This is a genomic window from Rhizobium sp. WSM1328, from assembly GCF_057653715.1.
The window spans coordinates 621438-677343 of sequence record NZ_CM172788.1 but is presented as its reverse complement, the minus strand read 5'-3'; the positions used below and the strand labels follow the sequence as shown (position 1 = coordinate 677343).

The window sequence follows — 55906 nt, the reverse complement described above, 5'->3', positions numbered from 1 at the left end:
GTGCTTCTGCCACGCGATCCCGGCGGGCTGTCGCACGGCCTGAGGGCTGCGCTCGCCGCCCGCATGGCGCGCCACAACCGCAGCCCGGCGCTCGCAAGCCACTACGACACGCTCGTTGCCCGCGCCGACGAACCGGCGACAGCCTTGCTCGCCGAGCCGGACACGAAGGTGTCGGATCCCCGCACCGCCGAGATCGTTCGCCATGCCGACCGGCTCACGGTCGCGCCGCGCGATGCCACGCGCGCTGATGTGGAGGCATTGCGCCAGGTCGGCGTAACCGACGCCGACATCGTCCGGCTCGCGGAGCTTGCGGCTTTCGTCAATTACCAGGTGCGGGTTCTCGCCGGCCTGAAGCTACTCGGAGAAATGCGATGAGCGAGGTCGTCCACACCTTCACCACCACAGTGCCGCGCTGGCAGCCCTATGTCGTTCCGGTCGATTTCGCGACCGCCACCGACGAGCAGCATGCAGCGATGCAGACGACGCCGTCGAACAAGGGCGTCTCGCCCTATGTGCTGACCCTGGCGCACGACCCCGAGACGCTCGCGGTCCGCTCGCCGCTGTTCAACCTGATCATGTACGGCAAGGACGGACTGGCAGCCAGCGAGCGCGAACTGGGTGCAGTCGCCGCCTCCGTCGTCAACCGCTGCGTCTACTGCGCCGCCGTCCATGCATCCCGGTTCAACAACCTGACAAAACGCACGGATGTCATCGAAGCCGTGTTCGCCGATGGTCTCGAGGCGACGCTCGACGAGCACCTCCAGGCAATCTTCAACTTTTCAGCCCGACTGTCGACCACGCCGCCCGAGGCGGTCGCGGCCGATGCGCAGGCGCTGGCGGACGTCGGGCTCGACGAGCTTGAGGCTCTCGATCTCGTCCTCTCCTCGGCGATCTTCGGCTGGGCGAACCGCCTGATGCATACGCTCGGCGAGCCGATGAAGGACTAAAGCGCGTCACACGCTTTAGATCTTTGGTTTTCCGCATGTCGTTTTGCGCGACATTCGCGCATTTCTGTCGCTGGACGACAAATGGCATGATGTGTCAAAAGAAGCCCGCCGCATGTCAGCGTGGAGACAATCTTGGGACTTCGGGAAGATAAGAAGGATCGCACGCGAGCCCAGTTGCTCGAGGCCGCGTTGGATCTGATCCACAAGCGTGGATTCGAGGAGACCACCATTGCCGATATCGCTGCCGCCGTCAGCGTGTCGCCCCGCACCCTGCTTCGCTATTTCCCGACAAAGGAGGATGTGATCGTCAGCTGGGTGCAGGATGGCATGACGATCGTCCGTGCGGAACTGACGGAGCGGCTCGCCTCGGAGCCGCCGGTTGTCGCACTTCTTGCTGCCGCGCGGGCGATGCTTTTGGCGTTCGATGAAAAGTCGCGTTTCTTTCTCGCCATCGAGACGGCGATCCGCTCCAACAGGAGCATTTCCGCGCGAAAAGAACAGATGATCGCCGAACTGATCGACGAAGTCGCCCATATTCTCGCCTCGCCGGACAGACGGTCTCCGCTCCCTGATATTGTCGCCTATACGATCGCGGGAACGGTTTTCGCGCTCATTCGGGCATCGATAAACAGTTGGGTGGATGGCGGAGCGGCAATGTCACTCGCCGATCTCTTCGATCGCGCCGCCGGTATCGTCCACTTCGAACAAAATGTCACTTAGTGTCATTTGTCATTGACAGACATAATTTCCCATGCAATTTCACGATGCGTTGCTGAGCAACGTCATTGCAAACAGCCTCGCCTTGCGAGCGCGCCTGCTTGGGAGATAGAATGTCCACACATCAAAAGATTGCGCTCGTCACCGGCGCGACCCGCGGCCTTGGTTTTGAAACGGCTCGACAGCTCGGCCGGGAAGGCGTCTTCGTCCTTCTCGGCGCACGCGATCTTGCCGCAGGCCAAGCAAAGGCCGAAACATTGCGTGCAGAGGGATTGGCGATCGAAGCGATCGAGATCGACCTCAATCGCCCTGAGACGATCGACGCTGCCGCATCATCGATCGGCGAGCGGTTCGGCAGGCTCGACATCCTGATCAACAATGCGGGAATCCTGCTGCTCGACACCGACGATTTCCCCAGTATGGCGTCCATCGAAACCCTGCGCGAATCCTATGAGGTCAATTTCATCGGAATGGTGATCGTGACCCAGAAACTGTTGCCGCTGATCCGCAAGGCGGTGAGTGGGCGCATCGTCAACCTTTCCAGCAGCGTGGGTTCGCTTTGGTGGACGGGCGATGCAAATAATCCGTCCCCCGACGTCAAATGGCTTGGCTATGCCGCCTCCAAGGCGGCGGTCAACATGCTGACCGTGCAGCTTGCCCTTGAGCTGAAAGATACGCCGATCAAGGTCAACGCGGTCTGCCCCGGCTATGTCATGACCGAATTGAACCGAGGCGGCGGCTACATCACGATCGAAGACGGCGTTCGCGCCCCGGTCAAATATGCTTTGCTTGATGATGCCGGACCGACCGGCCAGTTTTTCAACACCAATGGCCCGATCAACTGGTGACGGCCCGCGGCCCCGCGCTTGGATAACCCGGCATGCGCCGGACCGTTCAGCGACACGGGGATGTTGCGTCCTGAGAACGCGGCATCCGCCTTTTCGCCGCGATCGCGAATTCGCACCCCTTCCCCTTTCAAGGACCATGAAACATGAAACCAACGACCGATGACATCGTCGAGATCGACCAGATCCTCTCGCTCTGGGCACACCTCGTCGACAATCATGCGTGGGACAGGTTCGGTGAAGTCTTTACCGAGGATGCACATTTCGACGCGGGCGTTTTCGGCTTTGCGCCGGTCACAGGCATTGCAGCGATCTGCCATATGGCCAGCCAGGACGGCCATGCGACGGCCCATCACACGACGAATGTGCACGTTCAGGAAGGCGCGGGCGACGAAATCGTCGCCGTCTCGAAGGGCCTTGGTCTGTTGTCGAACGGGGCAGTGGCGAGCGTGACCTATACCGACCGGCTGCGGCGGACGCCGGAGGGCTGGCGTTTGGCGCGCCGCACTCTCGCGCTCCAAGCGCCGTCGCATTGAGGTCGCCCCCTATGTCTCTCGTCAACCTATCCCTGGCAAACGTCATTGCCTGGCTGCTTGCAGCCTTCTTCTTCGTCGGCGCCTATGGCAACACTTTCGTCAGCCCCGAAATTGCCGCGGACTACGCCCGCTGGGGCTATCCGGAAAGCTTTCACTATCTGACCGCCATCTGTGAATTCACGACCGCGGTCATGCTCATCTTCAAACCGCTCCGCCTCTACGGTTCACTGCTCGGAAGTGCGGTGATGCTGGCCGCCGCGGGCACGGTTCTGTTCCACGGCGAATATGCTCATGCAATTCCGCCCCTGGTGGTGCTGGGTTTTTGCGGGCTCGTCGCTGTTCTGACGATGAGGCGAGCAGGATGATGCCCGCATCCGGCAGCAGGGGCCGCCCGAGAGCGAGCCGATCACACAAGTGAAAAGGGCGACCGAACGGCCGCCCCTTCATCCATCAGGAGTGAACGCTCAGAGCTGTTCCAGCATCGCGGCAGCGCCCGAGACGGTTGCCTGGCCGGGGCTTTCCTCGACGTTGAGGGCTTTCACCACGCCGTCCTCCACCAGCATCGAATAACGCTTGGAGCGAAGGCCGAGGCCGCCGGCGGAGAGGTCGGCGTCGAGGCCGACGGCCTTGGTGAAACCGGCATCCCAATCGGCGAGGAAGTGGATCTTGCCCATGCCGCCGGATGATTGCGCCCAGGCGCCCATCACGTGCCAGTCGTTGACGGCGACGACGGCGATGTCGTCGACGCCCTTGCCGAGGATGGTGTCGCGGTTTTCGAGATAACCCGGCAGGTGGTTCAGCGAGCAGGTCGGCGTGAACGCGCCCGGCACGGCAAAGAGCACGACGCGCTTGCCGGCGAAGAGCTGATCGGTGGTGATTTCGACCGGGCCGTCAGCCGTCTTTTCCTTGAAGGTGGCGGCAGGAAGCTTGTCGCCGATCGCGATGGTCATGGTTTTCTCCTTGAGTTCTGGATTGGGAGTTCTGCTTGACGGCGGGCGCCGCAGGGGATCGGAGGCGACTATAGGAGCCCGTCATTGAAAGGCAAGTGTGGTCTCCATCGCCCTCTCGCCGTCGATGACCAGCACGCCCCAGCGCTTGCCGGATATGTCGTAATTCTCAGGCAGTTTGCCGATGGTGACATCGACCTTGAAGGTGGCGCCGTCGCGCTTGCCGCCGATCTGCTTGGTGAAGGCATGGCCGCTCGGGCCGGTGACGATGATATCCGGCGCGTCCGTCCCCTCGCCAGGCCCCTCGCCCGGCCCCCCGCCCGGCAGAGCGAGTGTCAGCGACAGCGTCTTCCTGTCGGGCGACATCGCATGCGCCGTCACGTCGAAATCCGGCGATGGCGGCTTCGGCAGCCTCGCATCGGCGGCCTGAAGGATCCCCTCCTCTTGCGGGTGCGACTGGATGGCGGGGCCAAGCTTCAGCTGCAAATTCGCCTGGAAGGGAATGCAGATATCCTTGCAGATGCCGATGAAGGCGGCAGCATCGATCGCAACCGGGCCTTTGCCGGCCGCCGTCAGCGACAGCGGCAGCGTCACCGGCGCGTCATAGGCGATATCCTCGATCGCGCCGTTGAAAAAATGCTTCGGAACGGGATAGGCGATGGCATCGAGCGTGACGCCGCTTTCCGCCGCGACAGTGATTTGGGGCGGAATGCCATTGCCGCCGGGTTCTTTCCAATAGGTGATCCAGCCGGGCTTCGGCTCGATCTGAAGGGCGGCGCGGATTTTGCCGGCGGCATCGGGGGCGAGCGCCACGAGGCGCATGCGGCCGCCCTCGTTGTCCGCCCAGGCGCTCATTTCCGCATGGGCGGAATAAAACGGGAGAAGGGCTGCGACCGCTGACACAACCACGATCAAAAGCCTGCGCGGGCCTGAGGAAATAACCATCATGGAACAAAGGTTTACCGAATGTGCCGCTTGGCCGCCAGAAGTCGCGGCGATTTAAATCTTCATTTTCAGTTGATTGATGTGTGACATTGGCCCATGTTTCTCTTGTCGAGGCCTTGGTGCGGTCTAGCAGCAGGAGGAACGATGTCCTTATTGACGCTGAAGAACAGACGGGAACGTGGCTTCTTCGATGGCCAGTTCCTCATCGCCATGCCGGGCATGGAAGACCGCAATTTTGCGCGCACGGTCATCTACATCTGCGCGCATTCGGATGCCGGCGCCATGGGCTTCGTCATCAACCGGCCACAAAGCCTCACCTTCACCGATGTGCTGCTGCATCTCGACATGATCAAGCAGGAAGATTCGATCGTGCTGCCGAAGCGGGCGCGCGACTTCCCGATCCAGACCGGCGGCCCGGTGGAAAGCGGCCGCGGCTTCGTGCTGCATTCGGACGATTATGCCAGCGACTCCTCGATCCCCGTCAGCGACGACATCTGCCTGACGGCGACGCTCGATATCGTGCGCGCCATCTCCAAGGGCGATGGGCCGACGCGGGCAACGATGCTGCTCGGCTATTCCTCCTGGGCGGCCGGGCAGCTCGAAAGCGAAGTCGTCAACAATGGCTGGCTCACCTGCCCGGCCAATGAGGAATTGATCTTCGACCGCAGTCTCGACGACAAATACGAGCGGGCGCTCGCCGGCATGGGCGTGACCGCTGCGATGCTTTCGGCCGAAGCCGGCCACGCTTAAGAGACTGGCCTGACGATCGCTGACCTGACGGCAGCGGGAACGAATAGCCGCGAGTGACGTTTCATTTCGGCAAGCATGGACAAGAAGCCCATGCCGACCAAGGAGACATCACATATGGGTAGCACCAGCGACAAGATTTCCGGTAAGGCAAACGAAATTGCCGGCAAGACCAAGCAGGCCGTCGGCAAGGCCGCGGACGATCGCGAAATGCAGGCCAAGGGCGCTGTCCAGGAAGCCAAGGGCAAGGGACAGGTCGCAACCGGCAAGGTCAAGGACAAGCTCAAGGGCGCCGTTGACCGGCTCTGAGCGACAGCACTAAGACGCCCAAAGGACGCTGTGCTTCCGATTTAAGGAATGCGCAGTAGACGCTCATCCTTTATCACCATGCCTGTTGCGCCCCTCGCGCGGCAGGCATTTTTAGTCTGCCACCCTCATGCTCTGCAGAGATTGACCCAATGAAGCTTTTTGCCTGCGACAACTGCGATCAGGTCGTCCACTTCGACAACCGTCGATGCGTGCGTTGCAACCATCGCCTCGGCTTCCTGCCCGGCGATCTCGCCATGCATGCGCTGGAACCGCGCGACGAGACGCTCTGGCAGCTCGTTTCCAATCCCGACCGCGACGTTCGCTTCTGCGCCAATGCCAGTCTCGATATCTGCAACTGGCTGGTGGACGGCGACGGCGAGAGTGAATTCTGCGTTGCCTGCCGCCACAACCGGCTGGTTCCGAACACCGACACCCAGGACGGCATCGATCGCTGGCGGCGCATCAGCCAGGCCCAGCGTCATCTGTTTTATTCGCTGCTGCGCTGGAAGCTGCCGCATCCGGATCGGGCGCAAGACCCGCAAGGCGGCCTGGTCTTCGATTTCCTCGAGGATTCGATAGAGAGCAACGGCTATGTCGTGCCGGCTATGACCGGCCATGAGGAAGGCCTGATCACCATTCGCGCCGCAGAGGCCGACGATGCGACGCGCGAACAGGCGCGCAGCTCGATGAACGAACCCTATCGTACGCTGCTCGGCCATTTCCGCCACGAGGCCGGCCATTTCATCTGGAACAAGCTGGTGCGCGATCGGGGCGGCCTTGCCGATTTCCGCAGGGTCTTCGGCGACGAACGGCAGGATTATGCGACAGCCCTGCAGACCCACTATGCCGGCGGCGCGCCCTTGGGATGGCAGGACGATTTCATCAGCGCCTATGCGGCATCACACCCCTGGGAGGATTTCGCCGAATGCTTCGCGCATTACCTCCATATCGTCGATACGCTCGAAACGGCGCGCGCCTTCGGCATCGCCATCGATCCGCGCGGCCATGAGGAAATATCAGGCGAGGTGGATTTCATCCCCTACAGGGCAAGAAGCGCCGAACAGTTGGTCAGCGCCTGGGTGCCGCTCAGCATCGCGATCAACGCCATCCAGCGCAGCATGGGCCAGCCCGACTCCTACCCCTTCGTGCTGTCCACGCCGGTCGTGGCAAAACTCGAATATCTGCACCGGCTGATCCAGGGCGCGGCGACGGCGCCGCAGCAGCGGGCGGCGTGAGCTACTGGAAAGCCGTCGCATCGCTGCCGTGAGGCGCCGCAATATCCCACCGTCGGGTGAGTGCCCGCCTGACGGAAGCCGACCCGCTATCCCGCTGCACCAGCGGGAAATTTGGGTTGGAACCGATCCTCACCCTCCGTCATCCCAGGCCCTGTGGAGCTAATTCTTATTCAACCCAGCCAGCTCCTCACCTGTTCCATCGTCCGGCGTTCCTGGTCCGCTTCCAAGGAAAACGGCGGCTCGATCGTAGCACGCGGCGCCAGGGAGCTGATCACTTCAAGGCTGTTTCCAAGGCCGTAACCGCCATGAGTGATGAAGGGGCGGATGATCTTGCCCGAAAGATCATGAGACCGCAGAAATGAGCGGATAACAGGCGGTGCCGTTGTTCCCCAAATCGGGAAGCCCAGGAAAATCTCCCGATACTGATCGAGGTTGGCAACCAGTTGAACCAAGGGCGGGAGGAAGCCTTGCTCGGTTTCCCGGCGAGCCTGGGCAACAGTTTCCTCATAGTCTTCCGGATAGGGCTCGGCCGGCTGAAGTTCAATCAGCGCGGCCTGCCGTGCCCGGCGGACCTGCAGGGCAATGACCCGTGTGTTGCCTGTCCGGGTAAAATACGCGACCAGCGTGTTCGCGGACGGAGTTTGCTGAGCCCCAGCGCCTGCGGAGGTCATAGCCAGCCCGATCGCCGCCAGGGGCAGCGATGTGAGAAAGTGCCGGCGTGCGCTCGATTTCTGCATGCGCTTTTTCCTCGCAGCTTGTCGGTCAATTATCGGCCTGGCGACCTTGGCTATAGTCCTCGGCAGCGACTTTCTCCATCCAGGTCACGCTGTTACCGTCGAGTGCTTCCGATACCGCAAAATGCACCATCGCTTGATCAGCCGACGCACCGTGCCAGTGTTTTACCATCGGGGGGATCCAGACGATGTCACCCGGTTCCATGACCTGGACCGTGCCGCCTTCCTTCTGGACCCAACCTCGGCCGGAAACGACAAACAGCGTCTGACCGAGCGGGTGCGAATGCCAGGCCGTATGGGCGCCGGGTTCGAAGGCAACCGTGGCACCGCCAATGCGGGCAGCGCCATCACCCTTGTAAGCGGCCGATACCTGGACCTTGCCGGTGAAACGCTCGGCTGGACCGCTTACCGGTTGGCTGCCGCGTTTGACCACCTTGATATCTGCTTCTGCCGGATTGCTCGCGGCGGAAGCTTGACGGCTGGCGAAGACGGTTTTGAGAACCGGCACTGCCGACATGGCGCGAGGCCAACCGGCATAGAACCCGGCGTGGGTAATAGCTTCAGCTGCCTCTTGCCGGCTGAGACCGTTATCCATGGCGCGGTTGAGATGGAAGGCCAGTTGGTCAGACTGCCCCATCGCCACCAGAGCGGCCACCGTAACCAGGCTGCGATCGCGGGCCGACAGATCCGGGCGCTGCCACAGATCGCCGAACAATGCCCGGTTTGTCAGGTCGGCAAGCGCCGGCGCGGTAGGCGCCACCTCGGCGTCGACGGACGCGCTGCGGGCGGCTTCCGTTGCGGCATCGAACTGAACGCGTGTGTCATCGCTGTCCGCCACGGGCGCGATCTTCAGCTCGTCAAAAACCTTCTTGATCTCCGTCACAGCCGATATCGCATTGGGCCAGCCGGAATAAAATGCGAGATGCGTGACGACCTCGCCGACTTCCCTCGGCTCGATACCATTTTCGAGGGCGCGCTTTACATGGTTGGCAAGGACGTGCCCCTTGCCGGTTGAGATCAGTACCGAAATGGTGACCAGGCTGCGGTCGCGCGGGCTCAGATCGCCGCGCTTCCAAAACTCGCCGAACAGGACGTCATCCGTGAAATGGCCAAGGCCAGGGGCGACCTGATAGACGGCCGGCGGAGCGACGCGGGGGTTCTGCTGCGCTTCGGCGCCTGCGGCTGCGAATGCCGAGATGGCAAGGCTTGCGGCGACGGTTTTCATGGTGATCTCCTTGTTGACTGTCCGCTCCGACATAGGATCGGAGGACACGCCGGATTAGGCATCGGATTCCGAAAGGGGCTATATCCGCCATTCATGAAAGGGGCGGCCTGCGGGACGCCGCTCCGCTGGGCAGTTGGTCCGCGGGCCTTTGTTCCTGGCGGATCAATAGGCCGCTGGCTGTCGAGGAGAATTTACTCCTGGCTGATTACTCCGACTAGATGCTAGGATCAAAATGGACTTATATTGAGGATTCATGAATGAAGCGCGATGAACTGGGTGACCTGGCGGCCTTCCTGACGGTCGCTGAAGAACGAAGCTTCACACGTGCGGCCGCGCTGCTGGGGACCTCGCAATCGTCCCTCAGCCATACAGTGCGCCGACTGGAAGATCGCATGGGCCTCCGGCTCCTGACGCGGACGACCCGCACCGTTGTTCCAACCGAGGCCGGAGAGCAGCTGGCCGAAACGCTGCGGCCTGCGTTCAATGATATCCGCAGCCGGCTGGATGCACTTGGCGCTATGCGTCATGCGCCGGGAGGCACGATACGCATCACTTCGATCCGGCATGCCGCAGAAACGATCCTCATGCCTGCCGTAAAGGGATTGATGCAGTCCTACCCGGATATCAACATCGAGATCTCTGTCGACAGTCGGCTGATTGATCTTGTGAACGAGCGCTTCGACGCCGGGGTCCGACTTGGGGAGCATATCGAAAAGGATATGATCGCGCTCAAGATCGGACCGGAAATGCGGATGCTGGTCGTTGCCTCGCCGGATTATTTCGCACGGAACCCGAAACCGGCCACGCCGCATGACCTGACGCAGCACCGCTGCATCAATCTCAGGCTTGCAACGGTTGGCGGCTTGTACGCCTGGGAGTTCGAAAAAGACGGCAAGCCGCTGAATGTTCGTGTTGAAGGTCAGTTCATCTGCAACGACGTCCCGATGATCGTCGATGCGGCGCTCGGTGGTTTTGGTCTGGCATGCCTGCCAGACGATTACCTGCTGCCGCTGATCCGTGAAGGAAAACTGGTGCCCGTGCTGGAGGACTGGTCACCGCCATTTCCTGGATATCACCTTTATTATCCGAGCCGACGCCTTGCTTCCCCCGCATTCTCGCTTCTGGTGAATGCATTGCGTTATCGCAGTTAATTTCGCGCTCAATGTCGCCGAGACGCGTAAAGGCAAATGCGCAGGACTTAAAACGAAACCGCCTTGCCCTTCTTGAAAGGCTCCATGCCCTTGCGGGCGAGTTCGTCGGCGCGTTCGTTTTCCGGGTGGCCGGCGTGGCCCTTGACCCAGTGCAGCGTCACCTTGTGGCGGTCACGGGCCGCCTCCAGCGCCTGCCAGAGTTCGGCATTCTTCACCGGCTTCTTGTCAGCGGTCTTCCAGCCGTTTTTCTTCCAGCCGAAAATCCACTTGGAAATGCCGTCCTTGACATAGGCGCTGTCGGTATAGAGATCGACCTCGCAAGGGCTCTTCAAGGCCGACAGCGCCGAGATCGCCGCCAGCAGTTCCATGCGATTGTTGGTCGTATCCGCCTCGCCGCCGCAAAGCTCCTTTTCGACATCGCCATAACGCAGCACCGCGCCCCAGCCGCCGGGGCCGGGATTGCCGGAGCATGCGCCGTCAGTGAAGATATCGACGTGTTTCATAGGCTCAATCCGTATTCGGCGGGCGATTTGATCTGGCGGTGGAAGCGCAGCTTGCGGAGATATTCGAGCGGATCCTTTTTGGTGACCATGGCGCCCTCCGGCGTCGTCAGCCAGTCATAGAGCCGGGTCAGGAAGAAGCGCAGCGCAGACCCGCGCGACAGCACCGGCAGGGCTGCGATTTCGGCCTCGCTCAGCGGCCTGACGCTCTGGTAACCCTCGAGCATCGCCGTGCCCTTGGTGATGTTATAGGCGCCGTCCTTCTCGAAGCACCAGGCATTCAGGCAGATCGAGACGTCATAGGCGAGCAGGTCGTTGCAGGCGAAATAGAAATCGATCAGGCCGGAGAGCTGGTCACCGAGGAAGAAGACGTTGTCGGGGAAGAGGTCGGCGTGGATGACGCCGGCCGGCAGGCCGCTCGGCCAGGCGGCGGAGAGGAAATCGAGTTCGCTGCGGATCTCGGTCTGCAGGCCGGACTCAACCTCGCCGGCGCGCGCTTCGGATTTCTCCCACAGCCCCCGCCAGCCGTCGATCGACAGCGCATTCGCCCGCTTCAACTCGAAACCATCGCCGGCCACATGCATCTCGGCCAGCGCCTTGCCGACTTCGCGGCAGTGTTTTGCCTCCGGCTTTCTCAGCCACATGCCTTCGAGGAAGGAGATCAGCGCCGCCGGACGGCCGGACAGTGAGCCGAGCAGCGCGCCATCGCGGCGCGGCAGCGGCAGCGGGCAGGACAGGCCGCGGGCGGAAAGATGCTGCATGAAACCGAGGAAGAAAGGCAGGTCGCTCTTTTCCACCCGCTTCTCATAGAGCGTCAGGATCAGCGGATCCCTGGAGGTGTGAAGCAGGAAGTTGGAGTTTTCGACGCCTTCGGCAATGCCCTTGTAGGAGAGCAGCGTGCCCGCGTCATATTCCGTCAGGAACCATTTCAGATCGTCTTCGGCGATATCGGTATAGACTGCCAAGTGAGGTCTCGCCTTCATGCCTGTTGATATTGGATTTGCCGGAGTGGACGCCAGGCCGAAAGGCCGATCTAGCCGTTGACGAAGGCCATGTCGGCTGCCGTCAGCTCGATATTGCGCAGTTCGCGGTTGACGAGGAAATTTTCAGTTTCCTGCACCGTTTCGGCCAGTTCGACGCGGGCGTCGAAGCGGGCGCGGAAAGCCTCGATGATCTCGTTGACGATGACCTCGGGTGCCGAGGCGCCGGCCGAGAGGCCGAGCGTCGAAATCGCGCCGATCTCGTCCCAGTCGAGCTCGGCGGCGCGCTGCACGAGGATGGATTTCTTCGCCCCTGCCCTGAGCGCCACTTCGACGAGGCGCTTGGAGTTGGAGGAGTTCGGCGCGCCGACGATGATGAAAAGATCGCAGCCGGGCGCTGCCTGCTTCACCACTTCCTGGCGGTTGGTCGTCGCATAACAGATCGAATCCGCTGCCGGCGCCGTCAGGTTCGGGAAGCGCTCGTGCAGGCGGGTGATGACGCCGGCCGTATCGTCGACCGACAGCGTCGTCTGGGTGACATAGCCGAGATTGTCGGGATCGACGGGGACATAGGCGTCGGCATCCTCGATCGTCTCGATCAGCGATACCGATCCCTCCGGCAGCTGACCCATCGTGCCGATCACCTCGGGATGGCCGGCATGGCCGATGAGGACGACATGGCGGCCGAGGCGATTGTGGCGCATCGCCTGCTTGTGGACCTTGGAGACCAGCGGGCAGGTGGCGTCGAGATAGAAGAGGTTGCGGCTTGCCGCATCCTCGGGCACGGATTTCGGCACGCCGTGGGCGGAAAAGACCACCGGCTGGGCGCGATGTTCGGCCGGGATCTCGTCCAGCTCCTCGACGAAGACGGCGCCCTTGGCTTCCAGCCCTTCGACGACATAGCGATTGTGGACGATCTCGTGGCGCACATAGACCGGCGCACCATAGGATTTCAGCGCCAGCACGACGATCTGGATGGCGCGGTCGACGCCGGCGCAGAAGCCGCGCGGGCCGCAGAGCCTAATCGTCAAAGGAGGTTTCGCCGCAATATTCATGTCTGTTCCGTCAAATTCCTCATTCCTGTGCTCGTCACAGGAATCCAGCCACGGCGCGTCGGCGCCGTGAATGACTGTCAACATCCAAGTCCACCTACCGCGCCCAAGGACTTGGGCGCACTGGATTCCTGTGACGAGCACAGGAATGAGGGAGAACTCGGCAACGTCCAGCTTCAACAGCAACGTCCCGCGTGGGGCTAAGGGACCTCTAGCCCAATATGGTCGAGAATTGAAGTGATACTATTACTGAGCTGTCTTGCCGCCCTTGCGGAACCAGGAGATCGCCACCACGACGACAAGCACGGCGGCCAGCCCGTACCAGGTGAAAGCATATTGCAGATGGTCGTTCGGCAGATCCACCTGGGTGACGCCGCCGATCGGCAGGCCGGCCGGATTGGGGGTGGAATCGGCATCGACGAAGAAGGGAATGACGATCGCTTTCTCCAGCCCGACGCTCTCGGCCATAACGTCGAGATCCTTCCAGTAGAAGATGTTCTTGGCGACGTCGTTGTCAGGCACCACCCAGGAAGGCTTGCCGGGAAGCTTTTCGCGCGCCAGGCCGGTGACGGTCTGCTGATCCGTCAGCTGGCCCTGCATGCGCATTTCCGGCTCCTTGTTGTCGAAGGGAACGAAGCCGCGATTGACGAAGAGAATGCGCCCGTCGGCAAGCTCCAGCGGGGTATAGATGTAATAGCCGGTCTGGCCGCGCCAGGTGGCGAAGAAGTGCCGCTCCTTGTTGTTGATGTAGCGGCCGGTGGCGGTGACCTTGCGGTATTCGATATCGCCGCCTGCAGCCGCCATCGCCTCGATATCGGCAAGCGGCACGGGGCTTGCTGCCTGGCGCGCGGCGATATCGGCGATAAGGCCCTCCTTCCAGTGCAGGCGCTCCACCTGCCAGGTGCCGAGCGAAATCAGGATGGCAAGGGCAATCAGCACCAGGATGCCGGTGAAAACCGGCAGCCGGCGGCGCGGCGCGGCATGGTCGATATCAGTCACTCAGGCGTCCTTCGCGGGCATTATGGCGGTATTGCATGGCGATCAGGATGCCCTTGAACCAGCGCAGCGTCAGCAGCGACAGGATAATCGTCAACGGAGCAAAGAGCAGGATATGCACCCAGATCGGCGGCTCGTAATTCACCTGCAGCCACAGCACCATGCCGATGACGATGAAACCGACGATGAGGATGACGAAGACGGCCGGGCCGTCACCGGAATCGGCGAAGGAATAATCGAGGCCGCAGGCGGCGCAACGCGGCTTTACGCCGAGCAGGCCGTCGAAGAGTTTGCCCTGGCCGCAGCGTGGGCAGCAGCCCTTGATGCCTGTTTTCACCGGATCGACGGGCGGAAAATGGGCGCTGTCCTCGTTCATTGCATTCCTTCTGGCAGCCTTGGCGGCCGCGGCCTTTTTCGATGCTGCCTTAACTCTCCCATAAATTATTCGCAGGACGAAGGGAAATGCCTGCGTGATTTCGTCCCGCCGATAGTTCCTCGCATCGGAATCGATGTGAGGAACTATCGGCAATTCAAAGTGTTACAGCGTCCTTGCCGCGTCTGAAAAGTCGCGCGGCGCTGCAATGATTCGCGCCAAACAGAAGAAGAAGACTGATGACCAATGATAGCCATTCCGTGCAGATCATTATCCTGAACGGTGCGCCGCGGAGCGGCAAATCAAGCATCGCGCGCGCGGTACAGGAACACTTCGAGGGGCCGTGGATCAACCTCGGCGTCGACAGCTACAATGCCATGACACCGAAGCGCTACCTGCCGGGCATCGGGCTGCGGCCAGGCGGCGAACGGCCGGATCTGGAAGAACTGGTGCCGTTCTTTTATGCAGCACTCTACGAATCGATCGCCATCCATGCCAGCCTGGGGCTCAATGTCATCGCCGATCTCGGCCACCATGACAGCTATTCGCAGCCACTCGGCATCCTCGGCGATTGCGCCCGGCGACTGGAAGACTTTCCCGTGCTGTTCGTCGGCGTGCGCTGTCCGATCGAGACGATCATGCAGCGGCGCGACATTGTCCAGGAGGGGCGCGAGACGCTTTATCTCAGCGCCACGGAGGACGTGCCCGTTCCTGAACCGGTGCAACGCTGGCAGGACGAGGTGCATCGGCCCGGCATCTACGACATGGAGGTCGATACCTCAGTGCTGACACCGCTCGAATGCGCCGAGGCGATCCGCCACCAGCTGGATCTCGGCATTCCCCAGCCTTCGGCGTTCGAACGGATTGCCGGCGCGCGCTGAGGCGATGAAAAGCGGGAGCCCTTACCTCGGCCGAAGAGGTTGCCGATGGCAGCCCCTCATCCGCCTGCCGGCACCTTCTCCCCGCTCGCGGGGCGAAGGAAATATGCTGCAACCTCTCGATTCCCTCTTCTCCCCAGCGGGGAGAAGGTGCCCGTAGGGCGGATGAGGGGGCCGGCGAAGCCGGTCTTTCCAACAACATTCATGCGCGATTCGACCGCGCTCGCGTCGGCATGGCGGGATAGTTGAGATGAGAGGGCCTGCCGCGTGGCCCCCTCATCCGACCCTTCGGGCCACCTTTGCCTGGGTTGAGCCACCGGTCTCAACCCGTCCTTCGGACCCCCGCTGGGGAGAAGAGGACACATGCCGCAGCCTCTCCGTTCCTCGCCCGCTCTCGCATGGCACGTCCCTCGTCTCCGGAAAGGTGCGGGCTGTCGCGGATCCCACCAACAAAAAAGGCGGGCACCAGGCCCGCCTTTTCTCAAATTTCGTTCCGATCATCCGGCTGCGACGGGTGCGCCCCAGCCGCCCCAGACGTAGATGCAGAAGAACAGGAAGAGCCAGACGACGTCGACGAAGTGCCAGTACCAGGCGGCCGCCTCGAAGCCGAAATGCTGTTTCGGGGTGAAGTCGCCGCGCAGCGCACGGATCAGGCAGACAGCCAGGAAGATCGTGCCGACGAGGACGTGGAAACCGTGGAAGCCGGTCGCCATGAAGAAGGTCGCGCCGTAGATCGAATTCTTGAAGGCGAAGGGCGCGTGGGCATATTCATAGGCCTGGACGCTGGAGAAGAAAATACCGAGCAGCACCGTCAGCGTCAGGCCCTGGATCAAGCCCTTGCGGTCGTTGTGCAGCAGCGCATGGTGCGCCCAGGTGACCGTCGTGCCCGACAGGAGCAGGATGACGGTGTTGTAGATCGGCAGATGCCAGGGATCGAGGACTTCGATGCCCTTCGGCGGCCAAGTGCCGCCGGTATAGAGCAGGCGCGAGGCCTGGATCGCTTCGTTCGGATAGAGGCTGGCGTCGAAATAGGCCCAGAACCAGGCGACGAAGAACATCACTTCCGAAGCGATGAACATGATCATGCCGTAGCGCAGGTGCAGCGAGACGACGCGGGTGTGGGCGCCCTCATGGGCTTCCTTCACCGTATCGGCCCACCAGCCGTACATGACGTAGAGCACCAGCGCGAAGCCGATGTAGAAGAGCCAGGGATTGGCGAGCTCCGCGCCGGCGACCTTGAACGAGCCGCCGTTGAGATAACGCATGTAGCAGACGCCGCCGATTGCCATGATGAAGGCGCCGAGCGAGGCGAGAATCGGCCAAGGGCTCGGATCGATGATGTGATAGTCGTGATTCTTCTGGTGAGCATCGGCCATGTCGTTATCCCCGGATGTCTTCCTTCACTCCGCTCCCGGCATAGCCGGAAACGAGCCTTGATCAAAGTTTCTTTTCAATCTTTTCCGCTCCACCCTCATTCGAAGCCACCGGCTTCGGACCCTCTTTCGGGTAGAACGTATATGACAGCGTGACCGTGTGGATATCCCTGGATTCCACGGCCTTGACGATTTCGGGATCGATGTAGAACACGACAGGCATGTCGAGCTTCTCGCCCGGCTTCAGGTCCGTTTCCGTAAAGCAGAAACATTGCACCTTGTTGAAATAGACGCCGGCTTCACCCGGCGTGACGTTGAAAACCGCCTGGCCGCGCTGGGTCTCGTTCGAACGATTCTCGGCGGTGAAATTGACCTGGATGGTCTCGCCGATCTTCGGATTGACCTCGCGCTGGACCGGCTTGAAGTCCCATTGCAGCCCGGGGGCGACATTGGCGTCGAAGGTGACGCGCATCGTGCGGTCGAGCACGACGCTCGACACCTGGTCGACGCGCTGCGTCGTGCCGTTATAGCCGGTCACCTGGCAGAAGATGCGGTAGAGCGGCACGGCGGCATAGCTCATCGCGCCCATGCCGAAGACGAAGCTCAGGCACATCATGACGACGGCGCCGTTGTTGCGGACCTGCTTCTTCGGTGCGGCGGGGTTATCGCTCATCCGGCCGTTCCCCCGCCGATCTTCACGATTGCCATCACGTAGAAGAGAACGACGAGGCCGGCAAGCACCAGCCCGAGGGCGACGTTGCGGTTGCGGCGCGACTTGAGCTGCTTTTCCGTGAGCTTGACCAATTCCATCAGAACCAACCTCCCGCATGCGAGACCAGCAGCGAGGCCAGCCGGTCGATCATCAAGGCGGAGAACACGGCGAAGAGATAAAAGATCGAGAAGCCGAAAAGCTTCTTCGCCGGGATCATCTTCAAATCGCCGTCGGGCATGCGCCAGACGGCGATGGAACAGTATATGAAGATCGCACCGAGGGCGGCGGCGACGAGGCCATAACCGAAGCTGGCGAAACCGAGGAAGGACGGCAATACCGCGCAGACGGCGGTCAGCACCGCATAGGCGACGATCTGATGCTTGGTCACCCGTTCGCCGGCAACGTTCGGCAGCATCGGCACGCCGACGGCCTCGTAGTCGCGCATCTTGAAGAGGGCGAGCGCCCAGAAATGCGCCGGCGTCCACAGGAAGATGATGAGGAAGAGAACGGTGCTCTCGATCGTCACGCTGTTGGTCACGCAGGCCCAGCCGATCATCGGCGGGAAGGCGCCGGCAGCACCGCCGATGACGATGTTCTGCGGCGTCGAGCGCTTCAGCCACATGGTGTAGACGACGGCATAGAAGAAGATGGTGAAGGCGAGGATGCCGGCCGAGAGCCAGTTGACCGCCAGGCCGAGAATCACCACCGAGAAGCCTGAAAGCACCAGGCCGAAGGCGAGTGCCTCGGAGGGTGCGATGCGGCCGGCCGGGATCGGACGGTTGGCGGTGCGGCTCATGATGGCGTCGATATCGGCGTCATACCACATGTTCAGCGCGCCGGAGGCGCCGGCGCCGACGGCGATACAGAGGATGGCGATCAGGCCGAGGACCGGATGGATGTGGCCCGGCGCCAGCACGAGACCGGCAAAGGCAGTGAAGACCACGAGCGACATCACTCGTGGCTTCAGCAATTCGAAATAATCGCGCGCACTCGCTTCCGACAATTCGCCGTCCTTTGCAAGCACCTCGTGATTGTCGATGACAGTCATCATTCCGCCCTGAATGTCTTACCATCAGGACGCCATATCGAAAGCGGCGTCCTGATGTCCGCGCAAATTACTTGATGCGCGGAAGCTGTTCCCACTGGTGATAGGGCGGCGGCGAAGGCAGCTGCCATTCGAGCGTCGTTGCACCCTCACCCCACGGATTGTCGCCGGCCACACGCTTCTTGGCGAAGGCTTCGAAGACGCCGTAGAGGAAGATCAGCACACCGAAGGCCGAGATGTAGGAGCCGATCGAGGAAACGTAGTTCCAGCCGGCAAAGGCATCCGGATAATCGATGTAGCGGCGCGGCATGCCGGCGAGACCGAGGAAGTGCTGCGGGAAGAACACCAGGTTGACGCCAATGAACATGATCCAGAAATGCAGCTTGCCGACCAGCTCGTTGTACATGTAGCCGGTCATCTTCGGGAACCAGTAGTACCAGCCGGCGAAGATCGCAAAGACGGCGCCGAGCGACAGAACGTAGTGGAAGTGGGCCACGACGTAATAGGTGTCATGCAGCGAGCGGTCGAGACCGGCATTGGCGAGCTGGACGCCGGTGACGCCGCCGACCGTGAACAGGAAGATGAAGCCGATCGCCCAGAGCATCGGCGTGCGGAACGAGATCGAGCCGCCCCACATCGTCGCGATCCAGGAGAAGATCTTCACACCCGTCGGAACGGCGATGACCATCGTCGCGAAGACGAAGTAGCGCTGTGCGTCGAGCGACAGGCCGACCGTGTACATGTGGTGAGCCCAGACGACGAAGCCGACGGCGCCGATCGCGACCATGGCGTAGGCCATGCCGAGATAGCCGAAGATCGGCTTCTTCGAGAAGGTCGAGATGATGTGGCTGACCATGCCGAAGCCCGGCAGGATGAGGATGTAGACCTCGGGGTGACCGAAGAACCAGAACAGGTGCTGGTAAAGAATCGGGTCGCCGCCGCCTTCCGGCGAGAAGAAGGATGTGCCGAAGTTACGGTCGGTGAGCAGCATGGTGATGCCGCCTGCCAGAACCGGCAGCGACAGCAAGAGCAGGAAGGCGGTGATCAGCACGGACCAGGCAAACAGCGGCATCTTGTGCAGCGTCATGCCGGGAGCGCGCATGTTGAGGATCGTGGTGATGAAGTTGATCGCACCGAGGATCGACGAGGCGCCGGCAATGTGGAGCGCGAAGATCGCAAGGTCGACCGCCGGTCCCGGCGTGCCGGTTGTCGCCAGCGGCGGATACATCGTCCAACCACCGCCCGTACCATAAGCGCCTGCCGGGCCTTCGACGAACATCGACAGCAGCAGCAGCGCGAAGGCGGGAACGATCAGCCAGAAGGAGATGTTGTTGAGGCGCGGGAAAGCCATGTCGGGCGCGCCGATCATGATCGGCACCATCCAGTTGGCGAAACCGCCGATCATCGCCGGCATGACCATGAAGAAGATCATGATCAGCGCGTGCGCGGTCGTGAACATGTTGAACATCTGCTTGGCGCCGTCGATCGCAGCGTCACCCTCATAGCCGTAGACCATCGAGGCCAGGCCGTGGAAGATCTGGATGCCAGGCTCCTGCAGCTCCATGCGCATGGCAACCGACAGCGCGCCGCCGATGATGCCGGCAATGATCGCGAAGATCAGGTAGAGCGTGCCGATGTCCTTGTGGTTGGTCGAGAACAGCCAGCGATTGGCAAAGCTCGGCTTGTGCCCGTGATCATGGTGATCGTCATGCGCGTGGTCATGATGGGCGGCGTGATCATGAGAATGATCGTCGTGAGCGGAAGGTCCAGCCATTGTCCCGATCCCCTTAATTACTGTGCTTCGGCGACGTTGACGGTCTTTGCGGGACCATCGGTTGCGGCCATGAGTGTCTTGTAGGCGCCGGGCAGGTCGCTGGCGGCTGCGGTCAGCCACTGCTTGTACTTGTCCTCGGAGACGACGCGGATGGCGATCGGCATGAACGCATGGTCCTTGCCGCAGAGCTCGGAACACTGGCCGTAGAACAGGCCTTCGCGTTCGGCCCTGAACCAGGTCTCGTTCAGGCGGCCCGGCACGGCATCGATCTTGACGCCGAAGGAAGGCATGGCGAAGGCATGGATGACGTCGGTCGGCGCGGAAGTCACGAGAACGCGGACCGTCTTGTTGACCGGCAGGACCAGTTCGTTATCGACGGCGAGAAGACGCGGATAGACCGACTTGTCTTCCTTGCCGGCGGCGGCGCGGTCCTGATCCTTCAGCAGGTAGGAATCGAAAGCCAGCGGGTTTTCGCCCGAACCTTCATATTCGTAGTTCCACTGCCACTGGGTGGCGGTCGCCTTGATCGTCACGTCAGGGTTTTCAGGCAGCGTCAGCTGCGCCGTCAGCAGGTTGAACGAAGGAATGGCGAGAAGAAGAAGCACCAGGACCGGCCCCACGGTCCAGGCAATCTCGATCAGCGTGTTGTGGCTCGTCTTCGAGGGAACCGGGTTCGCGCTGGCGCGGAACTTGAAACAGACGACGATGAGCAGGGCCAGAACGAACAGCGTGATCGGAACGATAAACCACAGGGTATATTGTTCGAACCAGTGGATTTCCCGCATGATCGGCGTTGCCGCCGGCTGCAGCGTCGCCTGCCACGGCATGGGCTGGTCGGCATATGTGCCGGAAGCAAAAAGCAGACAGACCAGCGTGGTCAGGGCTGCATAAGCCTTCTTCATCACCTTATTATCTCCCTCGAGCGCTTGACCTGCAAAATAGAACGCAGAATCCTTGCCATCTTCAGCGCTTCAAACCACAGTTTGGCATTTGCCGCAACAGGTCAGAGCAATTGTCTATGCGGCATTTTTGCTCAAAGCATAGGCAGGTCAGAACGGCAAAACATCCCAAGTTTTTCATCAGCATATGAAAAATCGGCTTTCCGGCCAATCCGCGCGCGACACATTATTTCGCAAAGGTCCAATTTCCGCCGCAGTCCCCCGGTTTTGACGGGGTGGGGCTTTTCATTTTTGGTGGGCAGCTTCAACAATAGCCGCAATGATTCGATATCCAGAGGTTTCCATGGGTTTCCGTTCCCTCGCGCAGTCGCTTCTCGTGACTGCCAGCATCGCGGCCGCAGCGACAACGCCCGTTTTCGCACAGCAACCCGCCCCGTCGCAGACCAGGCCGCCCGCTTCCACGCCGGCGCCGACCCCTGCTCCGGCGCCGCAGCAGCCGAGTGCCGCCAAGCCGAATGTCGAACAGGTGACGCCCGGCCAGACGCAGCCGCCGGCGCCCGGCACGGTAAAGTCCAATCACGGCGCATGGTCTGTCGTCTGCGACAAACCGGCAGGCGCTTCGACCGAACAATGCGCGCTGATGCAAAACGTCATCGCCGAGGATCGGCCGGAGGTCGGGCTTTCCGTCGTCGTGCTGAAAACAGCCGACCGCAAGTCGAAGATTCTCCGCGTGCTGGCACCACTTGGCGTGCTGCTCCCGAACGGCCTCGGGCTCAATGTCGACGGCAAGGATATCGGCCGCGCCTATTTCGTCCGCTGCTTTGCCGACGGCTGCTACGCCGAGGTCGTGCTCGAGGATGAGTTGCTGAAGACCTTCCGCAGCGGCGCGCAGGCAACCTTCATCGTCTTCCAGACCCCGGAAGAAGGCATCGGCATCCCCGTCGACCTCAAGGGCTTCGCCGAAGGTTTCGACGCTCTGCCGTGAGGTCAATTGGCAGCTTCCGTGGGTCCGCCCCTCATCCGCCTGCCGCCACCTTCTCCCCGTAAACGGAGCGAAGGTGGCATATCGCGACCTCTCCGTTCCCCGCCCATCTCTCGCAGGGCACGTCCCCTCGCCCCGTTTTTACGGGGGTCCGGAGGACGGGTCGAGACGGGTGGCTCGACCCCGGAAGGTTAGGGTGAGGGGCGGATATTTTCTCGGCATTTCGAACAAATCAGCTCTCAAAGTGATTATGTAAAAAAGCCGCGTCGCCACACAGCGCAAAGCGATGGGAACGCTCACATCCCTTTAAAAAAAGAATAATTCGACGGCGGGGCTTCACTCCTTATTATGTGGAGCCCTATCTAGGGAGTCAGTGCACTCCTGAACGCATGCTTGGAGCCATACCATGACCACCGATCTCCTGACGCTTTTCGATGCCGATGAAGCGACGATGCGCAAGCACGTGGCCGAGGCCCTGTCCGGTGCCGATGACGGCGAATTGTTCATCGAGCATGCGCAGGCGGAAGCGCTGACCTTCGACAATGGCCGGCTCAAGGGCGGCAGCTTCAACACCGAACAGGGTTTCGGCCTGCGCGCCGTTGCCGGCGAAGCGGTCGGTTATGCCCATGCCGGCGATCTCTCGGTGGCGGCGCTGAAGCGGGCGGCCGATGCCGTCGGCGCGGTGACACGCGGCTATTCCGGCTCCTATGCGGCAGCACCCCAGGGCACCAACAAGAAATTCTACAGCGACGAGAACCCGATCGGCCAGCCGAGCTTCGAGGAGAAGGTCAAGGTCCTGCAGGACATCGACGCCTATCTGAGGGGCAAGGATGACAAGGTGCGCCAAGTGACGGCCTCGGTTGCCGCAAGCTGGCAGGTCGTCGACATCCTGCGCGCCGACGGACACCGTGTGCGCGACATCAGGCCGATGACGCGCATCAACATTTCGGTGATGGTCGGCGAAGGCGATCGGCAGGAGAGCGGCTCCTATGGCCACGGCGGGCGCATCGGCTTCGGCGATTTCATCGCCGAAGGCAGCTGGCAATACGGCGCCGACGAGGCGCTGCGCCAAGCGCTCGTCAACCTTGAGGCGATCGATGCGCCGGCGGGCACGATGGACGTCGTTCTCGGCTCCGGTTGGCCGGGCGTGATGCTGCACGAGGCGGTCGGTCACGGGCTGGAAGGCGATTTCAACCGCAAGAAAACCTCGGCCTTTTCAGGCCTTCTCGGCCAGATGGTCGCCGCTCCCGGCGTCACCGTCGTCGATGACGGCACGATCGACAATCGCCGCGGCTCGATCACCATCGATGACGAGGGCACGCCGTCCGCCTACAACGTGCTGATCGAAAACGGCAAGCTCGTCGGCTATATGCAGGATCGGCAGAATGCCCGGCTGATGGGCATGGCGCCCACCGGCAACGGCCGCCGCCAGGGCTATTCCCATGTGCCGATGCCGCGCATGACCAACACCTATATGCTCGGCGGCGACAAGACGCCGGAGGAAATCATCGCCTCGGTGAAGAAGGGCATCTATGCCGTCTCGTTCGGCGGCGGCCAGGTGGATATCACCTCCGGCAAGTTCGTCTTCGGCTGCACCGAGGCCTATCTGATCGAAAACGGCAAGGTCGGCGCGCCGATCAAGGGCGCGATGCTGATCGGCAACGGCCCGGATGCGATGAAGCGGGTGTCGATGATCGGCAACGACATGAAGCTTGATACCGGCATCGGCAATTGCGGCAAGGCCGGCCAATGGGTTCCCGTCGGCGTCGGCCAACCGCATCTGCGCATGGATCAGGTGACGGTCGGCGGTACCCAGACCTGAGGCGAAAGGACCCGTCATGGCGGACGTCGAAATCAGAACCTTCACCGCCGATGACGCCGATGCCGTGCTTTCGGTGATCCTGCCGATCCAGCGCGAAGAATTCGGCATCGATATCACCGCCGATGCGCAGCCGGATCTCCGGGTCATCCCGGATTTTTATCAGTCCGGCAAGGGGCAGTTCTGGGTCGCCGTCAAGGGTGGCGCCATCGTCGGCACGGTCGGGCTCAAGGATATCGGCAACAACCAGGCGGCACTGCGCAAGATGTTCGTCGCTGCTGAGGTTCGCGGCCACGAGCATGGCGTGGCGGCGCGGCTCCTCGATCGCCTGTTTACCCATGCCAGGGAGGCCGGCCTGACCGATATCTTCCTCGGCACAACCGACAAGTTCGTCGCCGCCCATCGCTTCTACGAAAAGAACGGCTTTGCCGAGATTGCCAAGAGCGCCCTGCCCCGCGCCTTCCCGCTGATGGCGGTGGACAGCAAATTCTACCGATATAAAGTCGGCTGAAAGCTGCAGGTCACAGGTTCTATTGACAAATTGGCGGCTACGGGAACGAGTTTCCGAATCATGTTGTGTCAAAAGCGATGCCGGACGCATGTCCATAAATCGTGAAAACTCGTCGCTTTCAACAAAAGGGATGCGCAGCCGTCTAAGCAAGGAGCGCAGTTGATCCCAGCAATCATCAATAACCGGCGGGAGCAAAGTAACCAGTGTGCCGCTCACACCTGCGAGCACGTTCATCCATTGCAAGGATCGAATGAGCCCTTCATAGTTGCACTCGATTTGCGGGTGGATGGTGATGCTCCGACATACTTACAATCCAAAGGTGACGCGAGAACTCGCCGTGATGAGAGTCGTCTTCCCTTTGGTCGGATTGCTGATCTGCATCGCCATTCTCGGGTTTTATCTTTGGCGACTGCATCACTTTGAGCGCACGGTCGCAACGATAGAAGCAGTTTGGGAAGAGGAAGTTCATCGTCGTGGGGTGAAGATCGTGACGATGGCGGAACTGTCCTTCTCAAGAACGACTCCGACCGGGGAGTCCATTGTATGCCGATACAACTTTGAGATCGGCACGCCGCATGATGATTTCAACATTGGGGATAAGCTAGATATCGTGCCTGCGACCGGGACTTGCCAGCGGGCGGATATCATTGGGAAAAGCGAGCCAAACCTTTAGCGCTCTCATGCTTCAGTCAACCTAGGCCTGCCTTCTCATTGAAGAAATGCTTGATCTTTGAATGCAAGGGACGCACCTTAACGGTTGGGATCCGCCTCCAGATGTACGCCTATGACCTGTCCGAAGCTGATTGGTGGTGAGATTTCGGACCCATCAGCCCTTCGACGTCAGCGCCGGCTGGAACCGCCATTTCCGCTCGATGGCGGCGGCAAGGTCGATATCGTTGCGGCGGGCAAAGAGCAGGATGTGGCCGAGCAGGTCGGCGGTTTCGTCGGCGAGATCGCGGTCGAGCTCTTCCGGCGTCCGGTCCCTACGGCGCCCGCGGCCGGTCAGGCGGTTCCAGGCCTGGGTGAGCTCACCCACCTCCTCCTGCAGCTTCAACAAAAACCAGTCGGGGTCACGCTCGATGCCGTTGGCTGCGGCATAGGCCGCGGATGAGGTTTCGAACTGATCGGCGAGACGGCGCAGCATAGACGTTCTCCTTTTGTTTATGGAGGAGACGCTGATTCCCAACAATTGTCCAGAACGGGATTGCCCAGAGTGCCGGGCGGCGATCAGCCGCGATCCGGCAGCAGCATGCAGTCATAGGAGCGCTGCTTGAGCGCATCGCAGGCCGAGACGGCGGCATCCTTGCTGGCGAAGCCGACGAAGCGGGCGCGATAGATCTTGTTGGCCCCCTGCCCGACCGCCTCGGTATAGGGCGAAGCTGACACGAGCGGCGCGCCGGCTTCGGACTTTGCCTGGGCGAGAAGCGCACGCGCCGCATCGGCGCTGGGAGCGGCCGAGATCTGGATCTGCCAGTCTCCATTGGTCTTCTCTGCTGATGTCTTCGGCGTCTTGCCGGCGTTCAGGATCTCGTCCATCGCGACCGGACGTTCCAGCGGCACGACGGCGTCATCGGCATAGGCCAGGCTTTTCGCAGCGAGATCGTCGACTTGCCGCGGTGCGTTGAACGGCACCGGAACATCGGAAGCGTCAGCGGCGGAGGCGACTTCGACCGTTTCTTTCGCCCCGACGCTCGCCACCAGCCTTGCGCCGCCGGAAGACGAGGCGCGGCCGAGATAACGGTCGAGCAAACCAGCCATCTTGGCGTCGCGGCTGCGGGCAGTGCGGCCGCCGAGCACGACGCCGACCACGCGGCGGTTGCCGTCTCTGACGGCACTGACGAGGTTGAAGCCGGACGCATTGGTATAACCGGTCTTGATGCCGTCCATGCCCTGATAGCGGTACATGAGATTGTTGTGACCGCGCACCGTCCGGCCGCGGAAATTGAAACTGGCCGTCGAAAACAGCCGGTATTCGTTCGGATAGTTCTTCATCAGCGCGATGGCGAGCGTCGACATATCCCGCGCCGTCGTCACCTGACGGCCGTCCGGCAGGCCGGATGCGTTGACGAAGACGGTGCGGCTCATGCCGAGCTGGCGGGCTTTGGCCGTCATCACCCGGGCAAAGCCGCTTTCCGAGCCGGCGAGCTTCTCACCCATGGCGGAGGCGGCATCATTGGCCGATTTGACGATCATGCCATAGACCGCCTCGCGCACGGTGATCGTGCCGCCCGCCTTGACGCCAAGCTTGGTCGGCGGCCGGGAGGCGGCGTATTTCGACATCTTGATCGGGGTATCCCAGGCGATCTTGCCGCGTTTCAACGCCTCGAAGGTGAGATAGAGCGTCATCATCTTCGTCAGCGAGGCCGGATGGTTCAGCGTATCGGCGTTTTCAGCGGCGAGAACCTTGCCGGTCCGGGCATCGAGGATTAGCGAAGCGTTGCCGGCAAGAGCCGCAAGAGGCGCCGAAACGGCAAGCGTTACGGTCAAAACAGCCGCCCAAAGCTTTCTCATGCACTTCCCCTCATATGCTGGCCCTGATGCGCAGGCCCTTCATGCATTGGCCCGCGATAGGATCGGCGTTTTGTCCCGTAATGTGACAGAAGCCGTAAGTTTGGCGCGACTTTGAGGCAACGCCTATCATTTTTCTAGTCTTTTCATCGTTTTGGTTAACAGGAAATCAAAGACCTGTGCTGAACCGGGATTCAGCAAGGCTTAAGTCGCACTTGCTAGTTTCCGGAAAAGGCAGGGGACGGGGCGCCGCATGACGGGACAATTCAAGCGATTGGGCAAGCGACTGGCGATCGGCGCCGGGCTCGAGTTTTCCTGGCTGCTGGCCTCGGCCGGGCTGATGCGCGAAGCACGCGGGCGCGGCGTGGTCTTCACGCTGCATCATGTCCGCCCGCACGTGGCCGAAGCCTTCGAGCCGAATGCGCATCTTGAAATCACCCCGCGGTTTCTCGACGTGGCGCTGCGGCGGCTGAGGCGAGAGGGCTATCGCTTCGTGCCGCTCGCCGAGGTGCCGGCGCTGCTGGCGGAGCCGGAAGGCGCAAAGCCTTTCGCGGCCTTCACGCTTGACGACGGGTACAACAACAATCTGGAACATGCGCTGCCGGTGTTCGAGCGGCATCAGGCGCCGTTCACGGTATTCGTCGCCAAGGGTTTTGCCGAAGGCTCTCACAGCATCTGGTGGGAAACGCTGGCGATCCTCCTGCGCCGGGCGGCCGAAATCCGTTTCGATTTCGGCCGCGGCATGGAGCGCCTTGTGCTCGATAGCCCGCAACAGCAATGGCACGCCTTCGATCGCTTTGCCGCCTACGTCCACCGCTCCGACGAGGCGCGCGCCGTTGCCGCCATCGATCTGCTGGCGCGCGAAAACGGCATCGAGCCGACGGATATCGTCCGCGAACTGGTAATGGGCCCTGGCCAATTGCAATGGCTGGCGGCACATCCGCTCGCAACGCTCGGCGCCCATACGATCAGCCATCGGGCGCTCGCCCGGCTGCCGGAAGCCGAAGCGCGAATCGAAATGCAAGCTTCGGCGGATTACCTCGAGGCGGTGACCGGTATTCGTCCCGAGACGATCGCCTATCCTTACGGCACGCCTGCGGCTGCGACCGCCCGCGAGGCGCGCATCGCTCGCAATCTCGGCTTTACCCTTGCGGTCACCACGCAGCCCGGGTTGCCGGCAGCGAAGCTGACCGGCTATCTCCCGCGCATTTCGCTCAACGGATTCTACCAGAAGCGACGTTACGTCTCGGCTCTCGCCTCCGGCATACCGCTGAAGATGATGGGCCGATAAGCCCGTTACGGATACATCCGGACCTTGTCCCATTCACCTTCCGGTGATGGCCGGCGGAATTCGACACGGTCATGCAGACGGAATTTCTGGTCCTTCCAGAATTCGATCGAGGTCGGCCGGATGCGGAAGCCCGACCAGTGGGCGGGGCGCGGAATCTCGCCGATGGCATAACGCGCGGTATATTCGGCCACCGCCTTTTCCAGCGCGAAACGGCTTTCCAGCGGACGGGATTGCTTAGAAGCCCAGGCGCCGATGCGGCTGCCGCGCGCCCGCGTCTTGAAATAGTCGTCCGCTTCGGCATCGGTAACGATCTCGACGGGGCCACGCAGCCTCACCTGGCGACGCAAGCTTTTCCAGTGAAAGCACATGGCAGCCTTTTTCTGGCCAAGAATTTCGCGGCCTTTCTGGCTCTCGAAATTGGTGTAAAAGACGAAACCGTCATCGTCGAATCCCTTCAGGAGAACCATGCGGACATTGGGAAGACCATCCTCATCGACCGTTGCCAGCGCCACCGCATTGGGGTCATTGGGCTCGGAAGCCTCGGCTTCTTTCAGCCATTCGGCAAAGAGCTTGAAGGGTTCGCCACTTTCGGTAAAGTCACCGCTTGTTAACTCGTTTGCCGACATATTGGTTCAAATGCCCCGGATTATTCAAAACTCGCCCAGCTTTTGATAACTGGACAGGATGCAGGGTGGAAGTCATAACAAAGTCATCTCGCCATACAAAGGGCCTGCGGCGACGCAGCCGCGCGTTGTTTGTCATCGGCACCGCGATGTTGTCGCTTTCCGGCTGCGTCGGCGGCGGTATGGATTTCTTGAGTGACGCCAAGGTCGACCGGTCGGTGGCAACCGGCACCGTGCCGCAGACGCCGCCGAGCACCGACACGCTTTCCGACGAAATGACCGTGCGCAACGCCGTGACCTCGGCCGACGTGCAAAGGCTCGAGGGCCAGCCGCTTCCCTGGGCGAACGCATCGACGGGCAGTGCCGGCGTCATCGATACGATCGTCGAGAACAATGAGTCCGGCCAGGTCTGCCGCCAGTTCCGTACCACCCGGCATTCCTATGTCGGCATCGCCAAATTCTACGGCAAGACCTGCCTCGTCGGCGGCGGCAACTGGCAGCTTCTGAGCTTCCAGCCCGAGAGCTGATCCTCCCAAACTATTACAGCGTCCCTTTGCGCGTTCGAAAAGACGCGCAGCGCCGTCACCAACAGGTTAACGCGCGACCGCTTTCTGCCGAATGCTTAGCAAAGAGCTAACCATTTACCGCGAAACACCCCACATCTCTGCCCAGAAATAACAAGTGATTAGCAACTCCGCCGCAGGATCGGCGTTGAGAGTGGCTGTTCCTGCCTTTGTGGCGGGTGGCGCTACACACGTTTTATTGGACGGGGATGCCGGGCAAGGACGAGGCTTGCCGCATCGCAACACCGGCGGTTTTAACATGCGCGATCCTTATAAAATTCTGGGCGTCAAGCGCGACGCGGCAGTAGACGAGATCAAGGCGGCTTGGCGCAACATGGCCAAATCAGCCCATCCCGACCACAATCAGGACGATCCGACGGCGACGGCCCGGTTCGCCGAGATCGGCCGCGCCTATGAAACGCTGAAAGACCCGCGCAAACGCAGCCTGTTCGACAATGCCCTGCGGATGGCCGAAGCCAAGAAACACGAACAGACGATCATGCAGCAGCGCCAGGCCGCCCGCGAGGCGGCCGTGCGCGCCAAGGCGGCACAGGCCAATGCCGAGCGCGTGATGGAAGAGCTGGCGCGCGCCGCCCAGAAGGCTGCCGCCGACGGCAACAGACAACAGGCAGGTTCCGTTGAGGCCGCCGACGAGATGGTGGATCGCATTTTCGGTGCCCAGGCCCGGGCTGCGGCCGGCGGCCAGGCGCAGGCTCGCGCCCAGCAGGCGCAATATCAGCAGGCGCAAAATCAACAGACCCAAAACGCCCAGGCCGATCCCGGCAGGCGCATGGATGGCGATGCCGCCGAGGCCGAGGTCAAGGGCGATGAGGAATCGGGCGAAGTTGGGCCAAATGCCGCCGCCAACCTGTCGCTGCCGCTCAGCATCCTGACAAACCTGGTGCGCCGTTTCACCGGCGCCAAGGATACCGGCCTGGACAAGGCACCGGATGAGGTGACGACGGCGACGGTCACGATCGACGACGTGTTGAAGAGCGGCTGGATCACCGCGTCGCTGCCGGAGGGCCGCGAAATCGGCTTTGCATTGCCGGCAGGCACGACCGACGGCCACGAGGTGCGGCTTAAGGGACAGGGCTTCAAACTGCCGGGCATGCAGCGCGGCGACGCCGTCATCAACATTCGCATTGCGTCCGATCCGCGCTTCACCGTCGACGGTTTCGATCTGCACGCCGTGCTGCCGCTCAGCATCGAAAATGCCGTGCTCGGCACCGAGGCGCGCATCGAAGGACCGAGCGGGCCGCTGAACGTGACGATCCCCGCATGGTCGGGCTCGGACAAGACGATTAGAATTCCCGGCCAGGGATTGCCCCGCGAAGAGGGCGGCAGAGGCGATCTGGTCGTCGAATTGCGCATTATCTTGTGGGAAAAACCCGACGACAAAGTCACCGATCTCATGCGGAGCATGCGCGAAGGCCTGTTCCTATGAAATTTTTATGACATTCGCACCCTTTATTACGATCCCTAACAGTTGATGATCCCGGCCAAGCTTGAACCGATTAACGGCCTATGCCATAGGCAGGATCGATCAGAATCCTAGGGAGCGAAATATGGCTCAAGCATCCGGCCTCATGGCAGGCAAACGCGGCGTCATCATGGGTGTCGCCAACAATCGTTCGATTGCGTGGGGTATTGCCAAGGCCATTCATGCGCACGGCGGAGAAGTTGCGTTTACCTATCAGGGCGATGCGCTGAAGAAGCGTGTCGAGCCGCTCGCCGCCGAAATCGGCGCGACGCTCGTCGGCCACTGTGACGTCGCCGATGAAGCCACCATCGATGAGGTTTTCGCGAACGTCGAGAAGCTGTGGGGCAAGATCGATTTCCTCGTGCATGCGATCGGCTTTTCCGACAAGGACGAGTTGACCGGCCGCTACGTCGACACCTCGGCCGACAACTTCGCCAAGACGATGCAGATCTCCGTCTATTCCTTCACCTCGGTCGCACGCCGCGCCGAGAAGCTGATGACGGATGGAGGCGCCATGCTGACGCTGACCTATTACGGCGCCGAAAAGGTGATGCCAAACTATAATGTCATGGGTGTCGCCAAGGCCGCGCTCGAAGCCAGCGTCAAGTATCTCGCCGTCGACCTCGGACCGCAGAACATCCGCGTCAATGCCGTCTCGGCCGGACCGATCAAGACGCTTGCCGCCTCCGGCATCGGCGATTTCCGCTATATTCTGAAGTGGAACGAATATAACGCGCCGCTGCGCCGTACCGTCACCATCGAGGAAGTCGGCGATGTCGGCCTCTATCTCCTGTCGGACCTGTCGCGCTCCGTCACCGGCGAAGTGCACCATGCCGACAGCGGCTATCATGTCATCGGCATGAAGGCGGTCGACGCGCCCGACATTTCCGTCATCAAGGACTGATTTCTCCATATGGATGCGAGACCGTGCTTATCTATGTGATCAGACACGGCCAGACCGCCTGGAATGCCGAGCGCCGCCTGCAGGGTCAGAAGGATATCCCGATGAATGCCACGGGCCTGGAACAGGCCCGGCAGAACGGCATCGCGCTTGCCGAGATCCTCGGCGACACGGTCGACCAATTCGATTTCGTCGCAAGCCCGCTGCAGCGCACGCGCGCGACAATGGAAATCATGCGCATTGCCATGGGCTTGCCGCCGCTTGCCTATCGCACCGATCCAAGGCTGGTGGAAATTTCCTTCGGCGACTGGGAAGGCTCGACAATCAAGGAGCTGAAGGCGACGCAGCGCGAGCGGGTGGCGGAACGCAATGCCTCCAAATGGGATTTCATCCCACCCGGCGATGATGCGGAAAGCTACGAAATTCTCTCCTGGCGCACTGGCTCATGGCTGAACTCGGTCGATCGTCCGACGGTCTGCGTCACCCATGGCGGTGTCATCCGCACGCTGTTCCAGGCGATCGCCGACCTGCCGAAAAGCACCGCTGCCGAAGGCGCCATCCCGCAGGACCGGATCATCCGGATCGAAACCACGGAGCGGACGATCGTCTGGCTGTAGGTATTGCAGGGCGCTAGGTCGGATTGGGGGTGCGAACGAGCTGTTCGGGCCTGTGCTGCCCAGGGAGATTGCCGGGACCAGCCCCTCATCCGGCTGCCGCCACCTTCTCCCCGCGCGCGGGGCGAAGGGGGATAGGCGCAACCTCTCGGTTCCTCGCTTACCTCTCGCAGGGCACGGCCCCTAGCCCCGTTTACGGGGGTCCGCAGGACGGGTCGAGACCAGTGGCTCGACCCCGGCAAGGTTGGGGTGAGGGGCAGCCACTGCGCGTACCTCACTCGATTATTCTCCAGAGAACTGCCTATTTAACGATGTCGAGATCGTTGATGACGCGTTTGCCGTCGACCTCGGTGTAGAAGACGATCACCTTCACGCCGGCTTCGAGGCCGTCGAAATTGAATTCCTCGGGCGCCTGATAGGTCTTGCCGTCATCGAGCGTCAGCACGAGGTTGGCCGTGTCGACCTTCTTGATCGTCGCCTCGACATCGGCGCTCTCGGCAAAACCGCTCATCGGTGACAGGAAACTTGCTGTTGCCAAAAGCGTGGCGACGACGAAACGCATGGCGACAATCCTTTTGAAACGCTGCACGATAAGCTGCACGAAAAAATGACTGGCCACAGATAAGCTCCTGAATATGGCGAAAATTGCCCGTAAGAAAGGCTTTTCCCGCCCAATTGATGAATAGGATTTTAAATATAATCAAGATGCCGCGTTAACCCGCGGTTTTTCCCTTCACACGATTTTTCGGCATCGCCGGCGGGCAATCGTAAATTAACCCGCGCGTCCTACAGTTGCTCGCCAACAGGGGAGTTTCATTTTGCTATCCAGGCTCAGCGACAGCAAGCAGTTGCGGCGCGTGTTGAAGAATACCCGCGTTTCGTTTCTGGTTTCGTCGCTCGTCGCCCTCGTCGTCATCATGGTCGGCTTCGGGCTCGACCGGGCCAATACTGCGTCTCATGTGCGCGAACTTCATATCCGCACGGAAAACGAGACCAACCTGATCCGCGCCCGGGTGATGGCCGAGATCAATTTGGACCTCAGCGTCGTGCGCGATCTGACGAACCTGATCTCCGTCAGCGCGGCCAACGGAGAGGAGATGGAGCGCCAGATCAACTGGCTGCTAATCCAGAACCCGTCTTTCATTCATATCGCCGTCGCGCCTGATTTCATCATCCGCGACATCCACCCACCGCAATCCGGCAATGAGCGGATCGGCCGCGACGTGCGCGAAACTCTCTTCTTTCGCCAAGTGATGACTGGCGCGGCCGGCGACCAGTCGGCGCGCTTCTACGGCCCGATCAGCACCGACGGCCGCGACGCCTTTGCCATCTTCTTCCCGGTTTACGTCAAGGAGAACGGCCAGCGGCGGATCTGGGGGGCGGTCGAAGTCGCCATCGACCAGCAAATGTTTTACCAGGCGACCGGGCTGATGCCGGCGCGCGACCGCGAAAACCGTGAGCGTTATCCGCATCTCGGCCATCTTTCGATCGCCATCCGCGATATCGGCGCGGCGGCCGCGACCAACGCCGCTTTGCCGCCGCCGTTCTTCGGTTCGTCCGATATCGATGACAAGAATCCGATGCGCCAGAAGATCGGCTTTGCCGGCGGCAAGTGGGAGCTTTCCGCGGTCCCTAATAGCGGCTGGAACGCGATACCCGAAAACCGCACCGAGCTGCGTCTGATCATCCTTGCCGCCGGCTTCATCATCATCGTGCCGATCTTCTTCGCGACCCTGTTGCTCGGCGAGCGCAATCGCAACATCACCGCGCTGGAGACCCGCGAGGCAAAATTGCTGGAACTGTCGCAGCGGCTCAACCTGGCGCTGGAATCCTCCAATATCGGCATCTGGGAGCTGGAGGATCATTCGAGCAGTCTGCTCTGGGATGCCCGTGCCGCGGCTCTGCACGGCAAAGCGGCGAAAGAAGGAAGCCGGGTGCTCGACGAATGGCTGGCGGCGATCCTGCCCGAGGATCGTGAAACTGCCGAAGTGCATTTCTTCAGCTGCAGCATTGCCGGCGTTGCCTGCACGGCGCAGTACCGCATCCTGCTTGGCAACGGCGGCATCCGCCATCTGCGCTCGGTCGGCGCCTTCTATACGGATGCAGCCGGCGTCAGCAAGACGATCGGCATCGTCTGGGACGTGACCGCCGATGCGGAGATCACCGACACGCTGCGCAAGGCCAAGGATATGAGCGAGGTCAAGAATGCCGAGCTGGAGCTGGCGCTTGACGAGCTCTCGAGCCGCGAGGGCGAGCTCGCCGAGCTTTCCAGCCGGCTCGACCTGGCGCTCAATTCCTATCAGTGCGGCATATGGGAGGCGCGGCCTGGCCTCGGCGGCTCGATCTGGAACGAGCGGATGCACGAACTCTATGGGCTTACACCGCGCAACGGCTTCATGACCGAGGAGATCTGGCTTAGCCGCATCCACCCCGAGGACAGGAGCCTGGCGCTCGAAAGCGCGCGTCACTTCAAGCACAACGGCGATACGCACACCCTCGTCTGCCGGGTGATCGTCGACGACGGCTCGGTGCGCTATGTGCGCTCGGTCGGCAAGGTCCACCAGACGGGGACTAGCGAGATGAAGATCATGGGCATCGCCTTCGACGCCACCGAAGACGTGCTGATGACGATCCGGCTGAAAGCCGCCAAAGACGATGCGGTCGCCAAGAATATCGAGCTCGAGCTTGTCAAAAACAGGATCGAGCACAATTCACTGCACGACCCGCTGACCGCACTCGCCAACCGCCGCAAGCTCGACATCGCGCTCGAAAGTCTGACCCATGACGGCCGCCAGCAGCGGCAGAAATTCTCGATCCTGCACATCGACCTCGACCGCTTCAAGGACATCAACGACACGCTCGGCCATGCCGCCGGCGATGCGATGCTGGTACACGCCTCGAAGGTGCTCGCCAAGAATGTCCGCGGCAGCGACATCGTCGCGCGCATCGGCGGCGACGAATTCGTCATCCTCGCCCTCGACGTCGGCGACAAGGAGATGGCGCAGCTTTCGACGCGGATCATCGAGGAAATGCGCCAGCCGATCGATTTCCAGGGTTTTTCCTGCCGCTGCGGCGTGTCGATCGGGATTGCGCTTGCCAACGGCATCCATGTCGATGCGCGCAAGGTGCTGATCAATGCCGATATCGCGCTCTACCGCGCCAAGAGCACGGGCCGCAACCGCTTCGAATTCTTCAATCACAATCTCCAGGCCGATATCATCAACACCAAGCGCACGGCCGACGAGATCCTCGCCGGCATCGACAATGGCGAATTCACCGCTTGGTATCAGCCGCAATTCTGCGCCCGGACGATGGAACTCACCGGCGTCGAGGCGCTAGTGCGCTGGAAGCACCCCTCCAAGGGGTGGCTCGCGCCTGACAAGTTCCTGCGCATCGCCGACGAGATCAATGTCGTGCAGATGCTCGACCGGATCGTGCTGGAAACTGCGCTGCACGACAAGATGCGCTGGACGGCGCGCGGCATTGTGGTGCCCAAGGTCTCTGTCAATGTTTCGGCCCGACGGCTGCATGACGGCAGCCTGCTGGAATCGCTCGCCGACCTGCATATCCGTCCGGGCGAGCTCTCCTTCGAACTGGTGGAATCGATATTCCTCGACGAGAGCGAGGACGTCGTCTCGCAGAATCTCGAGCGCATCAAGGCGCTCGGCATCGATATCGAGATCGACGATTTCGGCACCGGCCATACCTCGATCGTCAGCCTGTTGAAGCTGAAGCCGAAGCGGCTGAAGATCGACCGCCAGCTGGTGCAGCCGATCGTCAATGCCTCGCAGGAGCGCGCATTGGTCAGCTCGATCATCGAGATCGCCCGCTCACTCGGCGTCGAGACGGTGGCCGAAGGGGTGGAGACGGCAGCACATGCCGCGCTGCTGCGCGATCTCGGCTGCGACATCCTGCAAGGCTATGCCTTCTCGCAGCCGCTCTCCTTCGACGATTTCACCGCGGAAGCGACCGGAACGGGGTGGCGGCTGGCGTCCTGATCGCTGCCTGCCGATCGCCCTCGCCCTGCCCCCTCCCCGCCTGCGCAAAGAGAGTGGCGGCCGGATGCGCCGCCCATCCCCGACAACGAACGGAAACAGCATTCCCTGAGCTGCCGGTTTGGCGCAAAGAAAGGCTTTTGCCTCGGCGTTTTTTTGGCCTATGAGTGTCGCGCCTATTCAAGCAATGGCGCGACCGGCTTTGGCGCGCCACCGGTCGGAACACATGTCGCACAATACATTCGGTCACCTCTTCCGCGTAACCACCTGGGGCGAAAGCCATGGTCCGGCGCTCGGCTGCGTCGTCGACGGCTGCCCTCCGGGGCTCAGCTTCAAGCTCAAGGACCTGCAGGTCTGGCTCGACAAGCGCAAGCCCGGCCAATCCCGCTTCGTGACGCAGCGGCGCGAGGACGATCTGGTGAAGATACTATCAGGCGTCATGCTCGACGCCGACGGCGAGACGATGACGACCACCGGCACGCCGATCTCGATGCTGATCGAAAATACCGACCAGCGCTCCAAGGATTACGGCGAGATCGCGAAACAATACCGCCCCGGCCATGCCGATTATACCTACGACCTCAAATACGGCATTCGCGACTATCGCGGCGGCGGCCGCTCCTCGGCGCGCGAGACCGCTGCGCGGGTTGCCGCCGGCGGCATCGCCCGCCTTGTCGTACCAGGCGTTACCGTGCGCGGCGCGCTGGTGCAGATCGGCAAGTACAAGATCAACCGCCGCAACTGGGACTGGGACCAGGTCGATCAGAACCCGTTCTTCTCGCCCGATGCGGCGATCGTGCCGGTCTGGGAGGAATATCTCGACGGCGTCCGCAAGAAGGGCTCCTCGATCGGCGCGGTCATCGAGGTGATTGCCGAAGGTGTGCCGGCCGGCCTCGGCGCGCCGATCTATGCCAAGCTCGATCAGGACATCGCCTCGCTGCTGATGTCGATCAACGCCGTCAAGGGCGTCGAGATCGGCAATGGTTTTGCCGCCGCCGAAACGTCAGGCGAAGACAATGCCGACGAGATGCGCATGGGCAATGACGGCACGCCGATCTTCCTTTCCAACAATGCCGGCGGTATTCTCGGCGGCATCTCCACCGGGCAGCCGGTGGTGGCGCGTTTCGCCGTCAAGCCGACCTCCTCGATCCTGACCGAACGCCAGTCGATCGATGCGGAGGGCAAGAATGTCGATATCCGCACCAAGGGCCGGCACGATCCCTGCGTTGGCATCCGCGCCGTGCCGATCGGCGAGGCGATGGTCGCCTGCGCCGTCGCCGACCATTATCTTCGCGACCGCGGCCAGACCGGCCGTCTGAAATAGGAGCGCTCGCCCATGTCTTATGACCAGAAGCGCGTCGTCGACGCCATCCGGGCCTTCGAGGCCGGCGAGATGGTCGTCGTCATGGACGACAATGACCGCGAGAACGAAGGCGACCTGATCGTCGCCGCCGTGCATTGCACACCGGAGAAGATGGCCTTCATCGTCCGCCACACCTCCGGCATCGTCTGCGCGCCGATGCCGAAGGAAGAGGCCAAGCGCCTCAACCTCAACGCCATGGTGGCGGAAAACGATTCGGCCCATACGACTGCCTTCACCGTCTCGGTCGATTTCAAGCACGGCACGTCGACCGGCATCTCGGCAGACGACCGGACGCTGACGGTGCGCAACCTCGCCAATCCGAATGTCGGCGCTTCCGATTTCGTCCGTCCCGGCCACATCTTCCCGCTGGTTTCCCGCGAAGGCGGGGTACTGATGCGCTCCGGCCATACGGAAGCGGCCGTCGACCTCTGCAAGCTCGCCGGCCTGCCGCTGATCGGCGTCATCTCCGAGCTGGTCAACGACGACGGCACCGTCACGCGCGGCCCACAGGTGGTCGATTTCGCCGCACAGCACGGGCTGAAGCTCGTCTCCGTCGCCGACCTGATCGCCTATCGCCAGCGCAAGGAAACACTGATCGAACTCGGCACCAGCTTCGACATCGAGACACCGTTCGGCAAGGCCAAGGCGCATACCTATTCCCTGCCCTGGGACCCGATGCAGCATCTCGCCGTCGTCTTCGGCGATATCCGCGACGGCGTCGACATCCCGGTCCGCCTGCATCCGGAAAATGTCGCCGAGGATCTCTTCGGCAAGAACAGCCCGGTCGATTTCTACATGCAGAAGATTGCCGAGCAAGGCCGCGGCGTCATCGTCTATCTGCGCGAAGGCTCGGTCGGCGTCGGCCACCACGATAATGGCCGCAAGGCCCGCAACCAGGGCCGCGAAGCCCATGCCGAAGCCCAGACGCGCGACAGCGAATGGCTGGAAATCGGCCTCGGCGCACAGATCCTCAAGGATCTCGGCGTCAGCTCGATCAAGCTGCTCACCAGCCGCGAGCGCCACTATGTCGGCCTCGAAGGGTTCGGCATCAAGATCAGCACGACGGAGATCTGCTGAACGGGCGTGGGCTTGGACCCTCGCCATCCCTCATTCCTGTGCTTGTCACAGGAATCCAGCCACGGCGCGTCCGCGCCGTGAATGACTCATTTGCTTCTACGAAGAGAGTTTCCCGCACCCAAGGACTTGGGTGCGCTGGATCCCTGTGACAAGCACAGGGATGAGGGAGTGAGGGTAGTTCGACTATCCCCTCCACCCTTCCAGAAACACGACCTTCTCCACGCCGGCAAACCGCGCCAGCCGCTCCAACTCCGCTTCCAGTCTCTCCAGCCGCCCGGCCGACGGCTTCACACCGGGCTCCAGCCAGAGCCGCTTGACGTCGAGCGTCGATTTCTTCCGATCCGCCTTCATGTCGATGCGGCCAATCAGCCTGTCGCCTTCGAGCAGCGGGAAGACGTAATAGCCATATTCGCGCTTGGGCTCGGGCACGAAAATCTCGATGCGGTAGAAGAAGCCGAACGGGCGTTCGGTGCGGTTGCGGTCGCGGATCATCGGGTCGAAGGGGCTGAGCACGCGAATGCGCGGCGGAGCGCCGGGGTAAGTGTCGAGCGTCGAGAGGAAATCGGCAAAAGCCCAGGATGGGCGCGCCTTGCCGCCGAGCGCCGGTTCGATCAGCACTTCGATCAGTTCGTCGCGATGGGCTGATACCCAGGCCTTGGCCTCATCGGGCGAGACCAGGTTCCAGAAGGCCGATATCTCGCCATGGGTGGCGAAGCCGAGCCGGGTAAGCGCGCTGCGGCATGCCCAGTCGACGAATTCCTCGCGGCTCACCTCCGGCTCGCGGAACTCGGTCGGGATGACGCGCTCCGCCAGGTCATAGATCTTCTGGAAATTCGAGCGGCCGGCGATGGCGAATTTGCCGGTGTGCCAGAAGTATTCGAGCGCCGTCTTGTTCGGATGCCAGTTCCACCAGCCGCCGGAAACGTGTCCATCGGCCTTGATATCGCGTGAGAGGATTGCACCGTCGCGCTCAACGCGCTCATAGGTCTCCGCAAACGCCGCCTCGAACCCCTCGCCGCGCCATTTGCGCCAGCGTTCGATGAGCACCTTTTCCTGATGAAGGAACTTGTGCTTCCAATAGACGAAGAAGGCGCTCGGCAGGATGGAAGCATCATGCGTCCAGTGCTCGAACAGCGCGCCGTCCTTTTCGAGCAGCGCCGTCAGATGCTCGCGCCTGTAGGTCTGGTTGCGGGAAAACAGGATCTGATGATGCGCCCGCTCCACCGTCTGGATGCTGTCCACCTGGACGAAACCCAGTTCATGGATGAGCTGCAACAAGCCGGCCTTGGTCAAGGCGCGGTTCGGCGGAGCGCTGAGGCCCTGCTTGGCAAGGAAGACACGGCGGGCGTCGGAATTGGAAAGCAGATTCGTCATAGCTGCATCATAATCCGGAAAATCTTCCTAGCCACCCGATATCGACCCAATATCGACAGCAAGATTTGCGCTTTCATCATCCTCGATTCCCCGTGTAGAAGCACTGCTGTCAGGTTGGCGCCAATGGCTGCCCCTCACCCTAACCCTCTCCCCGCTCGCGGGGAGAGGGGACGTGCCCTGCGAGAGGTTGGTGGGGAATGGAGAGGTCGCGGTCTAACCCCTTCGCCCCGTTTACGGCGGTCCGAAGGACGGGTCGAGACGAGTGGCTCGACCCCGGCTGGTGCCGGCAGGCGGATGAGGGGCCGGTATCGGCAATCTCCTCCGGTGAAAAATGCGAGGGATTGGTTTGGATATTCGTTTCGAAGGCGCCGGGGTCAGTTTCGGGGCACGAGTGGCGCTGCAGCCGCTGACGCTTGACATCAGTGGGAAACGCATCGGCGTCATCGGGCTGAACGGTTCGGGCAAGACGACGTTTGCGCGGCTGATCAACGGATTGAACAAACCATCGGTCGGCCGCGTCACCGTCAACGGCCGCGACACGGGCGACGAGAAGACTGCGGTGGCCGATGTCGGCTTCATCTTCCAGTCGCCGCAGAACCAGATCATCCTGCCGATCGTCAAAGACGATATCGCCTTCGGGCTGAAGCGGCGTGGCTTCAGCAAGGCGGAGATCGAGGCGAAGGTCGAGGGCGTGCTGGCCCGCTTCGGCGCCGAGGCGCTGGCCGATCGGCGCGCGCACGAGCTTTCCGGCGGCGAGCTGCAGGTGGCGGCGCTCTGCTCGGTGCTGGCGACGGGGCCCGGCATTCTGATCCTCGACGAACCGACCAACCAGCTCGACCTCAAGAACCGGGCGCTGGTCGAAGGGATTATCGCCGGGCTCCCGGAAAGCGCCATCATCATCACGCATGATCTGGAGCTGATCGCCGATTTCGAGCGAGTGCTGCTGTTTCATGAAGGGCGGCTTGCCGCCGATGCACCGGCTGCCGAAGCGATCGCCCGCTACAAGGAGATCGCCGCCTGATGCAATCGCTCTATGTCGAAGGCAACAGCGTGATGCACCGGCTTTCGCCGCGGGTAAAGCTGTTGTCGCTAACGGTCTTCGGCGTCGTGCTGTTCATCAGCGGGAACCTCGTCTTGCTGTCGATCGCCGTGCTGCTGACGGCGGTTCTCTACCGGATGATCGGCCTGCCGTTTGCGGATGGGCTCCGGCGGCTGCGGCCGGTCTTCCTGACGATCGCGGTCGTCGCACTCTTCAACCTCATCTTCAATCCCTGGCAGGAAGCGCTCGTGCCCCTGCTGCGGCTGACGGCGCTGATGCTGCTTGCCGCCACCGTGACGGCGACGACCTCGATCACCGAGTTCATCGACGAGGTCACGGCGCTTGCCCGCCCGCTCGAACGCACCGGCTGGGTGCAGGCCGACGATATCGGCCTGGCGCTGGGGCTGGTGCTGCGTTTCGTGCCGGAGATCGTCGGGCGTTATCAGGCGATCCGCGAGGCGCATCAGGCACGCGGGCTGAAGGTGCGGCCGACGACGCTGCTTGCGCCGCTGATCATCCTGACGCTCAAGGATGCGGATAATATCGCCGCGGCGATTGACGCGCGCGGCATTCGGCGGCATGTGAGTTAACGATTGATAAATACGGAATTCATGATGAGCACTCGCGACCTCGTTCTTACCGCCCTCTTTGCCGCGATCATCGTGGCGCTTGGCCTGCTGCCGCCGATCTCGCTCGGCTTCATTCCGGTGCCGATCACCGCCCAATCCCTCGGCGTGATGATGGCCGGCGTCGTGCTCGGCGCCCGGCGTGGCGCGATTGCCGTGCTGATCGTGCTGGTGCTGGTGGCGATCGGCCTGCCGGTGCTTTCCGGCGGCCGCGGCGGGCTTGCCATCTTCGCGTCGCCGACGGCCGGCTTCCTGATCGGCTGGATCTTTGCCGCCTTCGTCACCGGCTATCTCAGCGAACGGCTGGTCAACCATCAGCAATCCGGCCTGGTGCAGACGGTGAGCTTCTTCCTCACCGCCATGGCCGGCGGCATCGTCGTGCTCTACGCCTTCGGCATCACCTATCTCGCCACCGTCGCCGGCCTCGGCTTCACGAAAGCCTTCGTCGGCTCGATGGCCTTCATTCCCGGCGATGTGATCAAGGCTTTCGTCGCAGCCCTGCTTGGCCGCGCCGTCATGGTCGGCTATCCCCTGCTGCCGTCGCGCGCCTGACGCATAGGCCGGTCTTGTCTGGCGAATACCCCAACGGCCCCTTCGGGGGCCGTTGCGCTTCCGACCGGTCCGCATGAACGGGAACTTTCCAAACCTTCTTTTCATTTTTCCACAATGAACGTCGTTGAAGGAGAAACCATGCGAGGCGACCAGGAGGAGATGGCTGCCTGGTTCCGCTCGCTGGAGCCCGTCCAGCCGAAGGACATGGTCGGCCTTTGGAGCGGCGTCGGTATTCAGTCGGGCCATCCACTGGACGGCGTGCTCGAGAATCTCAACTGGTTTGGCAAGCGCTTCCATTCCGACATGCGGGCGGACGCCCTGCTCTTCAACTGGAGACCGGGCCGGCTCGTGGCGATCGAGCCAAATTTCCTCCCTGTTGAGCTGGCGATCAAGATGGCGCCCCTTGGCCGGACGCTCGTCGCCCGCCACGGGTTCTCGTACCTGCAGAAGGTGCTTCGAGCGAGAGGCACGACCGCTTCGTTGCGGCTTCAGGCGCTCGACGGCATCGAAACGGCTGCGATGATCTACGACAAACAGCCGATCGTGGACTACTTTCGGAGGATTGACGATGACGGGATTGCCGGAATGATGTGCCTGCGCGGCGACCCTCGGCGATTCTTCTTCGAACTCCGGAAAGTGATGGACTAGGCATGCCGCAAATGGCCGGGCGGCTGCCTCGGGAAAATCGCGGCACAGAGCCATCGAACCGTTGCCGGGCTGATCTTTCCTCGATCCAAAACTGGCGGAACATGTTATGAAAGCAGGGAAGAGGGCGAGATGACCGTCATCGATCGAAATCATGTTCAAGTCCGGGGCGATGGCCAGCGTGCGATGATCTTTTCGCATGGATTCGGGTGCGACCAGAATATGTGGCGCTTCGTGGCGCCGGCTTTTGAGGCCGACTTCAAGACGGTGCTGTTCGATCATGTCGGCGCAGGACGATCCGATCTCACGGCCTATGATGCCCGGAAATATTCTTCATTGTCGGGCTATGCAGATGACCTCGTGGAAATTTGCCGCGCGCTCGGCCTGACGCAAACGGTCTTCGTCGGGCACTCCGTCAGCGCGATGATCGGCGTCATTGCGTCATTGGAGGCGCCGGAACTGTTTGAAAGCCTGATCCTTGTCGGGCCGTCGCCGCGCTATATCAACGACGATGACTATTTCGGCGGCTTCAGCGCGGCTGAGATAGACGAACTTCTCGAATCGTTGGACGACAACCATATGGGGTGGTCTGCCGCCATGGCGCCCGCCATCATGGGCAATCCGGATCGACCGGAACTCGGCGAAGAGCTGACTAATAGCTTCTGCCGCACCGATCCTGAGATCGCCAAGGCATTTGCACGGGTGACATTCACGTCGGACAATCGCAGCGACCTTCCTGAAGTCACCGCCAGAACGCTGATCCTTCAATGCCGCGATGATATCATCGCCTCTGAAGAGGTCGGCGAATTCGTCCATCGGCAGGTCCCAAACAGCCAATTGGTCGTGCTGAATGCGAGTGGCCACTGTGCCAACCTCAGCGCTCCCGACGAGGTCATATCTGCAATCCGGCGGTTCGTCCGATGACCGGTGCCGATACGCAAATCTTCATGCCGGCTGAGGACCTCGAGGACTTGTACGAAAACGCGCCATGCGGCTATCTTTCGCTGCAGCCGGACGGGCGCATCGTCAAGGTCAACCGAACGCTGTCGACCTGGATCGGCATCCCTGCCGAGCAACTCCTCGGCAAACGACTTCACGACCTGCTCAACACGTCGGGCCGTATATTCTACGAGACCCATTTTGCGCCTTTGCTGCGCATGCAAGGGTTTTTCAACGAGGTGGCCCTCGATCTTGTGACCGTGGACGGCAGAAAGCTGCCTGTGCTCGCCAATGCCGTGGAAAGACGTGCCGAAGACGGCGCCCTGCTTTTCACCCGCGTGACGATGTTCCAGGCTGCCGAGCGTCGCCGCTATGAACGGGAGCTGGTCGATGCGCGCACAGCCGCCGATGCTGCCGGCGCCACGATCAAATCCAAACTCGCCTTTGAACAGCAAACCGCCGAGTTGCGGGAAGAATTCATTGCTGTTCTCGGCCACGACCTGCGCAACCCGCTTGCCTCGATTGCAGCCGCGGCGCGCATGCTGCGAAAAGAGAAGCAGACCGATCGGGCGATTAAAGTGCTCGATTTGATGCAGGGCAGCGTCGTTCGCATGTCAGCCCTGATCGATAACGTCCTCGACTTCGCGCGCGGACGATTGGGTGGCGGCATCACGCTCGAGAGGCGGGCGGAGCATCTCGAGCCGCTCTTGCGGCAGGTCATCGAAGAACTTCGCTTCAGTCACCTCGACCGCGGGATTGAGGTGACGATCGAATTCGATGGGCCGATAAACTGCGACAGCGGCCGGATCGGCCAGCTGGTGTCCAATCTTCTGGGAAATGCCCTGACCCATGGCACACCGGACGAACCGGTGCGGCTCTCGGCGGCAACTGTCGACGGAAGGTTGGAGCTTTGGATCGCCAATGGCGGCGCTCCGATTTCCAGCGACGCGATGACACGGCTTTTTCAGCCTTTCTTCACAGGCGAAGCCGGCACAAGTCAAAGAGGATTGGGGCTGGGTCTGCACATCGCTTCGGAAATCGCCCGCGCCCACGGCGGGACGATCACGGTCAGTTCCGATGACAAGGAGACGCGCTTCACCTTTGTAATGCCGTTGGATTGATAGGGCCGCACAGCCGGCCAGCGTAAGCGGCTATTCCTTGCTGTCGGTGCGCGCCTGGCGCAGAAGCCGGTCGGCATCTCGCCCCGCCCGAAATCCGGGCAACAAAAAACCGCCTTGAGGCGGTCGGGCATTCTATCGATTTCAGTTTGATTTAGTCTCCTCCTCCACCATCTCCGCCACCGCCATCACAGCCGCCGTCGCCTGAGGCATCAAACCAGCCTCCACCTCCATCGCCTCCCGAATTGCCCCACCTGCGCTTGGTGTTTGCGGTGGTCTTGGTGGTGGCGCCTCTTTCTGCCCTTGCGATCAGCGCAAAGATCAGTGCGAAGCCTCCAACGAGCACGGTAACCACAAAAAATGTCTCCAATCAGTATCCTTTCGTTGTTTCGGGAAATCTCGTTTCCTGACTAAAATAATAGATTATTTTCCCGCTCCCGGAAATAGCCCGAATATGAAACTTTCATGACATGCCGGATCACGTCAAAACTCTGCGCTGCCTCAGTTGCAGCGCAGAGGATCTCGGGCTGGTCCCCTTTAAGCTGACGCTCTTTGCGGAAAGAGCACGGCTTGTGGGGCGGCTTTGACGTCCGTCACGATCAAGGGGTCCCGATAGAGGCGAGGAGACGGTATTCCCAGCCTGGAATGTAGCTTTGTGGCCGAGCTTGGCAGGAACGGCAGGAGGCAGCGGGCGATGATCGCAAGGCCGTAGACCTGCTCGGCCAACGAGGAGCCGAGACGGGCGGCGGTCGCCTTCCGATCCTCCGGCGTGAGATCGGCAAGCAGCGCTTTTGCATCCGCCCATGGTGCGCGTTTTGTAAACCGCCTGTTCGCCTCGCCGATGAATGCGAAAATATCGGCGAGGCCGACATGGAGCTCGTAGGCATCGAACGCTTCAGCCACCTTCGCCGGAAGGCGGGCAGCCTCCTCCACGAACGCGCTGTCCGGCACGGGCGGAACGATCCCGTCGAACGACGTGGACAGAAGCGCAAGCACCCGGTTGGCGAGATTTCCGAGCTGTCCTGCAAGTTCTCCCGACCATGCGGCTTCCAGACGCTCGGCCGAGAAGTCGCCATCGTCTGCCGAGCGTATATGCCGGAGCAGGTAATATCGCAGGGCGTCCGGCGTTGCGTAGGATTGGATGATGCGTTCCGGATCGATGCCATTGCCGGCCGACTTGCCGATCTTCTTGCCATCCACCGTAACGTAGCCGTGCACGAGGATCGACGATGGCGGCGGCAGGCCTGCGGATAACAGGATGGCCGGCCAGTAGATGGCGTGGAACTTGGAGATGCCCTTGCCGACGACGTGGATGCGTTGGCCCCCGTTCCAATAGCGCGGCAAGAGGGTTTCATCGGACCCGTGGCTGAGACCGGTGAGATAGTTCGCCAGGGCATCGAACCAGACGTAGACGACCTCATCTTCATCGGGCACGGGAACACCCCAGCCTCGCGCCCGCTCCGCACTGCGCGACACGCTGATGTCGGTCAGGCCGCGCCGCAACAGGGCAAGGACCTCGTTGCGCCGATGGGCCGGGACGATCCGAAGCTCGCCGCTCTCGACCAGCTCGATGAGCCGGTCGCCGTATCGGGAGAGACGGAAGAACCAGTTCTCCTCGCGGATGGTCTCAAGGGCAATGCCGTGTTCAGGGCAACGCCCGTCATCGAGTTCCGACGGCTCGTAGAATTGCTCGCAACCGACGCAATAGAGGCCCTCATAGGCCTTGCGATAGAGGTCGCCATGTCCGGCGCATGCCCTCCACAAGGCGTGGACGCAGGCGATGTGCCTCGGATCGCGCGACGTGCGGACGAATTCCTCGTTGGAGATATCGAGCAGGCCGCCAAGGCGCTCGAACCTGTCGGCGTTTGCGTCCACGAAGTCCTTCACGGGCAATCCCGCGGCTTCCGCCGACCTGACATTCTTCAGGCTGTTGTCATCGGTTCCGCACTGGAAGCGGACGTCCTGACCGAGAAGCCGGAAATGGCGGGCATAGGCATCGGCCTGGACCAGTTCGAGGGCAAAGCCGACATGCGGTGCGGCATTCACATAGGGGATCGAGGTGGTGATGTAGATCGTGTTCATCGGCGTTTCCTTTCGAAGGCTGTTTGCCCCGCGAGACGGATCGACCCATGAAAAGACCGCCTCGAGGGCGGTCGCTGGTGCATTCTGGACGCACGAAACCCGCCACGCTTATGAGCGCGGCATCATCATCACAAAGGTGCTGATCAGGGTGTTGTCCATGCAATTTTCCTAGCATCAAGAGCCGTTTCGGACAAGCGTACTCTTCGATCCGGATGCGTTGGCCGCAGCGATCCGGAACCCTGCAGCGGAAAGCGATGCTTCCTCGCAGCCCGCCGTCACACCAACCCGGACACGACGAACACAAACCAGGCGACGATCGGGCCGATGATCGCGATCAGGGCGCTATAGATCAGCAGCTGTCGAAGCACCTGCTCACGCCTGTCATCCGGCGCGTTGGCGACGACAAGCGCGCCATTGGTGGAGAATGGGCTGGTATCGACGATCGTCGTCGAGATCGCGATCGCCGCGACCACGCCGATGGCGCTGACGTGTCCTTGCAGGAGGAATGGAACGGCAAGCGGGATGATCGCGCCGAGCAGCGCGGTCGAGGATGCAAAGGCCGAGACGATGGCACCGGTAAAGCAAAGCAGGAGCGCCACCAGCAGCGGCATGCCGAGACTGGATATACCGTTCGCCACGTAGTCGACAGTCCCGGCCTTCTCCATGACGCCGACATAGGTGATGATGCCTGATATCAGCAGCACGGTCGACCAGCTGACCTTGTCGATTGCTGCCTTCTGAGTCTTCGGTGACAAGAGCGCCAGTGCGACAGCCACGGTCATGGCGACGAGGCCGACGTTGAACTTGAAGACCAGGGCGCCGATGCCGAGCGCCGTCAGGCCGATCAAGGTGGTAATTCTCTCATTGTTCAGGCGCAACGACGTCGCGGTATCAGCCGCCGTACCATAGGCATGCTCCCTGATCGGTTTTGCCGGCGTGCCACCGTGACCTCTGATCGACTCCGATACGCCCTCGGGATGCAGTTCGGGCAACGGGCCAAATGATGCGGGATCTTGCTTCATCACCCTTGCGCCGCCGAAAACGAAGAAGACCAGCACTGCGATCGCCAGGTTGAAGAAGAAGCTGGAGAGAAACAACGAGGTCGGCGCGAAAGGCAGGCCGGCCTTCGCAACGATCTGGTTGGTGATACCGCCATAGATGCTGATCGGCGAAAAGCCGCCCGCCTGCGCGCCGTGGATCACCATCAGGCCCATCATGACCGGGTGAATGCGGTATTGCACGGCAAAGCTCAACGCGACGGGTGCGAGAATGGCGACCGCGGCAGGTCCAAGCGCACCGAAACCGGTAATGATGGCGGCGACCAGGAACATCACCCAGGGAATCAAGCCGATCCGCCCGCGCACCAGGCGGACGGCACATTCGACGAGCCAGTCGATCGTGCCGTTGATCTGCGCTATGGCGAAGAGGTAGGTGACGGCGACGAGCGTCAGGAACAGATCACTCGGAAAGCCGGCGAAAATATCGCTGGTTTTCATCCCGATGATCATCGAGCCGAGCACGAAGGCGCCGGCAAATGCGAGCGCGCCCATGTTGATCGGCTGGATCGTCGCAATGATGAACATCGCGACCAGCAGGCCTATGGCCAATAGTTCAATACCCATGATTCCCCTCCCTCCGACGCCTCCAGCGCCGTAGTTGTTGTGTTCAAGATTGATGCGGGATGTCGACGCACCTCCTCCCAGAGGGCGCGGTCGCCTTACCTCCTGGTGTAAAGATCGGCGTATTGCTGCCGCAGGATATTCTTCTGAACCTTCCCCATGGTGTTGCGCGGCAGATCGTCCGCGAAGATGATGCGCTTGGGTTGTTTGTAGCGGGCGAGACGGTCCTGGAGGGCGCTGACGATGGTCTTTTCATCGAGGACGGCGCCGGGCTTGCACACGACGACGGCCGTTACGCCTTCTCCGAAATCGGGATGCGGCACACCGATCACAGCGCTCTCAACCACACCCTCGATCTGGTCGATCTCGCCTTCCACCTCTTTCGGATAGATGTTGTATCCACCCGAAATCACCAGATCCTTGCCGCGACCGACGATGTGGACATAGCCTTCCCGGTCGATCTTGCCGAGATCGCCGCTGATGAAGAAACCGTCGGCGGTGAACTCGGCCGCGGTCTTTTCCGGCATGCGCCAATAACCCTTGAAGACGTTCGGTCCCTTGATCTCGATCATGCCGGTTTCTTCAGGCGACAGCACCAGCCCGGTGGCGGGATCGGTGACGCGCACCGTCACATCAGGCAGCGGGAAACCGACCGTTCCGGCAATCCGTTTCCCCTCATAGGGGTTCGACGTGTTCATATTGGTTTCTGTCATGCCGTAGCGCTCGAGAATGGCGTGACCGGTACGGGCCTGGAACTCGGTGTGGGTTTCGGCAAGCAGGGGAGCCGATCCGGAAATGAAGAGGCGGATATTGGCGACCGCTTGCTCGTCGAGGCGCGGGCTTTGCAGCAGGCGCACGTAGAAGGTCGGCACGCCCATCAGCATCGTTGCCTGCGGCATCAGCGAAACGACCTCGTCGGCGTCGAATTTCGTCAGCAGGAACATCGAGGCGCCGGCAAGCAGTGTCACATTCGTGGCGACAAACAGCCCATGTGTGTGGAAGATCGGCAAGGCATGGATCAGCCGATCGTCGGCGGTGACGCGCCAATAGTCTCGCAAGGTCAGGGCGTTCGAGAGCAGGTTCCCATGCGTGAGCATCGCCCCCTTGGAGCGTCCCGTCGTTCCCGACGTGTAGAGGATCGCAGCCAGATCATCGGCGGAACGCGAGGCATCGACAAAGTCGGCCGGCTCATCGCGTGCGAGATCCAGCAACGAGCCGCTGCCGTCAGCGTCGAGCGTTTCGACGATTGCGCCGTGGGGCTTGGCGATTGTCTCCACGCCCCCTCTCGCAGCCGACGCAACCACCACCAAACGCGGCTCCGCATCGCCGATAAAATAATCGAGTTCAGCCAGCGTATAGGCGGTGTTGAGCGGCAGGTAGACCGCGCCGGTTCGAAGACAGGCGAGATAGAGGATCAGTGCCTCGGCACTTTTCTCGACCTGCACCGCCACCCGGTCGCCGGGGCGAATGCCGAGCGTGTCCATCGCGCCGGCAATGCGGCCAGAAAGAGCGAAGGCGTCATCATAGGTCCATGTGCGCGTACTATCGATCCGGATGAACGGTGCGTCACCGGGTGCGGCAGCCCGCATGGCGTCGAAAAGATGGTTGCTCACTTTCGCCCTCCTCCAAGCGTTGAGTTCATGATGTTTGCGAATGGCCGGGAGCCTTGCTGGGCATTGCCGCCGCTGCGGCCTTCGTCGTTCTGGTTGAGCAAGCTTTTGACTGCAGGCGAGGCAATCACTTCGCCGCGCTGCGCCAGGGCCTCATGGTTGGCCACGATATCGTCGAGCTTGTAGAGGTAGTTGACCATCAGGCCGTGTGCCTGCTGCATCGCCTTGGTCGAGCGGTCGCCAAGAAAATTCAATCTTTCCAGTCGAGCGCCGTTGCCGAGATGGAAGCGGGCGACAGGATCGATGGGCCGGCCCTCCGGCGTCCGTTCGGTCAGGAAATAGCGCGCCGCAAGCGGCAGCAACACGCGCTCCAGTTCAGCCGCCGTCTTCTCGTTGTCAGGCCAGCTCGGATCGTCCAGCAGCATCAGCGTTTCGCGGGCCGCTTCCGGCAGCAACCGGTCGGCGGCTGGGGCACGCGCCTTGGCAAGCCAACGGGCAAAGCCTGGAACGGGCGACAGCGTGACGAAATTCTTGAGGCCGGGCAGGTCTCTACGCAGGTCTTCCACGACCTGCTTGATCAGGAAGTTGCCGAACGAGATTCCCCGCAAGCCATCCTGGCAGTTGGAGATCGAATAGAAGACAGCCGTCGTCGCCTCGTCGGCATTGATCTGTTCCCTCCCCTCGACGAGCACATCTCCGATCGCGCTGGGCACGGATCGTGTCAGCGCCACCTCGACGAACACCAGCGGCTCGTCGGCCAATCGGGGGTGGAAGAAGGCAAAGCATCGGCGGTCGGCCGGCGCCAAGCGACTGCGCAATTCCTCCCAGCCTGCGATCTCGTGCACGGCCTCGTATTTGATGATCTTTTCAAGGATGTAGGCCGGCGTCGACCAGTCGATGGGTCGCAATGTCAGAAAGCCGCGATTGAACCAGGAGCCGAACAGATGCGTGAAGTCGGCATCAAGCGCGTGATATCCTGCGGATTGGTCTTTGGAAGCAAGCAGTTGCTCACGCATCCGGACAAGCTTGGCGGTGCCGTTCGGCGCGTGATTCAATCGGCGCAGAAGCTCCTGTCGCCGCGGCTCAGCTGCCTGGTGGAGCGCGATGATCGCGGCAGAGCTTTTGTCGGTGCGGTAATTTTCAATCGCCTGGTCGAGCTTGGCCGTGTCGGGCCCGAACTTTTCATGCAGCATATCGAGGAATGCCTGCGCGCCCTCGCTCTCGAGCGCGCCCCAGCGATCGAGTATCTCGGCCGCAAGCGCCATGCCCGAGGCTTCGCCCCGGCTCGATAGCAGCATTTCACAGAGTGTCTGGAGATCGGCCTTGGCTGCGACCTGCGTGGCGCGCGAGCCGGAAAACAGAAGCTGGCGTCCGCGATCCGTGATGCTCTGCAGCATGTCGGTGAAGAAGGAAGCCTCAGACATGCCATTCTCCTCTCTTCTGCTGGTATTTTCTGTTGGGCCGGCTGGGTGCGGACCGTTTTTGACGGCTGCTTCCCATCGTCGGGTTTCACCGGTAGTATGTAGAATGCCACTCTTCGTACACGAAATCAATGATCGTGTATACAAGAAGTGCTTTTATGTATGAGGGAATTGAAACGAATGTCCGAGAATGTCGGCCGATGGCTTCGCGATGAGATTGAAAATTCAATTCTTTCCAACGAGTTCTCCCCCGGTGAGCGGCTCGACGAAATGGTGCTTGCGACGCGTTTCGGCGTTTCCCGCACACCCGTGCGCGAGGCGCTGATGCAGCTCGATGCGATCGGCCTCATCGAAATTCGACCGCGCAGAGGCGCAATCGTCATCGATCCGGGGCCGCACCGCGTCTATGAGATGTTCGAGGTGATGGCCGAATTGGAGGGCCTGGCCGGGTCGCTCGCCGCACGACGGCTGGACAAGGTCTCCCGGGAAGCGATTACGGCCACCCACGGCCGCTGCGAGCAATCAGCCTCTGCCGGTGACAGCGATGCTTATTATTACGACAATGAGGAATTCCATAAGGCCATCTATGCAGCCGGCCGAAGCGATTTCCTTGAGGAGCAATGTGTGCAATTGCACCGCCGCCTGCGGCCTTATCGCCGCCTCCAGCTGCGCGTGCGCAACCGCCTGTCGACATCCTTCTCAGAACATTGCGCCATCGTCGATGCGATCTTTGCCGGAGACGGAGATGAAGCCCGCCGTTTGCTGCGGACCCATGTCGGCATTCAGGGAGAGAGATTCAGTGACCTGGTCGCAAGCATGGCGGTCAGATGATTGGACCGCGTGACATAAGCAGGATCGCGTTGATTTGCTGTCAGTGACGGAGAATTAAGACCGCTGCACGATCCCTTATTTAGCTTTGCGCGGATTCTGGCTCATCCAGTCGCTCCGGAGATCAGACCGGGAGCAACTCCAGAATCGGCTTACTTGCTGTCGACTTTCTCGAGGAAGGCTGGAAACGTCCGAGAGACCTCGTTTCCGTCCGGAAAGCGTTCGGTCACAACCGTAAATCTGATCCAGCCCTTCCATCCTATAAGACCGGTGCGCTTCGGCGCGATCACCGCTACCACGATGTCTTCATTCGGAACGACATGAACGGCACGAACTCCTGGACCAGGCTCTGAGTGCAGCACTGCGAGTACCTTTCCGCCCCCCGGCTTGGCACCCGCATAGATGGGAGAACCGTCACCTAGCGGTGCGATTGCGCTTATAAAGCGCGTACTGACGTAACCCTTGCCGTTGAAGAATAGAGGCCCGTGATGAGGACGGCGGGACAACTAGAGCGTTCCAAGACCTTCATCACCATGCGAACGCCTGGCAAGCTCCTGCCATCATTGGCGACCGATTTCGCGATGTGATAGCAAGACATGGGAATTGCACGCTCTCGGGGCGGCGTGCCCGTGCTAGGTGGAGGGCCTGCTGCTGTGATCCGCACAAAGGTCGACACACTGTGGTTTAAGCGGTGCTGTGCGTTTCACCTGCAGTTTTTTCCCGATCGCGAGGCACTGTCAAAGCTCTGCGGCTTGCAGGGCAGTATCGAACGAGACAGCACAGCGCCGCTTTTACGCGTCCCGTCTACAAGCCTGCACATGACCGTCGTCACTTTGGTCAGCGCAGCGACCCAACTCAGTATTCCAAACGACCAGGTCTGGAGGCTGAATGGAGGAAGATGGAAGGAGGTCGCGGATAGACTAGTCGAAGAAACCCCGCCATTTGAGCTCCATTTTCATGAGGTGGCTGCTTCGGAAGCCGCTATCTTCGTAAAGGCAGAGGAGCCGCCGGAATTGCGCAGGCTTCGTTCGGCCATCTCACATGCCATCTGCTTCGAACAGTGGCGTCCAACCCCGCCATAGCGCACATAACACTGTTCAGATTTTCTGCAGAAGACAGGCTACCGGCAGTCAACTTCGACGCAGGCCTATTGCCCACGGGATTGAAGGTCGGATCCCTTAAATTGCTGGAAGAGCGTGTTTATCCAAGCGTCGAGATCAATATACTCAGCGAGCCACTGCTCCGGGGCAAGAGCACGTAATGGCAATTCTGGTTGATCGAGCAGCTCTGCTTTGGCCCTAATCCAAAAACCGATAAAGCCAGTCGCGCGTTTCCTCCGGCAGCGAGGCCGGCGACTGGTCCTCGCGGGTGCGGGCCTGCCAGATGATCTCGACCTCGGCGGCACGCTCCTCCCCGGTGTCGATCGAAACGAGGAAGCCGATGGAATGCATGCCGATCTTGTCGATGGTGGCGGTGAAGGTTGCCGGCTCGTCGTAGTGGAGCGGACGGTGGAGAAAGCAGGAAACCTTGCTGGGACTATAGACGGGTTCGTCATCGACATCGGGCCGTGAGGACCAGAAGCTCGCAAGCACGGACTCGGCATAGGAAATATAGGATGCCAGAAACATCCGGCCGGTCATATCGACATCGCGAAACGGCACGCGTATTTCCGCCACATCAGGACGTTTCGACTGACTCATCAACAGATCTGCCTTACAGAGTTCCCATCGCAACACTACTTCATAATTGCTTATACCGGAACCTGCTTAAGGATAAAATTACGCAATAGTTCAAAGTGTTACAGTGTCCTCCACGCGCCTGAAAGGATGCGGTGCCATTGCAAGGGACCGGCTCGACGGAAACGGCGCAAATGAGACAGTTGTGATAGGTCAACGGTCGGAGGGCGCGGCAAGAGCGCTTGTTGAAATCGTCAGGCGATGCCCCATCTGCTGTGGCACATGACATAAGCGACCGATAGAGTGTCTTCATGAGCACCCGTCTTTATGAACACCCGATCTTCCTGGAACATGTCACGCCCGCCGGCCATCCGGAGCGATCGGACAGGATCCGCGCCATCAACGTCGCGCTGGAACATCCGAATTTCGAGCGGCTGGAGCGCCGCCAGGCGCCGCAGGCGAATGAGGATGCGGTGTTGCTTGCCCATCCCGAAGAACATCTGATCGCCGTCATGCGGGAGATCCCCGAGGAAGAGGGTGAGATCAACCAGATCGAAGCCGATACCTATGCCAGCAGCAAGAGCCTGCAGGCGGCGCTGACCGGCATTGGCGGGGCGATGGCGGCGGTCGACGACGTCTTTACCGGCCGGGCCGACAATGTCTTCGTCGCCGCTCGCCCGCCGGGGCACCATGCCGAGAAGATGACGGCGATGGGCTTCTGCTTCTTCAACAATGCGGCGATCGCCGCCCGGCATGCGCAGAAAACGCATGGCGCCGAGCGCATCGCCATCGTCGACTGGGACGTGCACCACGGCAACGGCACGCAGGATATCTTCTGGGACGATCCTTCCGTGCTGTTCTGCTCGACGCATCAGATGCCGCTCTATCCCGGCACCGGCGCCAAGGATGAAAAGGGCAAGCACAACACCATCGTCAATGCGCCGCTGTCGCCGAATGTCGGCAGCGATCACTTTCGCGAGGCATTCAAATCGCGCGTCCTGCCTGCCCTTGACGATTTCCGGCCGGATCTCATCATCATCTCCGCCGGCTTCGACGCGCATCACCGCGATCCGCTGGCGCAGATCAATCTGACCGGCGAGGATTTCGACTGGGCGACCGGGCGCGTGCTGGAACTCGCAGACCGATACGCGAAGAACCGGGTCGTCAGCCTGCTCGAAGGCGGTTATGATCTCGAGGGACTCGCCGAATCGGCGGGCATGCATATTCTGAGAATGATGAAGGGTTGAGAATGACTGACAGCGCCAAGCCGGAGGTGTCCGGCCTTTCCTTCGAAAAGGCGGTCGCCGAACTCGAAAGCATCGTCGCCCGGCTGGAACGCGGCGATGTGGCGCTGGATGAATCGATCGAGATCTATGAGCGCGGTGAAGCGCTGAAGAAACATTGCGAAACGCTGCTTTCGGCCGCCGAAAACCGCATCGAGAAGATCCGGCTCGACCGCGCCGGCAAGCCGCAGGGCGTCGAGCCGCTGGACGGCGCCTGAGACAGCAAACTCCGTTTCGAAGACGCTTGGCTATCGGCTTCCGGCCGATCTATGATCCCCTTGCAAAACGATGAGGGGACGGAAAAATGACGGACAGACTGAAGGGCAAGGTCGCCATTATCTCGGGCGGCGCGACCGGCATGGGCGGCGCCGCCTCGAAGCTTTTTGCGGCGGAAGGCGCGCGTGTTGCGATCATCGACCGCAATGGCGATGCAGCCGCAGAGAC

At 61.4% G+C, this 55906-nt stretch carries 59 protein-coding genes and 1 pseudogene (2 of these 60 only partly in view); 34 read left to right on the top strand and 26 right to left on the bottom strand.

What is annotated here, in order from left to right:
* From AC2444_RS03285 to AC2444_RS03260, 6 genes are all read left to right on the top strand, one after another.
* A protein-coding gene (locus AC2444_RS03285) for a CMD domain-containing protein (RefSeq protein ID WP_012756340.1) crosses the window boundary here: on the top strand, positions 1 to 375 show its 3' portion. 108 nt of this gene lie to the left of the window's left edge; 375 of the gene's 483 nt are visible here — the last part of the coding sequence; its start codon lies off the left edge, out of view; it ends in the stop codon at positions 373 to 375.
* The gene (locus AC2444_RS03280) at positions 372 to 947 is read left to right on the top strand and encodes a peroxidase-related enzyme (protein WP_128449646.1); all 576 of its coding nucleotides are present in this window, start codon (positions 372 to 374) and stop codon (positions 945 to 947) included. The genes AC2444_RS03285 and AC2444_RS03280 overlap by 4 nt, the downstream gene beginning before the upstream one ends.
* 132 nt (positions 948 to 1079) lie before the next feature.
* Entirely contained in the window at positions 1080 to 1667 is a 588-nt protein-coding gene (locus AC2444_RS03275) for a TetR/AcrR family transcriptional regulator (RefSeq protein ID WP_012756338.1), read from the top strand.
* A gap of 110 nt (positions 1668 to 1777) precedes the next feature.
* On the top strand, positions 1778 to 2512 hold the full coding sequence (locus AC2444_RS03270) for an SDR family oxidoreductase (protein WP_012756337.1): 735 nt from the start codon (positions 1778 to 1780) through the stop codon (positions 2510 to 2512).
* Between the two features lie 143 nt (positions 2513 to 2655).
* On the top strand, positions 2656 to 3045 hold the full coding sequence (locus AC2444_RS03265; RefSeq protein WP_012756336.1) for a nuclear transport factor 2 family protein: 390 nt from the start codon (positions 2656 to 2658) through the stop codon (positions 3043 to 3045).
* Between the two features lie 11 nt (positions 3046 to 3056).
* Entirely contained in the window at positions 3057 to 3410 is a 354-nt protein-coding gene (locus AC2444_RS03260) for a DoxX family protein (RefSeq protein ID WP_012756335.1), read from the top strand.
* 99 nt (positions 3411 to 3509) lie between these two features.
* Here the strand turns inward: AC2444_RS03260 and AC2444_RS03255 are convergent, their stop codons facing one another.
* Together AC2444_RS03255 and AC2444_RS03250 are read right to left on the bottom strand one after the other, a co-directional pair.
* The gene (locus tag AC2444_RS03255; RefSeq protein WP_011650769.1) at positions 3510 to 3995 is read right to left on the bottom strand and encodes a peroxiredoxin; all 486 of its coding nucleotides are present in this window, start codon (positions 3993 to 3995) and stop codon (positions 3510 to 3512) included.
* An 81-nt stretch (positions 3996 to 4076) separates the two neighbouring features.
* Entirely contained in the window at positions 4077 to 4940 is an 864-nt protein-coding gene (locus tag AC2444_RS03250) for a protein-disulfide reductase DsbD domain-containing protein (RefSeq protein ID WP_012756334.1), read from the bottom strand.
* Between the two features lie 141 nt (positions 4941 to 5081).
* Here AC2444_RS03250 and AC2444_RS03245 point away from each other — a divergent pair, with 141 nt between their 5' ends.
* From AC2444_RS03245 to AC2444_RS03235, 3 genes are all read left to right on the top strand, one after another.
* A complete protein-coding gene (locus AC2444_RS03245) occupies positions 5082 to 5687 on the top strand; it encodes a YqgE/AlgH family protein (protein ID WP_012756333.1) in 606 nt (201 codons plus the stop codon).
* A gap of 114 nt (positions 5688 to 5801) precedes the next feature.
* Positions 5802 to 5993: a CsbD family protein gene (locus AC2444_RS03240; protein ID WP_003584739.1), complete on the top strand. Its 192-nt coding sequence runs from the start codon at positions 5802 to 5804 to the stop codon at positions 5991 to 5993.
* Positions 5994 to 6142: 149 nt separating this feature from the next.
* Positions 6143 to 7228, top strand: coding sequence for a zinc-binding metallopeptidase family protein (locus AC2444_RS03235; protein WP_012756332.1), 1086 nt, complete (start codon positions 6143 to 6145; stop codon positions 7226 to 7228).
* A 170-nt stretch (positions 7229 to 7398) separates the two neighbouring features.
* Here AC2444_RS03235 and AC2444_RS03230 read toward each other — a convergent pair whose 3' ends face one another.
* Positions 7399 to 7965: a flavodoxin gene (locus AC2444_RS03230; protein ID WP_012756331.1), complete on the bottom strand. Its 567-nt coding sequence runs from the start codon at positions 7963 to 7965 to the stop codon at positions 7399 to 7401.
* Between the two features lie 25 nt (positions 7966 to 7990).
* Positions 7991 to 9187 carry a (R)-mandelonitrile lyase gene (locus AC2444_RS03225; RefSeq protein ID WP_012756330.1) on the bottom strand — a complete coding sequence of 399 codons (1197 nt, stop codon included), beginning with the start codon at positions 9185 to 9187 and terminating at the stop codon, positions 7991 to 7993.
* Positions 9188 to 9444: 257 nt separating this feature from the next.
* Here AC2444_RS03225 and AC2444_RS03220 point away from each other — a divergent pair, with 257 nt between their 5' ends.
* On the top strand, positions 9445 to 10338 hold the full coding sequence (locus AC2444_RS03220) for a LysR family transcriptional regulator (RefSeq protein ID WP_012756329.1): 894 nt from the start codon (positions 9445 to 9447) through the stop codon (positions 10336 to 10338).
* Positions 10339 to 10385: 47 nt separating this feature from the next.
* Here AC2444_RS03220 and rnhA read toward each other — a convergent pair whose 3' ends face one another.
* The 5 genes from rnhA to AC2444_RS03195 all read right to left on the bottom strand — a co-directional run bounded on the left by rnhA (position 10386) and on the right by AC2444_RS03195 (position 14242).
* Positions 10386 to 10841 carry a ribonuclease HI gene (rnhA, locus tag AC2444_RS03215; RefSeq protein WP_011650766.1) on the bottom strand — a complete coding sequence of 152 codons (456 nt, stop codon included), beginning with the start codon at positions 10839 to 10841 and terminating at the stop codon, positions 10386 to 10388.
* Complete coding sequence (locus AC2444_RS03210) at positions 10838 to 11803, bottom strand: homoserine kinase (protein ID WP_041935467.1); 966 nt, start codon at positions 11801 to 11803, stop codon at positions 10838 to 10840. The genes rnhA and AC2444_RS03210 overlap by 4 nt, the downstream gene beginning before the upstream one ends.
* 68 nt (positions 11804 to 11871) lie before the next feature.
* On the bottom strand, positions 11872 to 12873 hold the full coding sequence (ispH, locus tag AC2444_RS03205; RefSeq protein ID WP_011650764.1) for a 4-hydroxy-3-methylbut-2-enyl diphosphate reductase: 1002 nt from the start codon (positions 12871 to 12873) through the stop codon (positions 11872 to 11874).
* A 243-nt stretch (positions 12874 to 13116) separates the two neighbouring features.
* Positions 13117 to 13869: an SURF1 family protein gene (locus tag AC2444_RS03200; protein ID WP_012756327.1), complete on the bottom strand. Its 753-nt coding sequence runs from the start codon at positions 13867 to 13869 to the stop codon at positions 13117 to 13119.
* A complete protein-coding gene (locus AC2444_RS03195; RefSeq protein WP_012756326.1) occupies positions 13862 to 14242 on the bottom strand; it encodes a DUF983 domain-containing protein in 381 nt (126 codons plus the stop codon). The genes AC2444_RS03200 and AC2444_RS03195 overlap by 8 nt, the downstream gene beginning before the upstream one ends.
* 236 nt (positions 14243 to 14478) lie before the next feature.
* Between AC2444_RS03195 and AC2444_RS03190 the strand changes: the two genes are divergently transcribed.
* On the top strand, positions 14479 to 15120 hold the full coding sequence (locus AC2444_RS03190; RefSeq protein ID WP_012756325.1) for a chloramphenicol phosphotransferase CPT family protein: 642 nt from the start codon (positions 14479 to 14481) through the stop codon (positions 15118 to 15120).
* A gap of 494 nt (positions 15121 to 15614) precedes the next feature.
* Here AC2444_RS03190 and AC2444_RS03185 read toward each other — a convergent pair whose 3' ends face one another.
* The 6 genes from AC2444_RS03185 to coxB form a co-directional block, all read right to left on the bottom strand.
* A complete protein-coding gene (locus AC2444_RS03185) occupies positions 15615 to 16493 on the bottom strand; it encodes a cytochrome c oxidase subunit 3 (RefSeq protein WP_012756324.1) in 879 nt (292 codons plus the stop codon).
* Positions 16494 to 16554: 61 nt separating this feature from the next.
* Entirely contained in the window at positions 16555 to 17163 is a 609-nt protein-coding gene (locus AC2444_RS03180) for a cytochrome c oxidase assembly protein (protein WP_012756323.1), read from the bottom strand.
* Entirely contained in the window at positions 17160 to 17300 is a 141-nt protein-coding gene (locus AC2444_RS03175) for a hypothetical protein (protein ID WP_012756322.1), read from the bottom strand. The genes AC2444_RS03180 and AC2444_RS03175 overlap by 4 nt, the downstream gene beginning before the upstream one ends.
* On the bottom strand, positions 17300 to 18250 hold the full coding sequence (locus tag AC2444_RS03170) for a heme o synthase (RefSeq protein WP_012756321.1): 951 nt from the start codon (positions 18248 to 18250) through the stop codon (positions 17300 to 17302). Before AC2444_RS03170 ends, AC2444_RS03175 begins: the two co-directional genes overlap by 1 nt.
* A gap of 67 nt (positions 18251 to 18317) precedes the next feature.
* Positions 18318 to 20021 (bottom strand): cytochrome c oxidase subunit I, encoded by a 1704-nt coding sequence (ctaD, locus tag AC2444_RS03165; protein WP_012756320.1) that lies wholly within the window; start codon positions 20019 to 20021, stop codon positions 18318 to 18320.
* 17 nt (positions 20022 to 20038) lie between these two features.
* Positions 20039 to 20923, bottom strand: coding sequence for a cytochrome c oxidase subunit II (coxB, locus tag AC2444_RS03160; RefSeq protein WP_012756319.1), 885 nt, complete (start codon positions 20921 to 20923; stop codon positions 20039 to 20041).
* A 316-nt stretch (positions 20924 to 21239) separates the two neighbouring features.
* On the opposite strand from coxB, the gene AC2444_RS03155 reads away from it, so the two are divergent.
* The 4 genes from AC2444_RS03155 to AC2444_RS03140 all read left to right on the top strand — a co-directional run bounded on the left by AC2444_RS03155 (position 21240) and on the right by AC2444_RS03140 (position 24905).
* Positions 21240 to 21905 carry an invasion associated locus B family protein gene (locus AC2444_RS03155; RefSeq protein WP_017993165.1) on the top strand — a complete coding sequence of 222 codons (666 nt, stop codon included), beginning with the start codon at positions 21240 to 21242 and terminating at the stop codon, positions 21903 to 21905.
* A gap of 403 nt (positions 21906 to 22308) precedes the next feature.
* A complete protein-coding gene (gene tldD, locus AC2444_RS03150; protein WP_012756317.1) occupies positions 22309 to 23724 on the top strand; it encodes a metalloprotease TldD in 1416 nt (471 codons plus the stop codon).
* A 16-nt stretch (positions 23725 to 23740) separates the two neighbouring features.
* Positions 23741 to 24232 carry a GNAT family N-acetyltransferase gene (locus AC2444_RS03145; protein ID WP_012756316.1) on the top strand — a complete coding sequence of 164 codons (492 nt, stop codon included), beginning with the start codon at positions 23741 to 23743 and terminating at the stop codon, positions 24230 to 24232.
* A 340-nt stretch (positions 24233 to 24572) separates the two neighbouring features.
* Complete coding sequence (locus tag AC2444_RS03140; RefSeq protein ID WP_128440119.1) at positions 24573 to 24905, top strand: hypothetical protein; 333 nt, start codon at positions 24573 to 24575, stop codon at positions 24903 to 24905.
* 153 nt (positions 24906 to 25058) lie between these two features.
* On the opposite strand, the gene AC2444_RS03135 is transcribed toward AC2444_RS03140, so the two are convergent.
* Entirely contained in the window at positions 25059 to 25376 is a 318-nt protein-coding gene (locus tag AC2444_RS03135) for a nucleoside triphosphate pyrophosphohydrolase family protein (protein WP_012756314.1), read from the bottom strand.
* 83 nt (positions 25377 to 25459) lie between these two features.
* Positions 25460 to 26743, bottom strand: coding sequence for a D-alanyl-D-alanine carboxypeptidase family protein (locus tag AC2444_RS03130; protein ID WP_012756313.1), 1284 nt, complete (start codon positions 26741 to 26743; stop codon positions 25460 to 25462).
* A 250-nt stretch (positions 26744 to 26993) separates the two neighbouring features.
* Here AC2444_RS03130 and AC2444_RS03125 point away from each other — a divergent pair, with 250 nt between their 5' ends.
* The gene (locus AC2444_RS03125) at positions 26994 to 28031 is read left to right on the top strand and encodes a polysaccharide deacetylase family protein (protein ID WP_012756312.1); all 1038 of its coding nucleotides are present in this window, start codon (positions 26994 to 26996) and stop codon (positions 28029 to 28031) included.
* Positions 28032 to 28036: 5 nt separating this feature from the next.
* Here the strand turns inward: AC2444_RS03125 and pdxH are convergent, their stop codons facing one another.
* Positions 28037 to 28657, bottom strand: a complete 621-nt coding sequence (gene pdxH, locus AC2444_RS03120) for a pyridoxamine 5'-phosphate oxidase (protein WP_012756311.1) — start codon at positions 28655 to 28657, stop codon at positions 28037 to 28039.
* 65 nt (positions 28658 to 28722) lie between these two features.
* On the opposite strand from pdxH, the gene AC2444_RS03115 reads away from it, so the two are divergent.
* The 4 genes from AC2444_RS03115 (at position 28723) to AC2444_RS03100 (ending at position 32218) form a co-directional block, all read left to right on the top strand.
* Positions 28723 to 29181, top strand: a complete 459-nt coding sequence (locus AC2444_RS03115) for an RT0821/Lpp0805 family surface protein (protein ID WP_012756310.1) — start codon at positions 28723 to 28725, stop codon at positions 29179 to 29181.
* Between the two features lie 265 nt (positions 29182 to 29446).
* Positions 29447 to 30664 (top strand): J domain-containing protein, encoded by a 1218-nt coding sequence (locus AC2444_RS03110; protein ID WP_012756309.1) that lies wholly within the window; start codon positions 29447 to 29449, stop codon positions 30662 to 30664.
* Positions 30665 to 30785: 121 nt separating this feature from the next.
* A complete protein-coding gene (gene fabI, locus AC2444_RS03105) occupies positions 30786 to 31604 on the top strand; it encodes an enoyl-ACP reductase FabI (protein ID WP_012756308.1) in 819 nt (272 codons plus the stop codon).
* Positions 31605 to 31627: 23 nt separating this feature from the next.
* Complete coding sequence (locus AC2444_RS03100) at positions 31628 to 32218, top strand: histidine phosphatase family protein (RefSeq protein ID WP_012756307.1); 591 nt, start codon at positions 31628 to 31630, stop codon at positions 32216 to 32218.
* A 298-nt stretch (positions 32219 to 32516) separates the two neighbouring features.
* On the opposite strand, the gene AC2444_RS03095 is transcribed toward AC2444_RS03100, so the two are convergent.
* Positions 32517 to 32777: a DUF1344 domain-containing protein gene (locus AC2444_RS03095; protein WP_003569889.1), complete on the bottom strand. Its 261-nt coding sequence runs from the start codon at positions 32775 to 32777 to the stop codon at positions 32517 to 32519.
* A gap of 256 nt (positions 32778 to 33033) precedes the next feature.
* Between AC2444_RS03095 and AC2444_RS03090 the strand changes: the two genes are divergently transcribed.
* The 3 genes from AC2444_RS03090 (at position 33034) to ribB (ending at position 38650) form a co-directional block, all read left to right on the top strand.
* Positions 33034 to 36213 carry a bifunctional diguanylate cyclase/phosphodiesterase gene (locus tag AC2444_RS03090; protein ID WP_012756305.1) on the top strand — a complete coding sequence of 1060 codons (3180 nt, stop codon included), beginning with the start codon at positions 33034 to 33036 and terminating at the stop codon, positions 36211 to 36213.
* A gap of 223 nt (positions 36214 to 36436) precedes the next feature.
* Complete coding sequence (aroC, locus tag AC2444_RS03085; RefSeq protein ID WP_012756304.1) at positions 36437 to 37534, top strand: chorismate synthase; 1098 nt, start codon at positions 36437 to 36439, stop codon at positions 37532 to 37534.
* A gap of 12 nt (positions 37535 to 37546) precedes the next feature.
* A complete protein-coding gene (gene ribB / locus AC2444_RS03080; protein ID WP_012756303.1) occupies positions 37547 to 38650 on the top strand; it encodes a 3,4-dihydroxy-2-butanone-4-phosphate synthase in 1104 nt (367 codons plus the stop codon).
* Positions 38651 to 38833: 183 nt separating this feature from the next.
* Here ribB and AC2444_RS03075 read toward each other — a convergent pair whose 3' ends face one another.
* Complete coding sequence (locus tag AC2444_RS03075; RefSeq protein ID WP_128449647.1) at positions 38834 to 40024, bottom strand: winged helix-turn-helix domain-containing protein; 1191 nt, start codon at positions 40022 to 40024, stop codon at positions 38834 to 38836.
* Positions 40025 to 40370: 346 nt separating this feature from the next.
* On the opposite strand from AC2444_RS03075, the gene AC2444_RS03070 reads away from it, so the two are divergent.
* The 6 genes from AC2444_RS03070 (at position 40371) to AC2444_RS03045 (ending at position 44946) form a co-directional block, all read left to right on the top strand.
* Positions 40371 to 41045 (top strand): energy-coupling factor ABC transporter ATP-binding protein, encoded by a 675-nt coding sequence (locus AC2444_RS03070; RefSeq protein WP_012756301.1) that lies wholly within the window; start codon positions 40371 to 40373, stop codon positions 41043 to 41045.
* Complete coding sequence (locus AC2444_RS03065; protein WP_012756300.1) at positions 41045 to 41653, top strand: energy-coupling factor transporter transmembrane component T family protein; 609 nt, start codon at positions 41045 to 41047, stop codon at positions 41651 to 41653. The genes AC2444_RS03070 and AC2444_RS03065 overlap by 1 nt, the downstream gene beginning before the upstream one ends.
* 24 nt (positions 41654 to 41677) lie before the next feature.
* Positions 41678 to 42241: a biotin transporter BioY gene (locus AC2444_RS03060; protein ID WP_012756299.1), complete on the top strand. Its 564-nt coding sequence runs from the start codon at positions 41678 to 41680 to the stop codon at positions 42239 to 42241.
* Positions 42242 to 42355: 114 nt separating this feature from the next.
* Positions 42356 to 42889 carry a GXWXG domain-containing protein gene (locus AC2444_RS03055; protein WP_017993153.1) on the top strand — a complete coding sequence of 178 codons (534 nt, stop codon included), beginning with the start codon at positions 42356 to 42358 and terminating at the stop codon, positions 42887 to 42889.
* 129 nt (positions 42890 to 43018) lie between these two features.
* The gene (locus AC2444_RS03050; RefSeq protein WP_012756297.1) at positions 43019 to 43810 is read left to right on the top strand and encodes an alpha/beta fold hydrolase; all 792 of its coding nucleotides are present in this window, start codon (positions 43019 to 43021) and stop codon (positions 43808 to 43810) included.
* Positions 43807 to 44946, top strand: a complete 1140-nt coding sequence (locus tag AC2444_RS03045) for a PAS domain-containing sensor histidine kinase (protein ID WP_012756296.1) — start codon at positions 43807 to 43809, stop codon at positions 44944 to 44946. Before AC2444_RS03050 ends, AC2444_RS03045 begins: the two co-directional genes overlap by 4 nt.
* Positions 44947 to 45097: 151 nt before the next feature.
* Here AC2444_RS03045 and AC2444_RS03040 read toward each other — a convergent pair whose 3' ends face one another.
* The 5 genes from AC2444_RS03040 to AC2444_RS03020 all read right to left on the bottom strand — a co-directional run bounded on the left by AC2444_RS03040 (position 45098) and on the right by AC2444_RS03020 (position 51678).
* Positions 45098 to 45313 carry a hypothetical protein gene (locus tag AC2444_RS03040; RefSeq protein WP_128449648.1) on the bottom strand — a complete coding sequence of 72 codons (216 nt, stop codon included), beginning with the start codon at positions 45311 to 45313 and terminating at the stop codon, positions 45098 to 45100.
* Positions 45314 to 45480: 167 nt separating this feature from the next.
* Entirely contained in the window at positions 45481 to 47025 is a 1545-nt protein-coding gene (locus AC2444_RS03035; protein ID WP_012756295.1) for a methionine--tRNA ligase, read from the bottom strand.
* A gap of 275 nt (positions 47026 to 47300) precedes the next feature.
* Positions 47301 to 48647 (bottom strand): SLC13 family permease, encoded by a 1347-nt coding sequence (locus AC2444_RS03030; RefSeq protein ID WP_012756294.1) that lies wholly within the window; start codon positions 48645 to 48647, stop codon positions 47301 to 47303.
* A 95-nt stretch (positions 48648 to 48742) separates the two neighbouring features.
* Positions 48743 to 50257 carry a malonate--CoA ligase gene (locus AC2444_RS03025; protein ID WP_012756293.1) on the bottom strand — a complete coding sequence of 505 codons (1515 nt, stop codon included), beginning with the start codon at positions 50255 to 50257 and terminating at the stop codon, positions 48743 to 48745.
* A complete protein-coding gene (locus AC2444_RS03020) occupies positions 50254 to 51678 on the bottom strand; it encodes a malonyl-CoA decarboxylase (RefSeq protein ID WP_012756292.1) in 1425 nt (474 codons plus the stop codon). Before AC2444_RS03020 ends, AC2444_RS03025 begins: the two co-directional genes overlap by 4 nt.
* A 177-nt stretch (positions 51679 to 51855) precedes the next feature.
* Between AC2444_RS03020 and AC2444_RS03015 the strand changes: the two genes are divergently transcribed.
* Both AC2444_RS03015 and AC2444_RS03010 read left to right on the top strand, forming a co-directional pair.
* On the top strand, positions 51856 to 52506 hold the full coding sequence (locus AC2444_RS03015) for a GntR family transcriptional regulator (protein WP_012756291.1): 651 nt from the start codon (positions 51856 to 51858) through the stop codon (positions 52504 to 52506).
* 650 nt (positions 52507 to 53156) lie between these two features.
* Positions 53157 to 53764: pseudogene (locus AC2444_RS03010) on the top strand (2'-5' RNA ligase family protein).
* Between the two features lie 37 nt (positions 53765 to 53801).
* Here the strand turns inward: AC2444_RS03010 and AC2444_RS03005 are convergent.
* Entirely contained in the window at positions 53802 to 54203 is a 402-nt protein-coding gene (locus AC2444_RS03005) for an acyl-CoA thioesterase (RefSeq protein WP_012756289.1), read from the bottom strand.
* A 287-nt stretch (positions 54204 to 54490) separates the two neighbouring features.
* Here AC2444_RS03005 and AC2444_RS03000 point away from each other — a divergent pair, with 287 nt between their 5' ends.
* The 3 genes from AC2444_RS03000 to AC2444_RS02990 form a co-directional block, all read left to right on the top strand.
* Positions 54491 to 55426: a histone deacetylase family protein gene (locus AC2444_RS03000; protein ID WP_012756288.1), complete on the top strand. Its 936-nt coding sequence runs from the start codon at positions 54491 to 54493 to the stop codon at positions 55424 to 55426.
* Between the two features lie 2 nt (positions 55427 to 55428).
* Positions 55429 to 55680 (top strand): exodeoxyribonuclease VII small subunit, encoded by a 252-nt coding sequence (locus AC2444_RS02995; protein WP_003545921.1) that lies wholly within the window; start codon positions 55429 to 55431, stop codon positions 55678 to 55680.
* 86 nt (positions 55681 to 55766) lie between these two features.
* A protein-coding gene (locus tag AC2444_RS02990; protein ID WP_012756287.1) for an SDR family NAD(P)-dependent oxidoreductase crosses the window boundary here: on the top strand, positions 55767 to 55906 show its start. The gene runs 628 nt beyond the window's last position; 140 of the gene's 768 nt are visible here — the first part of the coding sequence; the start codon lies at positions 55767 to 55769; its stop codon lies beyond the right edge, outside the window.

Bases quoted from the DNA above. Each gene is read 5' to 3' on its own strand.
- AC2444_RS03135 (WP_012756314.1), bottom strand. From the start codon at position 25,376: ATGCTGCGCCGTCTCGCCGATCAGTTCGAAACCTCATCCGCGGCCTAT.
- AC2444_RS03015 (WP_012756291.1), top strand. From the start codon at position 51,856: ATGTCCGAGAATGTCGGCCGATGGCTTCGCGATGAGATTGAAAATTCA.
- AC2444_RS03260 (WP_012756335.1), top strand. From the start codon at position 3,057: ATGTCTCTCGTCAACCTATCCCTGGCAAACGTCATTGCCTGGCTGCTT.
- AC2444_RS03195 (WP_012756326.1), bottom strand. From the start codon at position 14,242: ATGAACGAGGACAGCGCCCATTTTCCGCCCGTCGATCCGGTGAAAACA.
- AC2444_RS03075 (WP_128449647.1), bottom strand. From the start codon at position 40,024: ATGACGAATCTGCTTTCCAATTCCGACGCCCGCCGTGTCTTCCTTGCC.
- AC2444_RS03235 (WP_012756332.1), top strand. From the start codon at position 6,143: ATGAAGCTTTTTGCCTGCGACAACTGCGATCAGGTCGTCCACTTCGAC.
- AC2444_RS03220 (WP_012756329.1), top strand. From the start codon at position 9,445: ATGAAGCGCGATGAACTGGGTGACCTGGCGGCCTTCCTGACGGTCGCT.
- AC2444_RS03060 (WP_012756299.1), top strand. From the start codon at position 41,678: ATGAGCACTCGCGACCTCGTTCTTACCGCCCTCTTTGCCGCGATCATC.
- AC2444_RS03270 (WP_012756337.1), top strand. From the start codon at position 1,778: ATGTCCACACATCAAAAGATTGCGCTCGTCACCGGCGCGACCCGCGGC.
- AC2444_RS03155 (WP_017993165.1), top strand. From the start codon at position 21,240: ATGATTCGATATCCAGAGGTTTCCATGGGTTTCCGTTCCCTCGCGCAG.
- AC2444_RS03140 (WP_128440119.1), top strand. From the start codon at position 24,573: ATGAGAGTCGTCTTCCCTTTGGTCGGATTGCTGATCTGCATCGCCATT.
- pdxH (WP_012756311.1), bottom strand. From the start codon at position 28,657: ATGTCGGCAAACGAGTTAACAAGCGGTGACTTTACCGAAAGTGGCGAA.
- rnhA (WP_011650766.1), bottom strand. From the start codon at position 10,841: ATGAAACACGTCGATATCTTCACTGACGGCGCATGCTCCGGCAATCCC.
- AC2444_RS03005 (WP_012756289.1), bottom strand. From the start codon at position 54,203: ATGAGTCAGTCGAAACGTCCTGATGTGGCGGAAATACGCGTGCCGTTT.
- AC2444_RS03280 (WP_128449646.1), top strand. From the start codon at position 372: ATGAGCGAGGTCGTCCACACCTTCACCACCACAGTGCCGCGCTGGCAG.
- fabI (WP_012756308.1), top strand. From the start codon at position 30,786: ATGGCTCAAGCATCCGGCCTCATGGCAGGCAAACGCGGCGTCATCATG.
- AC2444_RS03130 (WP_012756313.1), bottom strand. From the start codon at position 26,743: ATGAGAAAGCTTTGGGCGGCTGTTTTGACCGTAACGCTTGCCGTTTCG.
- AC2444_RS03175 (WP_012756322.1), bottom strand. From the start codon at position 17,300: ATGGAATTGGTCAAGCTCACGGAAAAGCAGCTCAAGTCGCGCCGCAAC.
- AC2444_RS03030 (WP_012756294.1), bottom strand. From the start codon at position 48,647: ATGGGTATTGAACTATTGGCCATAGGCCTGCTGGTCGCGATGTTCATC.
- AC2444_RS03050 (WP_012756297.1), top strand. From the start codon at position 43,019: ATGACCGTCATCGATCGAAATCATGTTCAAGTCCGGGGCGATGGCCAG.
- AC2444_RS03000 (WP_012756288.1), top strand. From the start codon at position 54,491: ATGAGCACCCGTCTTTATGAACACCCGATCTTCCTGGAACATGTCACG.
- AC2444_RS03240 (WP_003584739.1), top strand. From the start codon at position 5,802: ATGGGTAGCACCAGCGACAAGATTTCCGGTAAGGCAAACGAAATTGCC.
- AC2444_RS03065 (WP_012756300.1), top strand. From the start codon at position 41,045: ATGCAATCGCTCTATGTCGAAGGCAACAGCGTGATGCACCGGCTTTCG.
- AC2444_RS03170 (WP_012756321.1), bottom strand. From the start codon at position 18,250: ATGACTGTCATCGACAATCACGAGGTGCTTGCAAAGGACGGCGAATTG.
- AC2444_RS03245 (WP_012756333.1), top strand. From the start codon at position 5,082: ATGTCCTTATTGACGCTGAAGAACAGACGGGAACGTGGCTTCTTCGAT.
- AC2444_RS03180 (WP_012756323.1), bottom strand. From the start codon at position 17,163: ATGAGCGATAACCCCGCCGCACCGAAGAAGCAGGTCCGCAACAACGGC.
- AC2444_RS03020 (WP_012756292.1), bottom strand. From the start codon at position 51,678: ATGTCTGAGGCTTCCTTCTTCACCGACATGCTGCAGAGCATCACGGAT.
- AC2444_RS03035 (WP_012756295.1), bottom strand. From the start codon at position 47,025: ATGAACACGATCTACATCACCACCTCGATCCCCTATGTGAATGCCGCA.
- AC2444_RS03045 (WP_012756296.1), top strand. From the start codon at position 43,807: ATGACCGGTGCCGATACGCAAATCTTCATGCCGGCTGAGGACCTCGAG.
- AC2444_RS03145 (WP_012756316.1), top strand. From the start codon at position 23,741: ATGGCGGACGTCGAAATCAGAACCTTCACCGCCGATGACGCCGATGCC.
- AC2444_RS03125 (WP_012756312.1), top strand. From the start codon at position 26,994: ATGACGGGACAATTCAAGCGATTGGGCAAGCGACTGGCGATCGGCGCC.
- ctaD (WP_012756320.1), bottom strand. From the start codon at position 20,021: ATGGCTGGACCTTCCGCTCACGACGATCATTCTCATGATCACGCCGCC.
- AC2444_RS02995 (WP_003545921.1), top strand. From the start codon at position 55,429: ATGACTGACAGCGCCAAGCCGGAGGTGTCCGGCCTTTCCTTCGAAAAG.
- AC2444_RS03185 (WP_012756324.1), bottom strand. From the start codon at position 16,493: ATGGCCGATGCTCACCAGAAGAATCACGACTATCACATCATCGATCCG.
- tldD (WP_012756317.1), top strand. From the start codon at position 22,309: ATGACCACCGATCTCCTGACGCTTTTCGATGCCGATGAAGCGACGATG.
- coxB (WP_012756319.1), bottom strand. From the start codon at position 20,923: ATGAAGAAGGCTTATGCAGCCCTGACCACGCTGGTCTGTCTGCTTTTT.
- aroC (WP_012756304.1), top strand. From the start codon at position 36,437: ATGTCGCACAATACATTCGGTCACCTCTTCCGCGTAACCACCTGGGGC.
- AC2444_RS03055 (WP_017993153.1), top strand. From the start codon at position 42,356: ATGAACGTCGTTGAAGGAGAAACCATGCGAGGCGACCAGGAGGAGATG.
- AC2444_RS03190 (WP_012756325.1), top strand. From the start codon at position 14,479: ATGACCAATGATAGCCATTCCGTGCAGATCATTATCCTGAACGGTGCG.
- AC2444_RS03095 (WP_003569889.1), bottom strand. From the start codon at position 32,777: ATGCGTTTCGTCGTCGCCACGCTTTTGGCAACAGCAAGTTTCCTGTCA.
- AC2444_RS03230 (WP_012756331.1), bottom strand. From the start codon at position 7,965: ATGCAGAAATCGAGCGCACGCCGGCACTTTCTCACATCGCTGCCCCTG.
- AC2444_RS03265 (WP_012756336.1), top strand. From the start codon at position 2,656: ATGAAACCAACGACCGATGACATCGTCGAGATCGACCAGATCCTCTCG.
- AC2444_RS03225 (WP_012756330.1), bottom strand. From the start codon at position 9,187: ATGAAAACCGTCGCCGCAAGCCTTGCCATCTCGGCATTCGCAGCCGCA.
- ispH (WP_011650764.1), bottom strand. From the start codon at position 12,873: ATGAATATTGCGGCGAAACCTCCTTTGACGATTAGGCTCTGCGGCCCG.
- AC2444_RS03250 (WP_012756334.1), bottom strand. From the start codon at position 4,940: ATGATGGTTATTTCCTCAGGCCCGCGCAGGCTTTTGATCGTGGTTGTG.
- ribB (WP_012756303.1), top strand. From the start codon at position 37,547: ATGTCTTATGACCAGAAGCGCGTCGTCGACGCCATCCGGGCCTTCGAG.
- AC2444_RS03255 (WP_011650769.1), bottom strand. From the start codon at position 3,995: ATGACCATCGCGATCGGCGACAAGCTTCCTGCCGCCACCTTCAAGGAA.